This window comes from Rhizobium binxianense (assembly GCF_028994275.1).
Taxonomy (GTDB): domain Bacteria; phylum Pseudomonadota; class Alphaproteobacteria; order Rhizobiales; family Rhizobiaceae; genus Rhizobium; species Rhizobium binxianense.
Map to the genome: position 1 here is coordinate 283052 of NZ_CP118713.1, position 57671 is coordinate 340722.

Here is a 57671-nt window from a genome sequence, read left to right on the forward strand (position 1 = left end):
CCGGCCCATCGCATCAATGTTCCAGCCGCCAAGATGAGCCTGCAGCCCGACGACATCGGCGAATTCCAGGCCTGGATCGAAGCCCGCGACGCCGTCGCCGACGACCCCGACGCAAAACGACCCGATGGCTCGCTCTTCCCGCGGCGTCGGCTGTTCGGCGATTACGTCTCCTCCCTGCTGAAACCGTTGCTGGAGGATGGGGACGTGCGTCATCGCCGCGCTGCCGTGACCAGCGTTGAGCGCCATGCCGGCCGCTGGACGATCCGCGACGATAAAGGCGGCGTCACTGAGGCCGATATCGTTGCGATCGCCACCAGCCACCCGCCGCCCGCAGCCCCCGGCCGGCTTGCGAGCCGGCTTGAAGCCCATCCCCGTTTCGTCGCCGATACCACCAAGCCGGGCGCGCTCGATGTGATCCGCCCGCATGACCGGGTATTGGTCATCGGCAACGGCCTGACGGCGGCCGATGTCATCGCCTCGCTGGCTGAACGCGGGCATGACGGTCCGGTGACATCAATCTCGCGCCGTGGCCTGCGGTCGCGTGGGCATGCGCCGGTGCCGCAGCCGCTCTTCGGCGATTTCCTCTCCGATACGGCTCCGTCTGCCGTGTCGCTGCTGGCAGCGATCCGCACCGCCATAAAAGCGGCGAAGGCTGAGGGCATCAGCTGGCACGGCGTGATCGACCAGGTGCGGGCGCAGGGATATGATCTCTGGCAAGCGCTGCCGGTTGCCGAACGCCGCCGCCTCGTCCGCCATCTGCGTCCCTATTGGGACGTGCACCGTTTCCGAATCGCGCCGCAGGTCGAGGCGGTGCTCGACACGGCGGTTGCTGCCGACCGCCTCGAGATTCTCGCCGGCTCGGTCGCCGATGCGCGCATCGAAGGCGAGCGCATCGTCTGTGCCCTGCAGCCGCGCCATCAGCGCCAGCCGCTGGAGCGGAGTTATGACGCCGTCGTCGTCACCACCGGCCCGGCCCATGGCGGCATTCTCGAAACCCAGCCCTGGCTCGCGGCATTGGCTGCAAGCGGCCACCTGTCGCTTGATCCCACAGGCCTCGGCTTTGCCTGCACCGAGCGCTCGGAGGCGATCGGCCCATCCGGAAAGGCAGATCCTTCGCTGCTGATCTCCGGCCCTTTGGCGCGCGGTACGTTCGGCGAACTGATGGGCCTGCCGCAGGTGACCGAGCATGCCTTCTTCGTCGCCACCGAGATCGCCGGGAAGCTGCGGGTGAACGCGACCGGAGCAATTCCAGAAGTGTAAAGCGGTTTTCCCAGGCAAAACGCGAAGCGCTTTTGCCGGCAATTGTAAGAACAAAGTTTGAAGCGGTTCTAAAGCTGAACCGTTCCAAACACGCATCCGGCTTGATCTTATATTCGGATGTCGCTTGGCGGCTGTCGCCGGCGATCGACTTCTGATACGCACGCGGCAGCCCATATCCATCGCCCTGTTTTCGGGCGACCAAGAATATCGAGATCATGTCGCAGCCTGCCTCCACCCTTTCCGAAGCCTCGCCTTCCAACCGCTTCCCCCTGGCGGCGCTCATTCTCGGCGGGGCGGCGATCGGCGGCTCGCCGATCTTCGTCCGGCTTTCCGAGGTCGGGCCGATGGCGACGGCCTTCTGGCGGGTGGCGCTGGCGCTGATCCCGATCGTCATCGTCTCGCTGATGAAGAAGGAGAGGGGGCCGAAGCCGCAGCACCTGTCCGACTACGGCCTGCTCATCCTTCCGGGCGTCATGCTGTCGCTCGATCTCGCCGCCTGGCACCTTTCGATCACGATGACGTCAGTCGCCAATGCGACGCTGCTCGCCAACCTTGCGCCTGTTTTCGTCACCGTGATCGCCTTTCTCTTTTTCAAAGCGCGGATCAGCCGCGTCTTCCTGCTCGGGCTTGCCTTGGCGCTGGCCGGCGTCATCGTCTTGAAAGGCGGACCGGCAGCGATCGGCAACGGCGACCTTCACGGCGACGGCCTGGCGACAACAGCCGCCTTCTTCTATGCCTGCTACATCCTTGCGCTCGGCAGCCTGCGCAGCCGGTTCGATACGACGCGAATCATGCTGTGGAGCACGGCGTCGGCTGCCATCTGCATCTTTCCGGTCGCCTTCTTCATTGAGGGCCACATGCTGCCGATGACCGTCTATGGCTGGTCGATGGTCTTCGGCCTCGCCTTTATCAGCCATGCCGGCGGGCAGGCGGCGATCACCTATGCGCTGGCCTATCTGCCGCCGGCCTTTTCCTCATTGACGCTGCTGCTGCAGCCGGTCGTCGCCGCCATCCTCGCCTGGGCGCTGCTCAACGAGGCGATCGGCACGATGCAGGCGCTGGGCGGCGCCGTCGTCCTTGCCGGGATCATGGTTGCCCGAACGTCTCGCTCTTCGGCTTAGTCGCTTGCTGCTCCAGCGGTGGTGGATCGTCGCCCATTCTCTGGAGCAACCACTTCTGGATGATCGGCACATCGGCATCGCCGAGATCATGGCCGCCGGGAATGACGTCGGAATCGACGGTGGCGCCCGAACTCTTCAGCCGCTCTTCCAGCTCGCTCGCATATTTGCCGTAGGCATCCGTCTTGCCGCTGATGACGAGCAGATCCGTGCCCTTCAGATCGGCATGCGGATAGTCGCTGAGAACAGGCATGGAGCGCAGCAGCACCGCCTTGTGAACCAGGTTCGGGTGCAGGTAGAGCAGCGAGTTCAGCAGGTTGGCGCCATTGGAGTAACCGACATAGACGACCTTCTGCGGATCGAGCCCGTAGGATTTGACGGCACCCTCGATGAAGGCTGCGAAGGCTTCCGCTTCGGTCTTGATGTCGGTTTGGTCGAAGGAGAAGGGGGTGATGCGCTTGTACCAGCGCGGAAAACCTTCCTCCGTCGCCCGGCCGCGCACGCCGAGCAGCGTCGCCCGCGGCGCCGCCTTGTTCAAGAGCGGCATCAGCGTCGTCTCATTGCCGCCGGAGCCGTGCAGCAGCACGAAGACGCTGCCGTCGGGATCCGGGGGCGTATAGAAGCGATGGACGAAAGGCAGCTCGCGATAATTGATGCGCGGCTGGCCGGGCATTGAAAATTGCGGCAGCACCACCTTCAGGTCATGGAGATTGGTGATGGCTTCGGGCGGTGCGAACAGCTTCGTCCCGAGCGCGGCATGTTCTTCATCGACGGCCATGCCCGGCTTGTCGGTAGCAAGCTCCACCAGCGTGCCGCCAGGCTCGCGGGCGTAAAGCGAGCGGAAATATTTGCGGTCGTGCATATTGGTCGGCGATGCATCGGTGGCTTCGAGCGCCTTGCGGACGGACAGCAGCGTCTCCTCATCGGGCGCGCGGAAGGCGACGTGATCGACCGAGCCGGTGCCCGGCGCACCGGACCAGAAGCCGCGGGCATCGCGCACGTCGATGACGTCGCCGGATTGCGAAACCAGCCTGTCGATCGTGCCGCGGTTGGCCTGGAAGCGATAGCCGAAATGGCGCTCGAGGAAGCCGCGGCTCTCGGCGGGCCTCTCCGTCAGCATAGTTGCACCGCGCACCCGCTGGATGGCGTGCTCGACCGGGATCGAGGCGCCGTCCCAGACGGCCGGGGATGTCAGAGCCTTTGCGCCTGCGAGCTTGAGGATGATGTTGTCGGGGTCCTTCAGCCGGAGCACCGGTTCGCCGAATTCGTCGGCCGGCCCTTCCGAGCGCAGACCGAAGCTCATGGCGCGCGTCAGCCAGTAGCCGATGCTCGCAGGGTCGATCGACAGTGATATTTCGCTGATCTGGCCGTAGCCGGCCCGGCCGGGCGCGCCATCTTCCCAGGCGAGGAAGGTCAGGAGCGAACCCGGCGTGCCCGCCGCATCGCCGTAGAAGAGATGCAGTTGAGTCGCGTCCTCGTAACCGGCCGTCTGCTTGACAAGCCGCATGCCGAGAAAGCCTGCGTAAAAATCCACGTTCGCCTGCACTTTTCGAGTGACGGCGGTGACGTGATGTATGCCTGATACCATCTGGAGCAGTCCTGATTGAAGCGGCGTCGTCAGGAGCGCGAGTATGAAAGCTGCGAAGGTCATACCGTTGCCAATGACCATCGCTTAGTTTTGTTCCGCACAAAGCGCAAGCGAATCGCCGCGCTGCAGCAGCTCCAAATGTTCGACATCTTCGAGCGCCTCTTCCAGTTGCTGCAGGGTCGGCGGCTTGACCATATAGGCGCGTGCGCCGAGATTTCGGGCCCGTCGCATGTCGGTCTCATCGCTTGAGGTGCTGAGAATGCAGACGGGAATTTGGCTGAGGCGGACATCGGCGGAAAGCGCATGCAGCACCTCGAAGCCGTCCATGATCGGCATGTTGATGTCGAGCAGCATCAGGTCGATCTGTGGCAGATCGGCGATGCCGGCGCGCTCTTCCAGCAGCCGCATCGCCTCGCGTCCGTTGGTAGCGACATGCAGGTTGAAATTCACCTTCTCCCGCCGCATCAGCTTGATCTTCAGAATCTGGATGTCGGCCGGGCTGTCTTCCACCAGCAGCACTTCGGCAAGCCTGCCGGGCCCTTCGCCCGGCTGCTCGGCGGGCTTGGCGCTGTGCGGCATGGCCGATACGGCCGGCGGCTCGGGCCTCGCCTCGGCGAGCGGCACGTCGACAATGAAAGTGGCGCCCGGCCCATTTTCCGCCTCGCACCAGATCGCGCCGCCATGCAGCTGCGCGATGCGGCGGCAGATGGCAAGGCCGAGCCCGGTGCCTTCGATGCCGCGGCCGACGAGACGCTTGAACGGCTGGAAGATCAGTTCGCGATGCTGAGGATCGATGCCAGGTCCGTTGTCACGCACGGTGAGACGGCACATGTCTCCATGCGCCTCGCCTGAGATCGTAACCTCGGGAATCTTCTGCTCGCAGTAGCGGACGGCATTCGACACGAGGTTCTGCAGGAGTTGGGTCAGCAGCGTCGCATCGCCCATCACCTCCGGCAGCGTCCCGCGGATGATGACGGCGCCGCGGCTTTCGGTCTGCTGGCGCAGATTGTCCTCCACCTGATTAAGCACATCGGAGAGCGAGACTGGCGTCAGCTCCGGCCCGCCGGAGGCCTCGAGTCTGGTGAAGCCCGAGACCTTGACGATCAGGTCTTCCATATGGTCGGCGGCGCTGAGCACGTAATCGAGCAGTTCCCGGTCTTCGGCCGGAAGCGCCGATGACCCGTGCAGGATGCGGCTGAAGGATTTGATCGTCCTGAGCGGCTCCTTCAGGTCATGGGCCATGGCCCGTGTGAAGATCTCAAGCGATTGCCGCTTCTGCTCCAGCTGTGCTTCCAGCATGCCGTGCATGATGGCGTTCTGGATGCAGCGGTGCAGTGTTTCCGGCGACAGCGAATCCTTTGTCAGATAGTCGCGCGCGCCGCTCTTCATCACCTCGACGGCGACGGTTTCGCTGCCCTGGCCAGTCAGCATGATGACGTTGGCGGCGGGATCGCGCTCCAGAATGTCGGCCAGCACGCCGAGCCCGTCGCGTCCCGGCAGCGAATAGTCGAGCAGAATGCAGTTCGGCCGTTTGCGGCTGTTCAGCGCCAGGCCCTCTTCACCCGTCTCCGCCTCCAGAACGGTATAGGCGGTGCTGGAGACGCGGCCCAATATGCGGCGATAGACCTCGCGATCGTCGATATTGTCGTCGATGATGAGAATGCTGCAGTCTTCCGCCAATCTGTCAGTCCTCGAGCGGCAGGATGGCGATTTCGAACCAGTATTCCTTCAGCCGCTGGATCGCCGCGAACAGCCCGTCGAGATCGACCGGCTTCTGCACATAGGTATTGGCGCCTAGCGCATAGCAGCCTTCGATGTCGCGCTCGTCGTCGGAGGTGGTCAGGATCACCACCGGGATTTTGCGCCAGCCGGCGTTCGATTTGATCGCCTCCAGCGTCTTGCGGCCGTCAAGGCCCGGCATGTTGAGATCGAGCAGGATCAGCCCCGGCTTCGGCACCATCGCCGCGAGCATGTCGAGCGCTTCCTGCCCGGAGGCCGCCCAGCGGATCGAATTGCGCAGGTTGGTGCGTTTGAAGGCGCGCATCGTTGCTTCGAAATCGTCTTCGCTGTCCTCGACGATCAGGATCGGTTGCGTGTCACGCTGCTGCATTCTGCCCCTCGCGTTTTTTTCCCAGGGTGAAATAGAATGTGGTGCCGGCGCCGACCTCGGATTCCAGCCAGATATCGCCATTGTGCCGGGCGATGATCTTGCGGACGAAGGTGAGGCCTGCCCCGGTGCCGTCGTCGGAATCCTGCGACTTTTCCAGCCGTTTGAAAATGCGGAAAATGTCCTCATGGAATTCCTGGGGTATGCCCTTGCCGTTATCCCTAACGAAAAACACGTTGCGGGCAACCTTGCCGTCCTTGCCGACGAACCGATCGAGATAGCCGATCGAAACGAGCGGAGCCGGCTTGTCATTGTATTTGATCGCATTGGTGATGAGATTGCGGAACACCTCGGTCAATCGCGGCGCGTCGCAGACCACATCCGGCAACTGGCCGTCGATGATGACCTTGGCATGTCGCTCCTCCAGCAGGAGTTCCATCGTCGCGACGACATCCTTGACGATCAGGCCGATATCGGTGCGTTTGACCGCCAGCTGTTGCCGCCCGAGCCGGGAGAAGTAAAGAAGGTCGTTGACGAGTTTCTCCATCCGCTGGCTGAGGCGCACCAGCCGGTTCAGCCGGCGTACGCCGTCATCGTCGAGCTTGTCTTCATAGTCCTCCAGCAGGAACCGGGAGTGGTTGTGCAGGCCGCGCAGCGGTTCCTTGAGGTCATGCGAGGCGATATAGGCGAATTCGTCGAGGTCGTGGTTGCTGCGCTCGAGTTCGGCCGTATAGGCCTCGAGCTGGGCAAGCGTCGTTTTCATCCGCTCTTCCTGCCTGGCGCGCTCGCTGATATCACGCACGATACCGACGAAAATCTTCGTATCGCCGGTGGCGACGGCGCTGATGGAAACGTCGATCGGAAAGACGATGCCGCTCTTGCGTCGTCCGGAGACCATGCGTGTCGTGCCGATGATGCGCTCTTCGCCGGTCTGGCGGTAATGGGCGAGATAGCCGTCGTGCTCGGAATGGTAGGGTTCGGGCATCAGCATCTTGATATTCTGACCGATCGTCTCCTGCGGAGAGTAACCGAACATGGTTTCGGCCGCTGGGTTGAAGCTCCTGATCGTTCCAGCCTCGTCGATGACGATGACGGCATCGGGCGTGCCGCGCACCAGCGCGCCGAAGCGGACGCGCTCGGTTTCGAGGTTATGATTGTTGCGCATGAAATAAAAGACGAGGATGGCGATCAGCCAGAGCGTCGCCGCCGTAATCGTGCGGTTGGCGATCTCCTGCCAGAACGCCGCCTCGTCGTGCCGGACGGCGAAGAAGCCGAGCATCAAAAGCACGGTGCAGGCAAAAGCGAAGAAAAGCGGCGCGTTCCTGTTGCCGAACCAGAGCGCCGTCAGCACCAGCGGCACATAGAGAATACCGTTGGCGACGCCGAGCGGCGTATAGAGATCGACGAGAAGGCCGGTGAAGCAGACCGCAGCCGGGATCCAGAGCGGGATCTGCGCCCGGTTTGCCGGCTGCATCCACCAGGAGCGGGCGAGAAGCCCCGAGCCGAAGATCACGATGCCGATCGCCGTATGCAGCGCCATCGCCGCATAGGGTCCCCAGCGGTAACCCTGTTCGGCTGATGTGACATAGCTGGCCAGGGCGATCATGCCGAGGGTGATGACGACATAGCTCGTCAATTCCTGCACCACCTGGCTTTTCCTCTCCGCGTGGAGAGCGAGCAGCAGCGAAAGATTGGCGATCAGGAAGACCAACGCCGTATTCGGCCCCATGCCGCCACCGATCTCAGCGATGAAATCGGGCGGAACCAGGAAGCGCGCGATCAACAGGTCGACATTGTGGAAAGTCCGCCCGATGGTGATGATTTCCACCAGCCGGGCCGCGGCGATCGCCGCGGCAAGCCCTGCCATGATCGTTGCTGCCAACCGAAAGCGACGGGCAGCCAGCGTCGAGGCCGCCAGCCCCAGGCCGGAAAGCACGAAGCAGAGCGCGGTGTTGAAGGCCATCGACGGAAAGCCGGGAACGAGCGAAATGATCGCCTTGATCTGCAGCAGCCAGCCGGCAACAGCGCTCACCCCGAGAAGGACCATCAGGCAGCCAACCGCAATCGCGAAGCCACGGTAGCGCGATCGCCTCCGCTGGTCCTGAAGGTCCACGTTGCCCTTATCCTGCACCCGTCGTTTCCTCCTCGCTTGGCGTCGCCATTTTTTCCGAAATCGAGGAATACTCAATAGTCAGTGGCGGGCGGTGCCACGCTTTTCGCAAAACGATTTTTCGACAAGATGGATCGAATTTTCGTGAAATCGCGATATCGTGACGGTGAAGGACAACGAGGTTCATTCGAACAATATCCAAATCACGGTGCTGAATGCCTACCATAATTTATGTCGACGACAGCAGGGATGATCTCTTCTATCTCGACTATATCCGCAGGAAGCAGCAGATAGAGGTCGATCTATTCTGTTTTTCGACCGCCGAGACGGCGCTGGCGGCGCTGGAACAGCGCGCGGCGGAAGGCTGGCCCCTGCCGGAACTGCTGGTCGTCGATCTCTACATGCCACTCGACAGCGGCATCGGCCTGGTGAGCAGGCTGCGCCGGGATGATCGTTTCAAAGCGATGCGGCTTGCTGTCTGCAGCGGATCGGATGCGGCCGAGGACCGGGCGCGCTCACTTGAGGCCGGCGCCGATGTCTATCTGGAAAAGCCGCTTGACCTCGCCAGGATTATTCTCAATCTCGAGATGTAGGAAACGGCGAAAGCCCGCCAAGCTGTTTCCTGTCCTTTGTCCAAGCCATATGACAAACCGAGATTGACAAGGTCGAGGACGCATCCCAAGATGCAACCGAAGCGAAGCAAATGCGACGCAAATTAAGCGCTGAGAGAACCGATCAACCCGCGTTCGCCGCCACGAACATCAGCCAACCCCTTAGCTGAATGGGTCTATCGGCTCTCTCGCGCTTACGTCTGGCACTGCCTTCTCGCATTCATGGATGTTGATGCGCGAAGATTTACGACACCCAGGTAAGAACTACTGCCCCTCAGTAACCCGTGCATCACTTGTAGTTGAGATAGTTGATGATTTCCGCCTTAAATATCGAAAGTCCCCGTTTCGATATTCGTCATCAACCGTCTCGCAATTTTTGTAGCTCTTCGCGTTTAAGACGTATATCCCAAGATTTCGGGATTGGAGGCATTGGCGGAGGAGAGGAAGAGTGGGAATGAACAATGTCCCGGCAATTCCCTTTCATGCCGGACCGGAGCTGAGTCGGGCGATCAACCGCACCGATTTTTTCCGTCTGCTGAAGTCGGCCGCGCAGCACTATAACTTCGATAATTTCGCGCTGGCCCGCATTTCCGAGGCTTCGGCCCCTTTCGGTGAACGCGATATCGTCATCACCAATGTCGCCGAGCGGCGTGTCGGCCTTTTCATCACGACGTTGAAGGAAGCGCTCGGCACCGTCCGGGCAAAGTCCGCTCAGTTTCTGGCAACGCCGGTTCACGGCAGGAATGTGCGGCCGGAAGATTACCGGTCCGATCTCGTTTTCAACGAGTTCCAGAGTGGCGTCTTCCTGTTCATCCCGCTGTTCACCCCGGAAGGGCGGCGCTATTGTCTTGTGCTCAGCGGCGAGCGTCAGGAGCCGGATCAGAGCGAGATCGCCGACATGCTTCTCGACGCCATGCGCATTTTCGACAAGCTTTATGAGGAAATCCTGACGCCGGAAATGTCCGGACGGCTTACCCACCGCGAATCGGAAATCGTCAAATGGACGAGCGAAGGCAAGACGTCGGCGGAGATCGCCATCATTCTCGGTCTCTCCGAACATACGGTCAATTCGCACATCACCGCGGCCGCGCGCAAACTGGACGCCGTCAACCGCGTTCATATGGTGGCGATCGCCTTGCGGAATGGTTTGGTTACGTGAAGCTGGTTTCGGGATTGGGGAATTGAGACGATGATCACCGAAACGGGCCGAAGGAACGCCGTAAAGGTTCTCTTTGTCGACGACGAATTCATCGAATTCCGTGCGCTCAAGAAGAAGATCGCCGAGCTCTCCGAGCCGGCCGTCGAGGTGGAATATTCACCGTCTATCGGGGACGCGCTGGAAAAAATCCGCTTGGCGCGTTTCGATCTCATCCTGCTCGACAACCGCCTTCTGCCGAACGCCGATTTCCGCGAAACGGTGCCGGAACTGCGCGGCATCGGTTACACCGGCCCGATCGGCGTCGTCTCGACCGATATATCGGGCGGCTATTTCCAGGAGTTCCCGAACTACGGCGTCGATTTTCGCATCGGCAAGGACGAGATCGATGCCCAGACGCTGCAGCACATCATCCGCGAATATGTGACCTATGACGTCCCGGATTTTTGGAAGGACGATTACAGCATCTGACCCTAAAGCGCGGCGCGATCTTCAGATTCGCCTGCCACTCGCATAACCACTGCACACTTTTGCGAGACGCTTAGGCAATCGGAAGGCGGATGATGAAGCGGCTGCCGCTTGCATCCGAATGTTCCAGGCTGATATTGCCGCCAAGTGCCGTCAGAAACTCCCGCGCCGTCGTCAATCCGAGGCCGGCGCCCTGGACCGCTCCCGCCTTCGGCAATTTCCAGAAAGGCTCGAATATCCGCTCGCGATAGGCAGTATCGATGCCCGGGCCATTGTCGGAGATCCGGATGAACCAATCCGTGCCCTTTCGCTCCGCCGCAATCGTCACACGTGGCGGCGCTTCGCCGCGATAAATGAGGGCATTGGTCAGCAGATGCCGCAGCACCAGCCCGAGCAGGGCGGCGTCGGTGCGGATGGAGGGCAGGCCTTCGCTTTCAAGCGTCGCATCGCTAACCCCAGTTTCGTCGGTCAGCTCGCCCCAGACATTTTCGGAGAGCGCCTGCAGATCGACCTCTTCAGGTGTCACCTGAGGTGCTCCGCCCGCAAGGCTCATCAATGCCTTGGTGAGGCGTTGTGCGGCTTGCGCCTTCTCCATGATCATCCTGAGGCTCTGAAGCTGGTCGCCGTCGAGCGTTTCCTCGAGATCGTCGAGCAGCAGCTCGGCATACATGGCGATATGGCGGAGCGGCGATTGCAGGTCGTGCGAGGCGGTCGCGAGAAATCGTTTGATGCGCTCCTCGCTGTCGCCGGCAATATTGGTTTCCGATGGTCTCGTCGGGTCGGATGACATCTTGCGGTTTCCCGATCTCTGTGGCAGCGCCGCGTCTGTTTTCAGGCACGCAAAGGACGCTGTAATCCTTTGAAACGCTGCATGATTTTATCCTTGCAGTCACCGACAATAGAAAGAGGGCGCCGGCTCTGCAACCGGCGCCCTCTTCAAGGATGCGTCAACTGGATATTTTAGCTTGCCGACTTGCGCGGGCGACCCTGTTCCGGCGGGATGATCTCAACGGCCGTATCGTCTCCCGGGGCGGCCTTGGCGTGGCGGCGGCGCCAGTCGCCGAGGAAGAGCAGAATCGGGGCGGCGATGAAGATCGAAGAGGCGCCGGCCACGAGAATGCCGAAGACCATCGGGATCGCGAAGCTCGAGACGGCGCTGCCGCCCCAGATCGCCATCGGCACCAGGGCGAGGAAGGCCGTCGCATTGGTGTAGAGGCTTCGCGCCAGGGTCTCGTTGATCGACTTGTCGATGATCTCGCGCAACGGCATCGACTTATAGAGCCGCATGTTTTCGCGCATGCGGTCATAGACGACGACCTTGTCGTTCACCGAGTAACCGACGAGCGTCAGGATGGCGGCGATGGCCGTCAGGTTGAAGTCGAGGCCGGTGATCGCGAAGAAGCCGATCGCCTTGGTGACGTCGAGCACCAGCGTGACGATGGCGCCGACGGCAAACGGCCATTCGAACCGCACCCAGATATAGATCAGCATCGCGAAGCTTGCGATCACCACCGACAGGATGCCGGCCGAGGCGAGCTCGCCGCTGACCTTGGGGCCGATGACGTCGGTGCCTTCGACGGTGGCGGACGGGTCGATCTTGGCGACTTCTGCCTTCAGCTTGGTCACCGCTGCCGTCTGCGCCTCTTCGCCGCCCTCCTGCCGCTGCGCGCGGACGAGGATGCTGTTCTTGTCGCCGAAGGACTGCAGCGTGATTTCGCCGAGGCCGAGACTATCAAGACCTTCGCGGAACTTCGCAAGATCAGCAGCCCCTTGCGTCTTGACGGACATCTGGATGCCGCCGCGGAAATCGACGCCGTAGTTGAGGCCGGGATGAATGAACAGCACGACGGAGGCAATCGACAGCAGCGCCGAAACGGTGACGCCGAAGAAGCGCGCCTTCATGAACTGGATATGCTTGTCATAAGGGCTGAACGGGATCAGCGGCCGGATGTTCAGCACCTTGAACTTGCGGCGGCGGGTGATCTCGATCATTGCGACGCGCACGAAGGCAACCGAGGTGAACATCGAGATGATCAGGCCGAGCGCCATGGTCACGGCAAAGCCGCGAACCGGTCCGGAGCCGAAATAGAACAGGATGGCGGCCGCAATCAGGGCCGTCATGTTGCCGTCGATGATGGTGGAATAGGCCCGGTTGAAGCCGGTATCGATGGCGGCGAAGGCGCTCTTGCCCTTGCGCGTTTCCTCACGGATGCGCTCGTTAATGAGAACGTTGGCATCGACCGCAAGGCCGATGCCGAGCACGACACCGGCAATGCCCGGCAGGGTCAGCGTCGCCCCCACCAGCGTCAGGGCCGAGAAGGTCAGGATCGTGTGGATCAGCAGCGCCACATTCGCCAGGATGCCCCAGGTGCCATAGAGAACGAAGATGAAGAGGGCAACGAGAGCAAAGCCGACGAGGCCGGAATAAATACCCATCTTGATGGCATCGGCGCCGAGGTCGGCGCCGACCGTGCGTTCCTCGATGACCGTCAGCTTGGCGGGCAGGGCGCCGGCGCGCAGCATGGCGGCAAGTGTCGTGGCGCTGTCGGCCGAGAAGTTGCCGGAAATCTGGCCGGAACCGCCGGTGATCGGCTCGCGGATGACAGGGGCGCTCAGCACCTTGTCGTCGAGGACGATGGCGAAGGGATTGCCGACGTTTTGACGGGTGATATCGGCAAAGCGGCTGGCCCCGGCGCTGTCGAAGCGGAAGCTGACGATCGGCTCATGCGTGTTCGGATCGAAGCTGACGCGGGCATCCGACAGCCGGTCGCCGGAGATTTCGACACGATCGAGCACCGGGTAGGTACGGCCTTCATCGTCCTTCAGCATGGTCACGCCGGGACCTGGCTGGTTGTTCGGCGACAGCATGTGGAACGACATCTTGGCGGTGGAGCCGAGAAGCTCACGCAGGCGCGACGGGTCCTGTGCGCCCGGAAGCTGGACGAGCACGCGGTTGGCGCCGATGCGCTGGATGGTCGGCTCGGAGACGCCGACCTGGTCGACGCGCTGGCGGATGACTTCAAGGCTCTGCTGGACGGCATTGTCGACATTGGCGGAGATGCCGGCCGGCGAGAAGCCGACGGTGATGGTGGCGCCGTTTGCAGTGACGGCAAGATCCGCCTGACCGGCGCTGATGCCGGTGCTGATCGGGTTGGCGAGCGTCTTGAGCTCGGTGACGGCGGCATCGCTCTGGGCGGCATCGGCGAGCGTCACGACGATCTGGTTCTGGCTGCGGACGACGGCCTTGGGCTGGATGCCCTTTTCGCGCAGCACGCGGCGGGCGTCCTGAAGCAGCGATTGCAGCCGCTCCTTGGTCAGATCGGCTTCGTCGACTTCCAGAACGAGATGCGAGCCGCCGCGAAGGTCGAGGCCGAGCGACACCTGTTCATGCGGCAGCCAAGCCGGCACGCGCTGGAGGACGGATTGCGGCAGGACGTTCGGCAGGGCGATTAATAGGCCGAGAAAGATGATCACCGTATAGGTGAACACCAGCCATGGTGAAGTACGCATGTTGTATTCCTTAGATAATCGAGGGCCGGCGCTCAGGCGCTGGCGGTATGTCGTCAGATGTCGGAAGCGCCTCGGCGCAAACGTCAGGCAGCCGCCGGCGGGGCGCGCGGCTGATGGGCCCTGGAGACCGCGGCATGAAGCGACGCTTCAGATGCCGGAAAAACGGCTGATATGTCCCAGCCGGCGAAATCGAGAACCGGGGCGGCGGCAAGCGCGGGCGATCCGCTGTCATGGACTGCCTGCTTCGGCGCAAGCCTGCGCTCGGTGGCGAGCAATCCGCGCACGGCATCGCGCGCAGTCAGCTGCGGCGGCTGCGGATCCCGGCCGGAGGAGGAAAGCGTATTGACGGCGACATCGGGCGAGATGATCAGATTGCCGCCGAAAAGCAGGCCGAGATAAGCAAGGATGGCGAAGAGGAGGGAAGCGGCGATACGGTTCGTCAGACGGTGCTGATCCAGCTCCATCGTCTCCGTCCCGGCGATGTCACTCCCGTATCGGCTCAAAAGCGCGCCAATCTCTCATTCTCTTTGCGGCGGAGGGTCATCCGCCGGGATAATTGTATCAGGCCCATGCCCGTCTTCATAGGGCACACTCTCATGATGCACTTGGGCGAGCCGGTCAACCATGCCAAGCCCGATTTCACGCTCGCCCATGATGACGGTGTCGGCGCCATAGTGCTTCAATTCATCGACCTCGGCGTCGGAATGGGCGCGGGCGACGATGAGGATCGACGGATTGACGCTGCGCGCCTGTTCGGCGATGCGGCAGGCCTCGAAGGCGTTCGGGATGGCGATGGCGATGCTGCGGGCGCCTGAGAGATTGGCGAGGTCGAGCGTTTCCCTCGCCACCGCATTGCCCATCAGGGTTTCGATGCCCTGCGCCTTCAGTTCGCCGATGCGCTTGTCGGAATCCTCGATGACGAGAAAAGGTGTGGCTGACGATTTGAGGTTCTGTCCGACGATGCTGCCGACCCGCCCGTAGCCGACGAGAATGGCGTGGCCGCCGAGAGCGGTCGGGTGCACCTCGTCGTCTTCGGCCGGCGTCTCCTCCTGGGTGGCGATCGCATCGGCAGCGGCTGGGTCCGCCACGACGTCTTCACGTTTCGCACCTTCGAAAAGCGGCCGCATGCGGTCGCAGAGGAAGAACAGCAGCGGATTGAGGATGATCGAGATGATGGCGCCGGCGAGGATCAGATCGCGGCCTTCTCCCGGCAGCAGACCGAGTTCGACGCCGAGGGCGGCGAGGATGAAGGAGAATTCGCCGATCTGGCCGAGGCTGGCCGAAATCGTCAGCGCCGTGCCGAGCGGCTTCTTGAAGGCGAGCACGATCAGCAGCGCGGCGACGGACTTGCCGATGACGATGATGAAGATGGTGGCCAGAATCGGCAGTGGCTTGTCGATCAGGATGTTCGGATCGAACAGCATGCCGACCGAGACGAAGAACAGCACGGCGAAGGCGTCGCGCAGCGGCAGGCTTTCCTGGGCGGCGCGATGGCTGAGCTCGCTTTCGGCCAGCACCATGCCGGCAAAGAAGGCGCCGAGCGCCAGCGACACGCCGAAGAGCTTTGCCGCGCCGAAAGCGACGCCGAGCGCGATCGCCAGCACGCCGAGCCGGAACAGCTCGCGCGACCCGGTATGGGCAATGCGGTGCATCGTCCACGGAATGAGCTTGCGGCCGAAGACCAGCATCAGCGCCACGAACAGCGCCACCTTCACCAGCGTCATGGCGATCATGCCGCCGATGCCGAGATCGAGCCCGAACAGGCGGCTCAGCCCGGCCGAGAGCGGCTCGACAGGAGCATGGCCCTCGCCGCCGATGCTGGCTGCGGCCGGGATCAGCACCAGCGCCAGCACCATGGCGAGATCCTCGACGATCAGCCAGCCGACGGCGATCCTGCCGCGCTCCGTCTCGACGAGCCGCCGCTCCTGTAGCGCTTTCAGCAGCACCACGGTTGAAGCGACCGAAAGCGCCAGGCCGAAGACCAGGCTGCCGCCGGTCGGCCAGCCCATGAAGGCGCCAAGCCCCCAGCCGAGCAGGGTCGCAAAGGCGATCTGCGCGATGGCGCCGGGCACCGCGATGCCGCGCACCGACAGCAGGTCTTTCAGGGAGAAATGCAGTCCGACACCGAACATCAGCAGGATGACGCCGATTTCGGCCAGCTCCGGCGCCAGGCTCTGATCCGCCACATAACCTGGCGTATGCGGCCCGACCAGGACGCCGGCGATCAGATAGCCCACCAGCGGCGGCATCCGCAGCCGATGGGCAAACGCGCCGAAGATGAAAGCCAGCACGAGGCCGCCGACGATTGTCGAAATCAAGGGCGTATCGTGTGGCATCGCTGTCTCCCGATCTGGAAATCCCGTTCGTAATATGACATATATGGTCTATATCGACCAATATGGGTAAATTAGAATTATGGGTCAAGGCGCAAGGGAAACAATTCTCACCCCGGCTCTCTGCCGCGCGGCGCGCGGCCTGCTCGACTGGACCCAGACCGATCTTGCCGAAAGGGCAGCCGTCTCGCGCAGCACCATTCGCGATTATGAGGGTCGCCACCACGAGATCCACCGCGCGACGGAGGCGCAGCTGCGCCTCGCCTTCGAGGAGGGCGGCGTCAGATTCGTCGAGATCGAAGGGGCGGGCACCGGCCTCTGCCTGGCCAATCCAGCCGGCTGAACCCGTTCAGGGCGCCAGGCAGGCGGCAGAGACCTTGTAAACGGAGAGCGCCTTGCCCTTGTAATAGCCCGCCGTCGGCTGCCAGTTCTTCAGCAGCTCGGGCGTCTCGGTGGCGCAGCTGAAGGGACCGTCCGTCAGGAAGAGCACCTTGCCGGTTATGTCGGCCGGCAGGGCGAATTCCTGCTCGTAATAGCTCTCGGGAAGGCCCGCCGGCGCGCGCGCATAGATCCTGTAGGAGCTGCCGCGCAGCGTATAGAAAAGATCGGCGACCATGTCGCGATCATTGGTGACGATGATGTCGGTGCCGGCCTGGCCGGCAAGTGCTGCGGCTTGGCGGCTGACCTCGGCGCGGCCGAGATAGCGCTTCATCACCTCGTCGCCGTTCGGCAAAAGCAACTGTTGCGGAAAGATTGTCGCCAGCGGAAAGAGCAGGCTGGCGACGCCGTTGATGGCGAGCGACAGCCTGAGCCCTTTCGGCCATAACCGATAGAGCAGCCAGACGGCAAGGATGGTGCCAGCGACATAGGCGGTCACGGCCCAGTTGGCATAGGCCTTGGCGACCGTTGCCTGCAGCGTGATCAGCACCACCACCGGCATCGACAGCCAGACCAGCATCTTTTCCCGGTCGTCGCTCCTGCCCTTGATCATGCGATAGACCGCCCAGAGCATCGCAAAGAAGATGATCGGCCCGACGACGCCGAATTGGGCGGAGAAGAATTCCAGCCCGCGACGGAGATTGATGCCGAGTTCGCTCCAATGGGCGATGTCCTGCGTATGCCGCACCGTCGTATTGTCGTGCTGCAGGTTCCACCAGAGGTTCGGCAAGGCGACAACAATCGCGACCGCGACCGCGATGATGAAATCCCGGATGGCGATGCGTGCGGCCGGAATGAGGAGGAGAGCAAGCGCGCCGCCGGGAAGCACGAACAGCACGGCATATTTCGTCAGGAAGGCGAGGCCGACGCCGAGGCCCATGATGAGCGCCAGCCCGACCGAGCGCCGCTGTGTCAGGCCGAAATAGGCAAGCAAGACGATCGCGATGAAGAACAGCAGGATCACGTCGGTCGAAAAGAATACCGAAGACAGCGCGACGCCCGGGAGGGTGATATAGGTGGCGCCCGTCCAGCCTTCGATCTCCGGCCCGACGAAACGCTTCGCTACCTTCATCAGCACCAGCGCCGCCGCCATATGGATCAGCGGTCCGGCGAGCCTGATCCAGTAGATGGCGTCGGAACCGGAGAATTCGGTCATCGCCCGGATCACCCAGGCAATCATCGGCGGCTTCGAATAATAGCCGAGATCGAGATTCTGCGACCAGAACCAGTACTGCGCCTCGTCGACGAAAAGGTCGGTCGCATCGAAATGCAGCGTGACGACGCGCCAGAGCGTGAAGCCAAGAACGATGAGGAGACCTGATCTGGGGGACATGAACCGACTGTTCCGCTGACATGAAAGGCGCGAGTGCGATTACACCAAAGGCGCCGGACTGCCAACGGGAAAGGTCTAGAACACCCGAAGTCCGCGGATGTCGCGGTTTGCGGCGAGAGAATCGAGGCGGGCGACGGCGGCAAGCAGCGTCATTGCAATCAAGCAGGAACCCAATCCGAGAACAATCATTGCTCTGTCCTTGTCGACGTCATGTCTTGGCTATCGACCGGCCTATAACACGGAGCTTGCGTGTGCCTTGTAGCAGCCGTGCAACTCCGCAGCAGTATTTTTTGCCAACGGCCTTGAATTGCTTCAAAAGCCGGCACTGCGAAAAGGCTTATTAACCTTCAGGCAAGGAATTAACCATAAACATTGCTTTACACGTCGGAATGGGAAGATGCACTCGTTCCCACCAGGCATGACGCCGTCCCGCCGTACCGGGTTGATCCGGTATCCATCTCTTCAGACAGCTCCGAAACATAGCTGATCAGGGGGCTCGACCCGCCGGTTGTAACCGGTGGCAAGGACCGTCTCCACGCTTGGCGTTTATCGGATGCTGCAAAAGTTTTTGGCCGGGCCTTCGCTCGGAACGTGGTTGGGGACAGGCGTTGAGGCAGGACATGCCATCAGATCAGGCTCGTGGAGCGCAGGCAGGCAGCTTGCGCGACCGCCTGCGTTTTGCCGGTCTCGATGCCGAGCAGTGCGAGCTGGTGCGCCGCAACCGGCCTGCCCTCGAAGCACATCTGAAGGCAGGTCTCAGGGATCTCTTCCACAGGTTCCAGTCGTTCCCCGACGCTTCGCGCAATTTCGAGAGCGAGCGCCAGGTCGAGCGTCTGCATGATCTGCAGTCCTCGCATTGGGACGTGCTGACGGATGCGCGGTTCGACAGCCTCTATGCCGAGCGCGTCAAGGTTCTCTCCGATACCGAAAGCAAGATCGGCCTCGACCCGCGCTGGCACGTGGCCGGCCATGGCGTTATGCTGGAGCATGTCGTTTCCGGTCTCGCCGAGAATATTGCCGGCCGGCCGCTGCTGCCGTCTGCCAAGCGCCGCAGCCGCGAAATTTCCGATCTGATGACCGCGATCATCCGCATCGTCATGGTCGATGTGGAAATCGCCGTCTCGCTGCGTTTCAACGCGCTGCGCGCCGCCCAGAGCCGCGCGCTTGCCGATCAGCGCGCCGACAATGAGGCCGAGATCGCCCGGATCTTCGGCGATGTCATCGAAGGTCTTGCCGCCCGCGACCTGACGCGGCGCGCGCCCGTCGATGGCGATCATGCCGGGATCGCCGCCGCGCTGAACGGTGCGCTGGATGGTCTCCAGGCCGAATTTACAGCCATCACCGATCGCACGCTGAAGGCCGAAGCGGCGACGGCCTCGCTTGCTGGCCTGTCCAGGCAGTTTGCCGGCACGGCTTCCGGCCAGGCCGAGCGGCTGCAGCTTTCCGCCGCGGCCCTTGCCGGCATCGCCGGCAGTGTCCGCGACGGTGCTGCCGACAGCCGCGCCGCCGAGCAGGCAGCCGCCTCGACGCGCACCGCCGTCGAAGAAAGCGGCGAGGTCGTCGGCCGCGCGATCAGCGCCATGGCCGATATCGAGCAGTCTGCCGAAAAGATCGGCCAGATCATCGGCGCGATCGACGAGATCGCCTTCCAGACCAATCTCCTGGCGCTGAATGCCGGCATCGAGGCCGCCCGCGCCGGTGATTCCGGCCGCGGTTTTGCCGTCGTCGCCCAGGAAGTCCGCGCTCTGGCACAGCGCTCAGCCGAAGCCGCCCGCGAGATCAAGACGCTGGTGACGACAACCAAGGCACAGGTCGACGCCGGCGTGCAGATGGTTGGCCGTACACAGGATTCGATCGGCAGCATCGTGCGCCAGGTCACCGACATCAACGCCGCCATATCAGGCATCGCCACCCGAACCGGTGAACATGCCGAAAGCCTCGACAGCGTGACATCAGACGTCAAGAGCCTGGGCGGCGAGGTGGCCGACAGCGCCGGCCTTGCCGAGCGCTCCGCCGAAGGCGCCGACCACCTGCACACCGTCATTCTCGAACTCGGCCAGACGATTCGCGAATTCCGCATCGCCCGGGAAAATGCCCATGCTGGGCGCCCGGCGCCGGTGCGCGTGACGCCGCCGCGCGCCCTCGAGGCCGCCGCCCGTCCGGCACCTGTCGAAGATGAATACGAAAATGATGATTTTAGCCTTCCGCAACCTCTCGCGAGCGTCGGAGGTGGGCGGAATGTTTACTAACCTATCGGATTATCACCTCAGCTCGTCTGCTCGGGCCGGGGACAAGGGGACAAGGAAAAACTGATGGTAGCAAAGAAGAGTGGCAAGACGCTGGATTTGACAGCGGTGCTCGACCTCAACGAGGCCTCGGCCTTGCGCGATAAACTCCTCTCGCTGCGCGGCAGCGGTCTTTCGATCGACGCCTCGGGCGTCGAGCGGATCGGCGCTCTTTGTGCCCAGGTTCTGATGTCCGCCGAGAAGACCTGGGAACAGGACAAGCAGCCATTCACCTTCTCCAAGGTGTCCGACGCATTTCAGAAAACCATGCAGCTGGTGGGCGTCAATATTGATCACCTGCTTGCCAAGGAGATTCGGCAATGAAGAAAAAAGTTCTTACCGTGGATGATTCCCGCACCATCCGAAACATGCTTCTCGTGACGCTGAACAATGCCGGCTTCGAGACGATTCAGGCGGAAGACGGCGTCGAGGGCCTCGAGGTTCTCGAAGAGTCCAATCCTGACGTCATCGTGACCGACATCAACATGCCGCGTCTCGACGGTTTCGGCTTCATCGAAGGCGTTCGCCGCAACGAAAAGTATCGGGCGATCCCGATCCTGGTCCTGACCACCGAAAGCGACGCGGAAAAGAAGAACCGCGCCCGCCAGGCTGGTGCCACGGGCTGGATCGTCAAGCCTTTCGACCCGGCCAAGCTGATCGATGCCATTGAGCGTGTAACCGCTTAAACCCAGGATTTGCTCCTATGGATATGAACGAAATCAAAGAGATCTTTTTCCAGGAGTGCGAGGAACAGCTCGCCGAGCTGGAATCCGGTCTTCTGAAAATGAATGATGGCGATCGCGATCCGGAAACCGTCAATGCGGTGTTCCGTGCCGTGCATTCGATCAAGGGGGGCGCCGGCGCCTTCGGCCTTGATGATCTGGTTGCCTTCGCCCATGTTTTCGAGACCACTCTCGATTGCGTTCGTTCCAACAAGCTGGAGCCGAATCAGGACGTCCTGAAGGTGATGCTGAAGTCGGCCGACGTGCTCGCCGACCTGACCAATGCTGCGCGCGACGGCGGCAGTGTCGATGAAAGCCGCAGCCGCGGCCTGGTCAAGGAACTCGAGGCGCTGGCCAACGGCGAGTTGCCGTCTCCCTCGGCATCGGCCGAGGCGCCGGCACCCAAGGCCGCCGCAAAGCCCGTGGCCAAGGCCGTTCCGGCCGCTCCGGCTCCGGCCGTCAAACCGACCGACGACAGCGGCTTCCAGCCGATCCCATTTTCCTTCGACGATTTTGGCGGCGAGGGCGATGCGGGCGCCGGGTTGCCGGCTTATGAAGTCACCTTCAAGCCGCGCTACGAACTCTATTCCAAGGGCAATGACGCTACGCTGCTGCTGCGCGACCTCTCGCGCCTCGGCGAAATGACCATCTATTGCAATACGGATGAGCTTCCCGGCCTCGAGGAACTCGATCCGGAAGGCGCTTATCTCTTCTGGAACGTCACGATCAAGACCGACAAGGGCGAGGACGCCATTCGCACCGTCTTCGAATTCGCCGAGTGGGATTGCGAACTGACGGTAAAGGCTGTCGCGGAAGCAAGAGCCGACGCGACCAGCAACGAGGAACTGCCGATGGTGCCGGTTCCGTTCGACCTGTCGATCCTGGACGAATCGGGCGCAGTGGAAGAAGTGTCCGGCGCTGTCGCCGCCGAGACCGCCGCCGCCGTTGCCGCGGCCGAGACTGCCTCCAATGTCACGCAGATGGCGGCAGCCGCTGCCCGCGTCGAGAAGAAGGAATCGGCATCCGCCGCAGCGGCCGCCGCAAGTGCCGCCGCCCAGAACAATGCCGCCGGCGCCGGCCAGACGATCCGCGTCGATCTCGACCGTGTCGACCGCCTGATCAACCTCGTCGGCGAACTGGTCATCAACCAGGCGATGCTGTCGCAGAGCGTCATCGAGAACGACACGACCGGCACCTCCTCGATCAATATGGGTCTCGAGGAGCTGCAGCAGCTCACCCGCGAGATCCAGGACTCGGTCATGGCGATCCGCGCGCAGCCGGTGAAGCCGGTGTTCCAGCGCATGTCGCGCATCGTCCGCGAAATCGCCGACATGACCGGCAAATCGATCCGCCTGATCACCGAAGGCGAAAATACCGAAGTCGACAAGACGGTTATCGACAAGCTGGCCGAGCCGCTGACCCACATGATCCGCAATGCGGTCGACCACGGTATCGAGACGCCTGAAAAGCGGGCAGCCGCCGGCAAGAACACCGAAGGCACGGTCCGCCTGACCGCCAAGCATCGTTCGGGACGCATCCTGATCGAGCTGGCCGATGACGGCGCCGGCATCAACCGCGAGAAGGTCCGCCAGAAGGCGATCGACAACGATCTCATCCCGGCCGATGCCAACCTGTCGGACGAGGAAATCGACAACCTGATCTTCCTGCCGGGCTTCTCGACGGCCGACAAGATCTCCGACATTTCAGGCCGCGGTGTCGGCATGGACGTCGTCAAGCGTTCGATCCAGGCGCTCGGCGGCCGTATCAACATCACCTCGAAGCCGGGCCACGGCTCGGTCTTCACCATGAGCCTGCCGCTGACGCTCGCCGTCCTCGACGGCATGGTAGTCACCGTTGCAGGCCAGACGCTGGTCGTGCCGCTGACGGCAATCGTCGAAACCCTGCAGCCGGAAGCGGCCGCGATCCATTCCTTCGGCGCAAACCACCGGCTGATCTCGATCCGCAACTCGTTCTGCCCGCTCGTCGATGTCGGCCGCATCCTGAACTTCCGCGCGACCCAGGCGAACCCGGTCGAGGGCGTGGCGCTTCTGGTGGAATCCGAAGGCGGCGGCCAGCGCGCCCTGATGGTCGACGCCATCCAGGGTCAGCGCCAGGTGGTCATCAAGAGCCTGGAAGCCAACTACACCCATGTGCCGGGCATTGCCGCCGCCACCATTCTCGGTGACGGGCGCGTCGCTCTCATCCTCGATGTCGACGCGGTTGTCGGCGCCTCGCGCGGCCAGTCGCTCAAAGCAGAAATGTCGTTAGCAGCGGTAGGGTAAGGGAATGTCGTACGCCGTAAAAAATCTGAACGAGGGGGACCGCGAGCTGATCGCGTTCCGCATCGGGGATCAGGAATTTTGCGTGAACATCATGTCGGTTCGTGAGATCCGGGGCTGGACCCCGGCGACCGCGATGCCGCATTCGCCTGCCTATATGCTGGGTGTCATCAACCTGCGCGGCGCGGTGCTGCCCATCATCGATCTGGCGGCCCGGCTTGGCATGAAGCCGGCCGATCCGACCGCCCGTCATGTCATCATCGTCGCCCAGGTCCGGCGTAAGGTCGTCGGCCTCCTGGTCGACGCCGTTTCCGATATTCTGACGGTGACCGACGAAACCGTCCAGCCGACGCCCGAGATCTCCTCCGAGCTCGAGCGCCAATTTGCCCGCGGCATTCTCGCCATCGACAAGCGCATGATCTGCCTGATCGAACTTGAAGCCCTCTTTCCCGAGACCGAAAGCGAAGCCGCATGAGTGTAATGGGCGCAAAAGATCAGAGGCAGGGATCCGACGAGGTCTTGGCAAGCGGAGAATATCCGCTGACGCGCCGCGACCTCACCGAGATCGCCGCGATGATCTATTCCGATGCCGGCATCTTCCTCAACGAGACGAAGGCGTCGCTCGTCTATTCGCGCCTGTCGAAGCACATCCGAAGTCTCGGTCTCTCCGGCTTCCGGGAATATTGCGACCTCGTCGCTTCGCCGGCGGGCGCTGCGCCGCGCCGCGAAATGCTGTCGCATCTGACGACCAATTTCACCCGCTTCTTCCGCGAGAACCATCATTTCGACCACCTGCGCGACCATGTCCTGCCGGAACTGCTGCAGCGGGCGAGATCGGGCGGCAGGGTGCGCATCTGGTCGGCCGCCTCCTCCGACGGGCAGGAACCCTATTCGATCGCGCTCACCGTGTTGTCGCTGATGCCGAATGTCGCCGATTACGACTTCAAGATCCTGGCGACCGACATCGACCCGAAGATCCTGGCGATCGCCCGGGCCGGCGCCTATGATGAGAACGCGCTCGAAACCGTGTCGCCTGCCATGCGCAAGCAATGGTTCAGCGAAGTCGAGGTCCAGGGCCGCAGGAAGTTCCAGGTCGACGACCGCGTCAAGCGGCTGATTACCTACAACGAGCTGAACCTGATGGCGCAATGGCCGTTCAAGGGCAAGTTCGACGTCATCTTCTGCCGTAACGTCGTCATCTATTTCGACGAGCCGACGCAGATGAAGATCTGGCAGCGTTTTGCCGGCCTGCTGCCGGAGGGCGGCCACCTCTATATCGGTCATTCCGAGCGTGTGTCGGGCGAGGCGAAACACGTCTTCGACAATATCGGCATCACGACCTATCGCTATACGACCAAAGGTCTCGGGAGGAAGGCATGAGCGCGCCGGCAAGGGTTCTCGTTGTTGACGACTCGCCGACGATGCGCGGGCTGATCACTGCCGTCCTGAGCTCCGACCCCGAGGTCAACGTCATCGGCCAGGCCGGCGACGCCCTGGAAGCGCGCGAGGCGATCAAGCGGCTGAACCCCGACGTCGTGACGCTCGACATCGAGATGCCGAACATGAACGGTCTCGACTTCCTCGAAAAGATCATGACGCTGCGCCCGATGCCGGTCATCATGGTCTCCACCATGACCCATCGCGGCGCCGAGGCGACGCTTGCCGCACTGGAGATCGGTGCATTCGATTGCGTCGGCAAGCCGGGGCCAGGCGAACTCAGACCCTTCGGCGACCTCGCCGAGAAGGTCAAGGCGGCCGCGCGCACGCAGCGCCAGTTCTCCCAGCCGGTTGCTGCCGTTGCCCCACCGCCCTCGGTCGCCGATTTCCGCGTCGGCCGCAAGATCGTCGCCATCGGCTCGTCGACCGGCGGCGTCGAGGCGCTGATTGCCGTGCTGCAGAAGTTTCCGGCCAACTGCCCGCCGACCGTCATCACCCAGCATATGCCGCCGACCTTCACCAAGAGTTTCGCCGAACGGCTGAATCGCCTCTGTGCGCCGGTGGTGCAGGAAGCGACCGATGGTGCCCGTCTCGAAATCGGCAAGATCTATCTGGCGCCGGGCGGCGAGCGTCACCTCCAGGTCAGCGGTGCCTCGGCGCCGTGCTGCCGTCTTGTCGACCGGGCGCCGGTCAACGGTCATCGCCCATCGGTCGACGTGCTGTTCGATTCGGTGGCGGAACTGGCAGGCCGCAATGCTGTCGGCGTGATTTTGACCGGAATGGGCCGCGATGGCGCCGCCGGATTGTTGAAAATGCGCCACGCTGGCGCCAGAACACTCGGCCAGAACGAAAAAACCTGTGTCGTTTACGGAATGCCAAGGGTTGCTCACGAACTTGGCGCCGTTGAGCAGCAGCTGCCGCTGTCTGCCATCGGTGAGGAAATATTGAAAATGACAGCCGCCCGAAAGGAAGGGACCGAATAAATGTCGATCGCGGAGAAAATCAAAGTTCTGATCGTCGACGATCAGGTAACGAGCCGGTTGCTGCTCAGCGACGCGCTGACCCAGCTCGGTTTCAAGCAGATCACGTCCGCAGGCGACGGCGAGCAGGGCATGAAGATCATGGCCGAGCAGCCGCACCACCTGGTGATCTCGGACTTCAACATGCCGAAGATGGATGGCATCGGCTTCCTTCAGGCCGTGCGCACCAACCCGAACACCAAGAAGGCGGCTTTCATCATCCTGACCGCCCAGGGCGACCGCGCACTGGTGCAGAAGGCAGCCCAGCTCGGCGCCAACAACGTGCTCGCCAAGCCGTTCACGATCGAGAAGATGAAAGCGGCCATCGAAGCCGTGTTTGGAGCCCTGAAATGATGACTGAGGGGGCAGCCCGCCGCGTGCACATCATTCAGGGCGAGTACAAGGTTCTGAGCGATCCGAATGCGGTCCTCTCGACCATTCTCGGCTCGTGCGTGGCTGCGTGCCTCAGAGATCCTGTCGCCGGTATCGGCGGCATGAACCACTTCTTGCTGCCCGGTTCGGCGACGTCGCCGACATCAGGCGGCGATGCCACGCGTTACGGCGTGCATCTGATGGAACTGCTGATCAACGGTCTCCTGAAGCAGGGCGCCCGGCGCGACCGGCTGGAGGCAAAGATCTTCGGCGGCGCGAAGACGATCTCGACATTCTCCAATGTCGGTGAGCAGAACGCGGCCTTCGCCATGCAGTTCCTGAGGGATGAAGGCATTCCGGTGGTCGGTTCCTCCACAGGCGGAGACCATGGACGCAAGCTCGAATACTGGCCGGTGTCCGGTCGTGCCCGGCAATACCCCCTGACCGGCGCCGAAACGCAGAGAACCGTCGCTCTCGAGCAGCGGCCCGCCGCTCCGCCGAAGCCCGTCGAAACCAGTATCGAATTTTTTTGATGGCGAGGATTTTCTTATGACATTTAACCCGGTGATGGAGCCGCCTGCGCCTGTGGAAGCGCTGAGCGACATCCTGATGCGCATCGTTTCCGAACTGCACGATGTTGCCTACCTCATCGAGCGCATCGAGCCGCAGCTTCTCGACCTCGGCGGCGCCGCAATCCTGAATTCGCCTGACGCCATGAAGGTCATGCAGGGCATCGATCTTGCCGTGCAGAAATCGCGCGGCCTTGCCGAGTTCATCGACACCATCACCGGCGAAATCCCGCACGGTTGGGCAGTCGACGTCGCGACTGCGCTCAGCCTCGTCAAGCTGGCGGAGATGCAAAAGGCGCTGGGCGGCGCCACACGCCACGGCCACTCCCAGCCGCTGAGCAAGGCAGCCGGCGACTTCGACTTCTTCTGATGCATGTCGCCCGGCGGCGTGCCGCTGATCCGGGATGACGACATGCATGAACAAGGAGCCTTTCGCTCCCGCACGCGCTTCACGAAACGCTCGCACAAGTTTCGCCGATTATTCGTCAGATGAGGCAATAAGCCTGCTTTGTCTTTGACGGATTGTGCGAGAACAGAATGAATCTGTTAAATCAATTAGTTCAGATCTTTAAGAACTTCGGTTCCCTTGGCCGAACACGCCTGATGATTCTCGGAGGCGTCGGTGCCGTCTCCATCGCAATCGTCCTTGCGGCCGCCCTTTTCGTCAACAAGCCGGCACAGGAAACGCTTTATGTCGGTCTGGACTCGCCGGATCTCAACCAGATCAGCATGGCCCTTGCCGAAGCCAACATCAATTTCCAGGTCGGCACCGACGGCTCCAGCATTAGCGTCCCCGCGGGGATGACGGGCAAGGCCCGCCTGATGCTTGCCGAGCGCGGCCTGCCGAACAGCGCCAATGCCGGTTACGAACTCTTCGACAATGTCGGCTCGCTCGGCCTGACCTCCTTCATGCAGGAGGTGACGCGAGTTCGCGCGTTGGAAGGCGAAATCGCCCGCACCATCCAGTCGATCTCGGGTATAACCGCCGCGCGCGTGCATATCGTCATGCCGGAGGTCGGAAACTTCCGGAAGCAGGAGCAGAAGCCGACCGCCTCCGTCATGATTCGCGCCAGCGCTGCCACCGGGCGCAGTGCCGCCACCTCGATCCGCCACCTCGTCGCCTCGGCCGTGCCGGGGCTTGACGTCGATGACGTGACGATCCTCGATTCCGCCGGTCAGCTGCTTGCATCCGGCGACGAAGCGAGCAACAGCTCGCTGAACCGCTCGCTCAACATCGTCCAGAACGTTCAGCAGGAAGTCGAATCCAACATCGACAAGGCGCTGGCACCCTTCCTCGGCATGGACAACTTCCGCTCCAGCGTCACCGCCGATCTCAACACGGACGCCCAGCAAATCCAGGAAACGACCTACGATCCCGAATCCAAGGTCGAACGCTCGGTCCGCTCGACGAAGGAAGCGCAGCAGTCGCAGCAGAAGCAGTCCGATAGCGCGACGACGGTCGAGCAGAACATTCCGCAGGCCGCTCCCGAGGCCGGTGGTTCCGCCGGCCCTCAATCGGAGGACAAATCCGACAAGCGCGAAGAGCAGACCAATTACGAAATCAACAGCAAGACGACGGCGACGACCCGCAACAGCTACAAGGTCGAGAAGCTTTCGATCGCTGTGGTGGTCAACAAGGGCCGTATCGCCAAGATGGTCGGCGAGCCCGCCGATCAGGCCAAGATGGACGCCTATATTGCCGAGATGAAGAGCATCGTCGCTTCGGCAGCCGGCATCGACGCCAACCGCGGCGACGTCGTCACCGTCACGGCCATGGACTTCCTTGAGAACCAGCTGCTCGAAGACGCCACCGGCGGTGTCCGCGTCATGGACATGCTGAGCCGCAACCTTGCCGGCATCATCAACTCACTGGCCTTTGTCGCGGTCGCCTTCGTGGTGGTCTGGATGGGCCTGCGGCCTCTGGTGCGCAGCGTCAGCGGCAATAGCTCCAGCTCGGTTCTCGGCGACGCCACGCCGGAAGCGGCCGGCCTCGAGCTTCCGGACTTCGCGCCGGCGGCGGGCGCCTCGGGCGGCGCTCTCATGGACGGCTTCGGCTCCGACTTCGGCTTCGACAGCACTGAAGATCTGCTCAGCCTCGGCGACGACGACGGCAACTTCAACCGCCGCGTCAAGGAAGGCCCGGAACGCAAGCTCTCCCGCATGGTCGAGATCAACGAGGAACGCGCCGCGAAAATCCTCCGGAAATGGGCGATCGACGAGGCAGCATAAGAAAAAAGGCCGGGCAACCGGCCTTTTTCATGTCGGTGCCGAAGCTTCATTTGCTGTAACGGAATTGTTGCCGCTGTAGGGAAACTTGATAAAGGCGCTACTCGCGTAAAACGCGAATGAAGTTGCGGCACAGCCAGAATCACCGTAGCCTTCCCCCATATCTTGAGGGCTGGAATTGATCGTCGAATCAGTGCATGGGCGGCAGCGGATGTAAATCCCTAGAAGTCGGAGATGGTGATTTGCACCGGCTGGCTTACCCTTGGGTGATTCGAAATGGGATTCGAGCGGGACTCGAATTGAATCCCTTACAGAAAAATTGCTGTTGCACCGAGTTTGATGGTTTCTCAGCCGCAGGACATTGCCAATGGATATGGACGTAATTCAGGCGAGCAAAGGCGAGAGGCAAATGTCGAATTTCGCGAGCGCTGTGGTGCCGGATCTGTTGCCGCGTGATGAACTGCTCCAGCGCCTGCACGGCGTCGCCAACACTGGCAGGTTGCAGTCTGGTCTGCGCGCGCTGACGGAGTACGTCGGTGCTTCCCACTATCTTCTGGCGCGCTGCGATCTCCTCCAGGAAAGCGGCCTCGATTTCATTGTTTCGTCGGATTGGCCCTTCGACCTGGTCAGGGATATCGCCAATGATCTGGTGCGCGGCTATGCCCGTTCGACGGAGCTGGAAAAATGCATGCAGGTCTTCCAGCCGAATTTTGCCCTCATGCCTGACAGCGCCGACGTCCCGGCTGGCGCCAGCCGCCAATATTGTTCGGTGACCTTTAATGTCGGCCGGTCGCGGCTGGCCCTGATGTTCCTGTTCGGTGAGGGGTTCATCCTGTCGCCGGAGCGCCTGCGGGATGTCGGCCTGCTTGCCGGTTATGTCGCGAGTTTCCTGCGCTGCGGCGGCACCAGGGTCGACCGCGATTTCGATTTGACGGACCGCGAGCTGGAATGCCTGTTCTGGATCGCCGAGGGCAAGACCAGCGACGAGATCGCGATGATCCTCGGAATCTCCCGCAATACCATCAACAACTACATCACCAGCGTGATGCGCAAGACGGCGACCAAGACCCGGTCCGAGGCCATTGCCTTCGCCGTCCGCAACAATCTCGTATAGGGGGATCTATGGGGCACCCATCAGCCAGGACGATGAGCGGCGCCGAGCAACTGCGCATGGTGCGTGTGAATAGGATTTCCAGCCGGTCCGATCTCTTTCCGCGGCTGATTGCGATGCAGAAGCTCGCCGATGCGCAAGGGTTCGCGATCTTCCGCGTCAGCGGCTCGGGTCTTCCGGCAAAGCAGCGCCTGGTGTGCGAGCTCGAAAACTGGGGCTCTTCCAATGCCGGTTTCGGCAAGGCCTTCACGGATGCCTACGGCGATATCCTTCTCGACCATATCGAAAAGTCGCTGCTGCCGCTCTCATGGGCGGGCGGTTACGACCGTGCGGCACCCGGACCGGCGGACTTCGCGCCGTTCATGACCCGGCTGCAGGACGGTATCCTGCCTTTCTCAGGCCTTGCCTTTCCGGTGCGGCTTGGCGCCGTCGGCAACGGTTTCATCCTTTTCACCGGCGATGACATTGATCCCTCGAGCGATACCATCGTCGAGCTTCACGGTCGCTGCTGCCATATCATGATGGATCTGCTCTCGCTCGACGAACGCCGCACGGCTGCCGCCGAAGCGCTCAGCGAACGCGAGATCGCCTGTCTCCAGCTCGCCGGCGACGGCCGCATCAGCGAAGAGATCGCCGACAAGCTCGGCCTGTCCGTGCACACCGTGAACGCCTATCTCGGCTCGGCGACCATCAAGCTCGATTCCGTCAATCGCATCCAGGCGATCGCCAAGGCGATCCGGCTCGGCTACATCAGCTGAGCGGACAAACCACCGGATTCAATTATCCTCGGAGACGTCAGCTGGCCAGCGCCCGTGGCGGCTGGTTCACGTTGTAACGCGATTCCCGAAGGCTCCTTTTCAGGAAGATAGTGTTCTCGTCGGGATCGGCCGAGGGATCCTGGAAAGCGATATGGTTGATCTCGATGCCGGCATGGTCTTCGGCAAGGGTGAGCTGGGCGTAGACGGTGACGCCGCGCGGCTTGATTTCCAGATCGAGCACGACTTCGGGCTTGCCGCCCCATTCCAGCGTATAGTTGCCGCCCAGGCCGAAATTCACCGTGCCGGGATGAAAGAAAAGCTCGGCTGCCGAGGCGACGAGATCGGAAAGATTGCCATAATACTCGAAGCGCAGCAGTGAAATAAGGTCAGAAGCATCCAGAAGGCGCAGTTCCGTGGCGACCGGGCTGATCGCTTCTGCCAGGATTTTTTCACGCTGGGTAGAGTGAGGGCATTTTTTCATTCGACTTATCTTACCCGTTTGTTCTTGGCGTCTGCGGCGTAGACCCGGTGGATCAGCTCCGCAACGGCCTTATAGAAGACTGACGGTATGACACTATCGACCGAGACTTGCGCAAACATGGAGCGTGCAAGCGGTGGATCTTCGAACACCGGGATGCCGTTTTGCTCGGCGATCTCCCTGATCTTGAGTGCGATGAGGTCCTGGCCCTTGGCCAGCACCACCGGTGCGTCGTTCTCTTCACGCGCGTAACGCAGCGCTACCGCATAGTGCGTCGGGTTGGCGATGACGAGCGTTGCGCGCTGCACATCGGCGATCATGCGCCGGCGCGCGCGGTCGCGCATCAGCGAGCGCTGCCGGCTCTTGACGAAGGGGTCGCCCTGCGCCTGCTTGTTTTCTTCCTTGACCTCGTGCCGCGTCATCCTCAGCTCGGTGAACCAGTGATGGCGCGTCCAGAAAACGTCGGCGATCGCCACGATCGCGGTGGCGATCAGCATGACGATGATGATCTTGCGCATCGCCGTCGTGATCCGCACGAGGATCGTTTGCGGGTCGGAGAACATCGCGTCGATCGAGCTGAAATATTCGCTCCGGAGCACGAAAAACAGAATCACCCCGACGACGACGACCTTGAACAGCGATTTTCCGAATTCGATGAGGCCGGGCAGGCTGAACAGCCGTTCCCAGCCCTTGATCGGCGAGATGCGCGAGCCTTGCGGCCGGATGCGTTCGAGCACCAGCGTCGGCAGGTTCTGGAAGACGGAGGAGGCGATGCCGAACACCATGACCAGGATGAAGGCTGGCGCCAGCAGCGCCGCACTGGCCCAGCCGATCCGGACGAACAACGACAGGATATCCGGCCCTGTCTCGATCTTCCATTGGTCGGGCTGCTCGAAGATGTCGCGCAGCGTTTCCGTCATGCGCCCAACGCTGTCGGGGAGGAAGAACACCAGATAGATGTAGGTGGCGAGAATGGTGGCGAAGATCGACAGCTCGCGCGAAGACGGCACGTTGCCTTTTTCCGCGGCATCGCTTTGCTTTTTCGCGGTCGGGGCTTCTGTTTTGCTGTCCTTGTCATCATCTGCCAAGTCGCGGCCCTCCCTAAAAGAAACAGGCCGCAGCCAATGCATGTCGCCCGAAACTGTGCAGCGGTCTTGGGATGACGACATGCATCAAAACAAAGACCTAAAGCGCGTCGCAGGAACCGGGTTCCTCCGACGCGCTTTAGAGCGCAGCCTGCTATCAGAAGGTAGTCGCCTGTGCGGCGGCGATCAACAGCCGCCTTGCGGCTTGCCGGATTTGTCAACAGTCTCGAAGAGTTAGGCGGCTGCCGAAGCGTCGCCTTCCTTCTCCTTGAGCTCGATCTGACCTGAGTTGGCCAGGCGAATCGCTTCCTGCGCCACTGCGCGCCGAGCAATGGCGATCTCGCGCGGATTGACGCCGCCCGTGCCGCTCTGCAGATCCGATTCGATCATGCGGCGCTGGCGCGGGCTGATGGCGGAGAGAACCGATTCGCGGATCTCGGCGGGCGAGCCGCGCAACGCGACGGTGAGCACATCCGTCGAGATGTCGTTGAGCAGCATGACGCGGCTGCGCTGCGGCATGTACATGAGGTCTTCGAACAGGAAGATCTTCGGGCGGACCTTGTTGACCGACTCGCGGCTGATCGATTCCAGCGAGGTAAGCAGCGTGTCGACCTGCGGCTTGTCGAGTTCGTTCATGAGGTCGGCGACCTTCGTCGAGCCGGCGGCATTGCGCTCTGCCTCGACCTCGGCAAGCAGCGTCATCACCTGGTTCTCGATGATCTGCGCAGCCTTCGGGCTGACGGTCTTCATGTTGACCGTGCGGTTCATGATGTCGGCGCGGCGGTTGTCGGGAAGCTGCAGCAGCACCTTGGCGCCGAAGTTGGAAGGCATCATCGAAAGAATATAGGCGACGGTCTGCGGATGTTCGCGCAGCAGGAACTGGGCGACGAATGTCGGCTCCGCCTCGCTGAGGCGATCCCAGATCGAGGTTTCGTAGGCCTGGAATGCAGTACGGCGGCCGAGCAGGCTGTCCACCTCGTCGGGTGTCAGGCCTTCTTCCAGAATGGCCTCGATCGCCTTGGCGTTATCCATCAGTCCGGCGCCCTCGGTGAAGAGGTCTTCGAATTCGGCGACGAGCATCAGCAGCTCGTCCGGCGGAATGGCGCGCAACGACTGAGCGGAGGCGATAATGGTCTGCAGTTCGGCCTGGGTGAAATATTTCAACAGCCGGCCGGCGACTCCCTTTCCCATAGCGAGAAGGACAGCCGCCGCCTTTTCAGCCTGGGTCAACGGTTTCCCGGCTAGCGCGCCGCCGAAATCGTCAAAGTCCATCATGGTCTAACCTCTCCGTCCCACACAGGGATCAGGCTTTTTTCGTGCTCAAAACTTCTATCAGTTTTACACCGAATCGCGTGTCGTCGTTTTCCAGTATCGTAATTTCGCCGCGGGCAATCCTGCGACCGTTCACCATAATCTCGACCGGTTCGCCGATTTTCTTATCGAGGGCGATCGTTGCCCCTTCATTGAGGTTCATCAGGCCGGAAACCTGCATGCGGCTGGTGCCGAGCATGATCTGGACGTCGATCGGGATGTCCATGATCAGCTCGAAATTGGAATTCAAGGCGCTGCCGAGCGGAGCCGGAGAGGCCTCGAAGGAGGAGCTGCTGCCGAAATCCATACCCGCCGCCGGGCCGGCACTGCCAGCGCCGAAATCGCCGCCGAAATCGTCGCCCCCGAATGGCGTTTCCGAAACCTCACCGCCGAAAGCCGCCAGGTCCGTTCCGGTTGCAAAGGGGTCGTCCTGCAGGTCGCCGCCAAACTGCGACAGGTCGCCATCGGCATCCTGCTTCAGCACGCCGCGCAGATCGTCGATCGCCTGGTCGAGATCCGCTTCGCTGCCCGGAAGATCCAGGGAGAGGTCGCTGTTCTGCTGTGTTTTCTTCGTTGCCATGAAATCACTATTCCAGTTGAAACTTGCCTCAAACTGCCTTTGCAGCCCAAGAGCCAGAGAACCGATTAATTCATTAAATGACGGATGAGTTCGTCATCCGAGTTCATCGTATCCTTGACGCGGACCATGTAGTTTTCACCTGAACGCCCGAACTCGCACACATACAATTCCTTGCTGTTGGCGCTGACCTCGACGCGCACGTCGCCGCCGTCGCGGAACGGAATGACGTCGCCGACCATCAGCTTCGATATCGTGCGCAGCGTCAGGTCCTGCAGCCTGATCTTGGCCTCGAGCGTGACATGCGAGCGGCGGACCTGGTCGCCGAGCTGTTCGGTCCATTCCGGCGAATTGCCGGTCGCCTGGCGCTTCGGCTTCGGTGGCGTCACCTTGGTCTTGAGCAGCGCCGTTTGCGGAACCATCAACGAAAATTCCGAAACGATGCCGGCAAGCGTGATCGACATGTTGATGGCGGCGGCGAATTCGTCCGGGCGCTCCTCCGGCGGCCGGGCGCGCATCTCAAGGGCGTGCGGGGCCGAAAGGCTCGGTTCGAAACCGCCCGGCGCGTTGACGGCCGAGCGCAGCACCTTGGCGATCTTGTCGAAAACCATCACCGCCAGGTCGATTTCGATGATCGACAGCAGCCGGTCGGCCGGCTCCTCGATCGTATCGGCGGTGGCGCCGAGCAGGTGCTCCATCAGCGTGATGACGAATCCATTGCCGCAGGCAATCGTGATGTTCTGCGACCAGTTGCGCAGCGTCACGTCGACGAGGGTCATGTTCGCGCTCAGGTCGTCGACCAGATGGTTCTTATAGCCGATCTCGCAGCCGAGATAGTTGACCGTCACGTCGAGACCGGTCTCGCTCTTGATGACGTCGGGGAAGAATTCGCTGTAGATTTCCCCGAAGGAGCTGCAGATCTTGGCAACCCTGCCTCTGTCGCCAAGCCCGCCTGTGAGCTTGGCGAGAAGGGCAGGATCCATTGCCGGTTTGTCATGCGAAGCATTGCTCATAGTCATTTAAGCCGCCTTGGTTTCGCCGCCTGGGTTCATCATTTCCTGTTCGACCGCATCGATGGATGGACGCTCGTAAGCCGAGATCGTCTTGCGGCCGTATTCTAGAGCGACCTGCGGCACCGAGCCGTTCATGTAGGCAAGCAGTGTCTGCTTGACGATGACGTAGAGGCGGTGCTGCTTGTTGCGCACGATCTTGATCTGGGAGACCAGCGGCGAGCAGACGCAGTAGGACAAGAGAATGCCGAGGAAGGTGCCGACGAGCGCTGAGCCGATCAGGTGACCGAGCACCTCAGGCGAATCGTTGATGTGGGCCATCGCCTTGATGACACCGAGAACGGCCGCGACGATACCGATCGCCGGGAAGGAATCGCCCATGATCTGGATCGCGTGGTAGGGCTTCATCTTGTCGTGCATGATGGTGTTGAGTTCTTCGTCCATCAGCGCCTCGATCTCGTGGCTGCGGGCGTTGCCGATAATGATCAGGCGCACGTAGTCGCAGATGAACGCCGTCAGTTCCTTGTTCTTCAGAACGGTCGGAGCCTGTTGGAAGATCGTCGATTCTGCCGGATTGTCGATATGGGCTTCGATTTCGTTGCGCGACTTGGTGCGCAAGTCGCGCATCAGCGAATAGAGCACGCCGAGCGTATCGAGATAATTGCGTTCCTTCGGCACGGCGTGCTTGAAGGCTTCGCCGAGCGCCTTGCCGGAATCCTTTACCACCTTCATCGGGTTCGCCATGATGAAGCTGCCGAGGCCGGCGCCGCCGATGATCACGAATTCAAAGGGCTGGAACAGCGCGTCCACATGGCCGCCCATCGCCATGAAGCTGCCGATGACACAGCCGCAAGTCACTATAAATCCGATAATGATGTTCATCGTCAGCCCAATCTGAACGTTACTTTTCTCTAGGACGGATAGGGTTTCTGCCTTGCGTGAGGCTGATGAAAGGGCTGCCCGCAAGGCATTTCCGTGTGCCAGCTTCGCGCAAGCATCTGTCGTCAGTCTAAAGGGGACGAATGGGTGCCTGCACCCGTTTCTGAGATGCCGCCTCAGCGAAATCCCGGCCGAACCAGACAGACGACGCCCGGCTTTTCGTTCCGTTCATCGCCAATGCTTGGAGCTTACCGACATGCAATCCGGTCTTTATGTTTCTCTGTCGTCGCAGATGGCCCTCGAAAAGCGCCTGAACACCATCGCAGACAACATGGCGAACGTGAACACGACCGGCTTTCGCGCCACCGAGGTGAAGTTCGACGAGATGGTGGCGGCGACCAAGAACAAGCTGAACACCAAGGTCGCCTTCGTTTCCCAGGGCAACGACTATCTGAACGAAAGCAATGGCGAGTTGCAGCACACCGGCAACATGCTCGATTTCGCCGTCAAGGGCGATGCCTGGTTTGCGCTCGACACGCCGGCCGGCCGGGTTCTGACGCGGGACGGCCGCTTCACGCTCAAGGATACCGGCGAACTGGTCTCGATCCGGGGATATCCGGTTCTCGACGCCGGCGGTGCACCGATCCAGCTCAACACCAAAGGCGGCGAGCCGGCCGTCGGCACCGACGGCATCATCTATCAGGACAAACGCCAGGTCGCTTCGCTCGGCCTGTTCGAGGCCGATATCAGCAAGGGGTATCTGCGCTACGAAAACAGCGGCATCATGACCACCGACCAGCCGCGCGCCGTTGTCGACCGCTTCAATGTCGGTGTCGAGCAGGGTTATCTCGAAAATTCCAACGTCAACGCCATGCGCGAGATCACCCAGCTGATCGAAGTCAACCGCGCCTTCGAAAGCGTCTCGTCGCTGATGCGCGACAGTGAGGATTCATTCAAGGAAGCCGTGCAGACGCTTGGAGGCAGCCGCTGAGCATGAACACCACGCTCCTGTCCGAGGACGGACTTTCCCCGAAGCTGGCGCATCTGGCGGATCTCGTCGAGCGATACGTATCGCCGGACTTCGCCGTCGCCCATGGCGGTCGCGTGCAGACCATCGCCGCCGGCCACTACACGGTTCGCGGGCTCTCCCGCCATGTGCGCCTCGGTGAGTTCGTCGCCCATAAATCGGCGACCGGCATCCATCTCGGCGAAGTCGTTCGCGTCGAGCCGGATCTGATCTACGTCTGCCCGATCGAACCGGGCGAGCCGATCGGCATCCACGATACCGTGATCCGCAAGGGCGCCTTCCGCATCTCGCCGTCGGACAGCTGGTGCGGGCGCACCGTCAACTCGCTCTGCGAGCCGATCGACGGGCTGGGTCCAATCATTGAAGGCCTCGATCGCCGTTCGATCTCCAATACCGCGCCGCCCTCGATGACCCGCAAACGTGTGGAAACCGGCTTCAAGACCGGCGTGCGCGCGATCGACATCTTCTCGCCGCTCTGCCTCGGGCAGCGTCTCGGCATCTTCGCCGGCTCCGGCGTCGGCAAGTCGACGCTGCTGTCCATGCTCGCCCGCGCCGATGCCTTCGACAAGGTCGTCATTGCGCTTGTCGGCGAACGCGGCCGCGAGGTGCGCGAATTCATCGAGGATACGCTCGGCAGCAATATGAAGAAGGCAATCGCCGTCGTTGCCACCAGCGACGAGAGCCCGATGCTGCGCAAGATGGCGCCGCTGACGGCGGTCACCATTGCCGAGCATTTCCGCGACAAGGGCGAGAACGTCCTCTTCATCGTCGACAGCGTCACGCGTTTCGCCCATGCGATCCGCGAGGTGGCGACCGCCTCCGGCGAGCCGCCGATTGCGCGCGGTTATCCCGCTTCCGTCTTCACCGAGCTGCCGCGCCTGCTGGAACGCGCCGGTCCCGGCCCCGAGGGTGCCGGCACCATCACGGCAATCATCTCGATCCTCGTCGACGGCGACAACCACAACGACCCGATCGCCGATTCGACGCGCGGCATCCTCGACGGTCACATCGTCCTGCAGCGCAGCCTCGCCGAAGAGGGGCGTTATCCGCCGATCGATCCGCTGGCCTCGATCTCGCGTCTCGCCCGCAAGGCCTGGACGCCGGACCAGGAAAAGCTGGTGTCGCGGCTGAAAGTGCTGATCCACCGCTTCGAGGAGACGCGCGACCTGCGCCTGATCGGCGGTTATCGCCAGGGCGCCGATCCCGATCTCGACATGGCGGTCAAGCAGGTGCCCATCATTTACGACGTCCTGAAGCAGTCGCCGGGCGACCGTGAATCGCCCGATGCCTTTGCCGATCTCGCCGGCGCGCTCAAGGCTGCAGCCGGCATGGGCAATCAGGGCGCACAGATCCAGAGGAGATAGACGTGGCTGAATTCGACGACGAACGCATCGCTTCCCTGAAGCAGCGCAGGAAGACCGTCATCCTGGATCGGTTTCTGACCTTCACCGGCCTGGCGCTGGCCGGCGCCGCCGCCTTCTTTCCCTGGTATGTGTTCTTCAACGAGGACAAATTCGGCATCAACGTCGCCGCCAGCGGCAATTCGCGCGACCTGCCGGATTGGCCGGCCCGCAACGTCTTCAGCGTCTCGCCGCTTGCCATGGTCAACAAGAACGAGGGAGACAAGAAGGCCTCGCCGATCGATCCGCTGACGACGGCGACGGTTTCCGATCTCGGCAAGGAGCGCAATGGCAAGCCCTTGCTGGAAGATCAGCCTTTCCCCGGCAGGTCTTCCTTCCGCCTGCTGCACGTCTCCAACGGCCGGGCGCTGATCGAGGATCCCTCGGGCATGTATATGGTACGCATCGGCTCGATCCTGCCCGACGAGAGCCGCCTTGCGGCACTCGAGCAGCGCGACGGGAAATGGGTGATCGTCACCTCCAAGGGCGATACCTACCAGAACAATTGAACCGGCCGGCCAACGCCGAAGGCAACAGGGGCTCCGCCGCCAACCGGCCGGAGCCTTGTTCTTTTGATAGAGCAATTCCAGCAAAAATGTGCAGCGGTTCTGCGTTCGGAATTGCGTGAAAACAAAGAGATAGAGCATTTTCGTGACTCGAAGAAAACGGAAATGCTTTGGCGGCAGCCTTCGCCGAAAAAGCATCTTGAAGCCTGAATTCCCGTAAGTCCCACGCAAGATTACCGCACTAGGTTCGGGACAGTAAAAACGGAGAGTTCTCATGCAACCGATCCAACTTTTCGACTTGGCTTCGCGGCAGGCGGAATGGCTGACGATCCGTCAGCAGGTTGTTGCCGGCAACATCGCGAATGCCAATACCCCGAAATTCCACGCCAAGGACGTCACGCCCTTCGACGCCGTACTTGATAAGTCCGACATCACCATGGCGCGCACCAATCCGGCCCATCTCAGCGGCAACGATTTCAGCGACAGCGGCGATATCGACGTCAAGGAGGCCGCACTCGACCAGGAAATCGGCGTCCAGGAATCCGGCAACACGGTCGGTTTGGCCGAGGAGCTCTCCAAGTCGGGCGATATCAAGCGCCAGTACGATCTGAACACCTCGCTGGTCAGTTCCTTCAACCGCATGATGTTGATGACCGTCAGGAAGTAAAACTCATGGATCCGCTTTCAGCAGCAATGAAAATCGCCGGTTCCGGGCTCGAGGCGCAGTCGACGCGCCTGCGCATCGTTTCGGAAAACATCGCCAACGCCCGCTCGACCGGCGACACGCCCGGAGCCGACCCCTATCGCCGCAAGACGATCACCTTCGGCCAGCAGATGGATCGTGCCACCGGCGTCGAGACGGTCGACGTCAAGAAGGTCGGCGTCGACGAGGGCGATTTCAGCACCGAATTCGACCCCAGCAATCCGGCTGCGGACCAGAAGGGCGTCGTCAAGCTGCCGAACGTCAACATCCTGGTCGAGATGGCCGACATGCGCGAAGCCAACCGTTCCTATGACGCCAATCTGCAGACGATCAAGCAGACCCGCGATCTCATCTCCTCCACGATCGATCTCCTGAAGAGCCAATAATAATGATCAGCAGCGTCCAGAATGTCAGCAATCTTTCGATGACCCGTGCGCTCGGCGCCGTCGACACCGAAAATTCCGCCTCGTCGTCTGCCGCCACCATGCCGGGCACCGCAGGTGCGACCAACGGCATGAGCTTCGCCTCCGTCATGGGCAACATGGCGAGCGACGCGGTCAACAGCCTGAAGGGTGCGGAAAGCATGTCCTTTGCCGGTATCAAGGGTACGGCGACGACGCGAGAGGTCGTCGATTCCATGCTCCAGGCCGAGCAGACGCTACAGACCGCGATCGCCATCCGCGACAAGGTCGTCTCGGCCTTTCTCGAAGTCACCAAGATGCAGATGTAACTGATTTGAGGACGAACACATGAGAGCGCTCGCCATCGCAGCAACGGGCATGGATGCCCAGCAGACCAATCTGGAAGTCATCGCGAACAACATCGCCAACATCAATACGACCGGTTTCAAGCGCGCCCGCGCCGAATTCTCCGATCTTCTCTACCAGACCGAACGCGCCAAGGGTGTCGCCAACCGCGCCAACCAGGCCGTGGTTCCGGAGGGCGCCAATATCGGCCTCGGCGTCCAGACCTCGGCGGTCCGCAACCTGCATCTCCAGGGCGAACTGACCCAGACCGGCAACGACCTCGACGTGGCGCTGATCGGCAAGGGTTTCTTCCAGATCCAGTCGACCGACGGTACGACGCTTTATAGCCGCGCGGGCGCCTTCAACAAGAACGACCAGGGCCAGCTCGTCACCATCGACGGCTACGAGGTCGTTCCGGGCATCACCATCCCGCAGGGCTCCACCGAACTGACGGTCAGCCGCTCCGGTCAAGTGTCCGCCAAGCTGCCCGGCCAGACCGCCCCGACGACCCTCGGCCAGCTGACGCTTGCCGACTTCGTCAACGAGGCCGGCCTGCAGCCGATCGGCGACAACCTCTTCCAGGAAACGCCGGCATCCGGCCAGGCCGTCGTCGGCAATCCGGATGAGGAAGGCTTCGCCTACATGAAGCAGGGTTACCTGGAATCGTCGAACGTCGACCCGGTGAAGGAAATCACCGAACTGATCTCGGCCCAGCGCGCTTACGAAATGAATTCCAAGGTGATCACCACCGCTGATGAAATGGCCTCCATCGTCAGCAAGAACCTGAAGTAAAGGGAAGGGCCGAAACATGATGTTTTGCCGGGCAGGACACATCTCAGGATGGGTGGCGGCAGCCACGATCGCAGTCGCGGGCATTTTCTTGCCCGCGAAGGTGGATGCCGGCATGGGTTATGCCGTCGTCCCGACGACGATCATCTACCCCGGCGACACACTGTCGGCCAGCCAGCTTCAGGAGGTCGAGGTCACCAACCCCAACCTCGCCGGCGATTTTGCCAAATCCATTTCCCAGGTCGAAGGCATGGTCTCCAAGCGCACGCTGCTGCCGGGCCGGACGATTTCGGTTTCCGGCCTGCGCGAAGCCTATACGGTGACCCGCGGTTCTACGATCCGCCTGGTCTTTTCGCTCGGCGCGATGACGATCTCGGCCGCCGGCACGCCGCTCGAAGACGGCTCGACGGGGCAGGTCGTGCGCGCCCGCAATATGGATTCCGGCGTCATCGTCAGCGGCACGGTGCTTGCGGACGGCACGGTCCATGTGAGGGCAAAATGAAATTGTTCTTCCGTTTCTTAACCCTTGTCGCGGTTCTCGCCATGAGCCTGGCCGACGTCGCGCCCGCCTTTGCGCTGACCTCCCGCATCAAGGATATCGCCTCGCTTCAGGCCGGCCGCGACAACCAGTTGATCGGTTACGGCCTGATCGTCGGCCTGCAGGGAACCGGCGACGGCTTCCGTTCCTCCCCCTTCACCGAGCAGTCGATGCGGGCGATGCTGCAAAATCTCGGCATCTCGACGCAGGGCAGCCAGTCCAACGCCAAGAACACGGCGGCGGTGATGGTCACCGCCAACCTGCCGCCCTTCGCAAGTCCCGGCAGCCGTATCGACGTCACGGTGAGCTCGCTCGGCGACGCAACGTCGCTGCGCGGCGGCACGCTCGTGATGACCTCGCTTTCCGGTGCCGACGGCCAGATCTATGCCGTCGCGCAAGGTGCCGCCATCGTTTCCGGTTTTCAGGCCCAGGGCCAGGCGGCCACCGTGACCGAAGGCGTCACCACGGCCGGCCGTGTGCCGGGCGGCGCCATCATCGAACGCGAACTGCCGTCCCGCTTCAAGGATTCGGTCAATCTCGTCCTGCAGCTGCGCAACCCCGATTTCTCGACGGCGATCCGTATCGCCGACATCGTCAACGGTTATGCCTCGGCGCGCTTCGGCGGTCCGGTCGCCGAAGCCAAGGACTCGCAGGAGGTGGTGATCCAGAAGCCGCGCACCGCCGATCTCACCCGACTGATGGCCGACATCGAAAATCTCATCGTCGAAACCGATACACCGGCCAAGGTCGTGATCAACGAGCGCACCGGAACGATCGTCATCGGCTCGGATGTCCGCGTCTCGCCGGTTGCCGTCAGCTACGGCACCCTGACGGTTCAGGTCACCGAGACGCCGCAGATCATCCAGCCCGAACCCTTCTCGCGCGGCCGGACCGCGGTCCAGCCGCAGACCGACATCGCGGCTGAGCAGACCGGCGGGCGCGTCGCCATCATCGACGGTCCCGACCTCAGAACCCTCGTCGCCGGCCTCAACAATATCGGTGTGAAACCGGATGGCATCATCGCCATTCTCCAGGGCATCAAGTCGGCGGGCGCCCTGCAGGCGGAGCTTGTGCTGCAATGAAGACGATCCCGAATCCCGACATGACGGTCCTGCAGCTGCTGCGCCGGCTGGCGCTGCCGGCGGCAGGCCTCGTCCTTTTGTCGATCCCGGGCGCCTTCGCGCAGGAGCATGCGCCGGCAGGCGACATCACCTCCCAGGACGAGATCAAGCAGTTCTGCACCAACATTGCCGACCCCGCCCGCGACCAGCGTTACCTCCTGCAGAAGCAGGAACTGGAAAAGCTTCGCGCCGACATCGACGCCCGCGTGGCCGAGATGGACAGGCGCAAGGCCGAATACCAGGACTGGCTGAAGCGGCGCGACGATTTCCTGAAACAGGCGGAAGCCGGCCTCACCGACATCTACAAGAAGATGAAGCCGGATGTGGCCGCACTGCAGCTGCAGGAGATGAATATCGAGGTGGCGTCCGCCGTGATCATGCGGCTCGGACCGCGTCAGTCGAGCCTCATCCTGAACGAGATGGACGCCAAGAAGGCCGCGGCCATCGCCAGCGTCATCGCCAGTGCGTCCGATCCCAATACGTCGAAGGATCCTTCATGAATATGCGTTTCCAGGCCGCGATCGCCGCCCTCGCACTCCTTGCAGGTTGCCAGTCTCCGACGGCGGTCAGCGAGATCGGCCGTGCGCCCGCCATGAGCCCGATCGGCAGCGGGCTTGCCTACGGCCAGACACCGCAGATGGCGCTCTATCCGAAGCAGCCGCGCGCCGTGGCGCAGGGTTATTCGCTGTGGAGCGATTCGCAGGCCGCCCTCTTCAAGGATGCGCGCGCGCTCAACGTCGGCGACATCCTGACCGTCGACATCCAGATCAACGACAAGGCCTCCTTCGACAACGAGACCAACCGCAGCCGCAAGAATTCGAGCGGCATGGCCTGGGACGTCAACGCCCAGATCTTCGGCTGGACGCCGGAGTCCAAAACCGACCTGACCTATGGCTCCGACACCAGCACCGACGGCAAGGGCAAAATCGAGCGCACCGACAAGATCAATCTTATGGTCGCCGCCGTCGTCACCGGCATTCTCGAAAACGGCAACCTCGTCATCTCGGGCTCGCAGGAAGTCCGTCTGAACCAGGAACTGCGCATTCTGAACGTCGCCGGTATCGTGCGGCCGCAGGACGTCAATTCCGATAACCAGATCTCCTACGACAAGATCGCCGAAGCCCGCATCTCCTACGGTGGCCGCGGTCGCCTGATGGAAGTGCAGCAGCCCCCGCGCGGCCAGCAGGCCGTCGATCTTTTCTCGCCGCTTTGAGGCTGAACGACGATGGCAGAGCCAGATGCAAGCGCAGGTCAACCGAAGAAATCCGGGTCGTTGATGACGATCATCGGCATCGCCGTCCTGACGCTCGTCGGCGCCGGCGGCGGCTGGGCGGTCGGCACGATCGTCGCGCCCAACATCAAGGGAGCCAAGGAGGCCGAGCAGGCCAAGGACGCCGAGGCCAAGAAAAAGGCCGAGGAAGGCCTGGCCCGCATTTCGACCGAGGCCAATAACATCGTCCAGCTCGAGCCGATCACCTCGAACCTCGCCTACCCCTCGGAAAACTGGGTGCGACTCGAGGTCGCGCTGCTGTTCAACGGGCCGCCGGATGTCAAGGTTTCTGAGGATATTCATCAGGATATCCTCGCCTATATCAGGACCGTTTCCCTGCAGCAGATCGAGGGGCCGCGGGGCTTTCAATATCTCAAGGATGACATACAGGAACGTGTTGACCTTCGCTCGCAAGGGCGGGTATCGAAGGTCATGTTCAGGACATTTGTCATCGAATGATTCGTCTCATAGTTTTCCTTGCCGCCATGATGGCGGTGCCGGAACTGGCGGTGGCACAGCAACTGCCGACTGACTTGTTGAACGTGCCGGTCGATGGCTCCGTCGCCGCCTGGATCATCCGCACATTCGGCCTGCTGACCATTCTTTCGGTCGCGCCGGGCATCCTGATCATGGTGACGAGCTTCCCGCGCTTCATCATCGCCTTCTCGATCCTGCGTTCAGGCATGGGCCTCTCCTCGACACCCTCCAACATGATCCTGCTTTCGCTGTCGCTGTTCATGACTTTCTACGTCATGTCGCCGACCTTCGATCAGGCCTGGCAGAACGGCGTGCAGCCGCTCCTTGCCAACCAGATCAACGAGACCGAGGCGGTCCAGCGTATCGCCGAACCCTTCCGCACCTTCATGGCGGCCAATACCCGCGACAAGGATTTGGCGCTTTTTGTCGATCTGGCGCGCGAACGCGGACAGAATATCCAGACGACCGATCCGATCGACTACCGCGTGCTGATCCCGGCCTTCATGATTTCCGAGATTCGCCGCGGCTTCGAGATCGGCTTCCTCGTCGTGCTGCCGTTCCTCGTCATCGACCTGATCGTCGCCACCATCACCATGGCGATGGGCATGATGATGCTGCCGCCGACGTCGATCTCCCTGCCGTTCAAAATTCTCTTCTTCGTGCTGATCGACGGCTGGAACCTGCTCGTCGGCAGCTTGGTGCGCTCCTTCCACTGACCGGCTGCGGCCTCCCGCCTTTTCCAATAGAAAACCCGCCGGATCTGCTCCGGCGGGTTTTTCGTGGCGGTTGTGCAAGCCTCACTCGGCCGCGAACGGCGCCGTGCGCGGCGGCAGCGCCGCAATGTCCATATGGTCGGGTACGAGACCCTGCTTGGCGCGCTCGGCCATGATTTCATAGGCCTGCTCCAGATGGTGGCAGAAGCGTTCGGCATCGAAGAGCGGCGCGATATAGCGCTTCTCCTTGAGGTGTGCCTTGTATTCGGCGATCCGCCCGGGATTCTCGGCCAGTTCGACGGCGAGATCCTCATAGGCCTGCAGGTCGTTTGCGACGAGCTCGGGCAGGTCAATGGCTCTGAGCAAGCTCTCGCTGACGCGTGAGGCGAAGTTGGTGCCTTTGACGGTCAGCACCGGCAGGCCGCCCCAGAGCTGCTCCGACGTGGTCGTATGGCCGTTGACCGGGAAGGTATCGATGCCGATATCGGCCGCCTGCTGGCGGTCGATGTGCTGTTCATAGGGTGCGCGCGGGCAGAAGATGATCCGCTTCGGCGAAATGCCCGCCGCCTGGAATTGCTTCAAGAGATTTGCCTGGTTGCGCGGCGTGTTCGCCATCAGCCAGAGCACGCTGTTCGGCGCGCGCTTGAGAATACGGCACCAGCTATGGATTACCTCAGGCGTAATCTTGCGGTTGCCGTTGAAGGACGCGAAGATGAAGGCGTCTTCCGGCAGGCCGAGCTGCTCGCGGGTAACGGCGCGCGGCTTCGGCCGATGCATCGGGTCGTTCGGCTGGTAGCTTTCCGGCAGCCGGCAGAATTTCTCATGGTAGAAGGGCTTGGCCACCTCGGGCAATACCGAATGGTCCCCGATGACGTAGTCGAGGTCGATATTGACCGTGCTGCCGGGGAAACCGAGCCAGCCGACATGCACCGGCGCCAGCGGCAAATTGAAGGCCGACGCGCGGCTGCCCGAAGTATGGCCCTTCAGGTCGACCATGATGTCGATATTATGCTCGCGCACCACCTGCAGCACCGCGTGGTCGGAGAAGCCGTGAACGTCGACGATCCGGCCCCAGCGGCTGCGGTCGGTAACGTTGTGCTTCAGGTATTCCGGGCCGGTATGGCAGAAGAGCGTCACCTCGAACCGGTCCTTGTCGTGCAGTTCCAGGATGCGTTGCAGCAGCTTCATCGTCGCATGGCGATCCCAGAAGTCCGATGACATGTAGCCGATCCGGATCTTGTCCGACCAGCTGTGCGGCTGGTTGCGGCGGAAGGCCACCCGTTCCGGATTGAGGGGGGTGGTGCCGATTGTCGCATACCGGTTGTGGTCTTCGTTGCCGCACCAGTGCAGATGATAAAACGGGTTATCCTTGCGCAGGATCTCAAGGTCGCCCTTTGCGAGTGCAGCGTCGATCGGCAGCTGATGCTTGGCGGCCTCTTCGAACTCGTTGAATTCGCGGGCGAAAACCAGGTAGAGAAAGCGGAAGGCGTGATTGCCCGGAAAACGCTTGAAGAGGTTGCGCGCAAGCTTCTGGTTGGTTGCGTCGTTGAGATCGTCGCTGAGCAGCAGGGCCGCCAGGCGCATGTGATCGGGGTTCATGCTTTCCGACAGCACCGTCTTGAATGGGCGGATGATATCCCGCTGCTGGCGCTTCAGATAGATGGCGGTGATGATGAAGGCGAGTTCGGCATCATCCTGCGCCTTGGTGAGGTTGCGCATGGCGATCAGCAGAGCTTCGTCCTCGTTGCCGATCTCGTAATGCAGCTTGGCAGCCTGTTTGTGATATTCGTAGGCGTTAGGCCCTTCGCAGTTGCCGGCCAGGACGTAGGCTTTCGCGGCATCGGCCTTGAAGCCGAGCTGCACGAGATTCTTGGCCAGCAGCGCATAGGTCTTGGCGTCCTGCTGGATATCCATCAGCTGGTTGAGCGTCGCCAAGGACTGTGTGTAGCGGCCCATCTGGTAATCCCTGGATGCCGCAGAGAACGAAACTTTGCTGTTCAAAAACCCAACTCCGTGAAGGAAATGTTCTGGCATGGCTGTCGATTGCCGGCGCATGCACAGTCCATCCTTCCCGAGAACAGGGGATTGATCCGACGGTGCTATCCAGGCGCCTGCCACATTGCCATGCGAAGCTTGCTTGAAACCGGTGCGCCTCGACAAATGCGGCTCTCCGGGAGAGTGCCTGCTTCCCCCGGAAAGGCCCTGTTTTTCTGAGTAAATTCGAATGCAAAGAAATAGATTCAGCCGGCATTAACTATGGGATGTAAGGAGCGGGCACGGGGCCTCCATTTTTAAGAAGTTGGCAAGCATTGGCTGCGAGATTGCCCTGGACATGACGGGTTTGGGCCATACAAAAAAAGGCGCCGAGTAGCATGAAGCTGGTCCGTCATCGCCGGTACTATAGTCCGGTATGTCCTCCTTTTTGTATCTAGTTTCCAGGGGACAGATTTATGACAAGCATTAACACGAATTCTTCCGCACAGGCCGCTCTCCAGACGCTGCGTAGCGTCAACCAGAACCTCAACAGCACGCAGAACCACGTTTCTTCGGGTTACCGCGTTGAAAAGGCTTCCGACAACGCTGCTTACTGGTCGATCGCGACGACTATGCGTTCGGACAACAAGGCTCTCTCGGCTGTCTCCGACGCGCTCGGCGTAGGCGCTGCCAAGGTCGACACGGCATACACAGCCATGGACAGCGCCATCGACGTCGTCGGCGACATCAAGGCCAAGCTGGTTGCCGCGACTGAAAGCGGCGTCGACAAGGCTAAGGTTCAGGAAGAAATCGGTCAGCTGCAGGAACAGCTGAAGAGCATCGCTCAGTCGGCTTCGTTCAACGGCGAAAACTGGGTTGCTGGCGCCGCCGGCACCAAGAGCGTCGTTTCGTCCTTCGTTCGCGACGGCTCCAACGCCGTTTCGGTTACCACGACCGACTATGTTCTCGACGACAGTTCCGCGGGCAACGTTCTGTTCGGCATGAGCGGCGGTTCGGTCGAAACCTCGACGGGTATCCTCGGCACTTCGAATGGCGCGACCGGCTCGATCTTCGGGATGGACATCACCAACTTCACCTCGGGCGATCTCTCGACAGCTCTGACCAACGTTGAATCGGCTCTGAAGTCCATGACCAGCGCCGGCGCCGCTCTCGGCTCGCTCTCAAAGCGTATCGACAGCCAGGACGACTTCGTCAACGCACTCAGCGACTCGATCGACTCCGGTGTGGGACGTCTCGTCGACGCCGACATGGAAGAGGAATCGTCCAGGCTCAGTGCCCTGCAGACCCAGCAACAGCTGGCGATCCAGTCGCTATCGATCGCGAACTCCTCTTCGCAGAACATCCTGTCGCTCTTCCGCTAAGAGCGGGCGACATCAGGTTTTCAAGTTTCGCGGCCGGGTCATCCCCGGCCGCGAAATGTTTTAAGATAAGGTTAATGAAAATTCTTCTAAGTGTCAGATATTTTTACGGTATTTCCAATTCGAGTTTAGCCTTCCTTAACCATCTTGCTGTTTTCTAGGCCCATCGAAACGGCGAGTTAACCTTAACAGAGATGGTTAACAGGCATGATGCTGACCGCTGTGGGCCGGACGAAATCCGGAATGTCCCTTCTTAAAATCTGCCGATAAGGGGCAAGAAAACTATGACGAGCATCAACACCAATAACGCTGCAATGGCAGCCCTCCAGACTCTGCGTGGCATCAACCAGGGTCTCCAGACAACGCAGGCCCACGTTTCATCCGGCTATCGCGTCGGCAAGGCTTCTGACAACGCTGCTTACTGGTCGATCGCAACGACCATGCGTTCGGACAACAAGGCACTCTCGGCCGTTTCCGACGCTCTCGGTCTCGGCGCCGCCAAGGTCGACACCGCTTACTCCGCCATGGATAGCGCCATCGACGTCGTCGGTGACATCAAGGCCAAGCTGGTTGCCGCGACTGAAAACGGCGTCGACAAGTCCAAGGTCCAGGAAGAAATCAGCCAGCTGCAGCAGCAACTCCTGAGCGTCGCTCAGTCGGCTTCCTTCTCCGGCGAAAACTGGGTTGCTGGCGCTGCCGGCACCAAGAACGTCGTTGCCTCCTTCGTCCGTGACGGCTCCAACGCCGTTTCGGTCGTGATGACCGACTACGTTCTCGACGACGGCTCCGCGGGCAACGTTCTGTTCGGCATGAGCGGCGGCGCAGTTGAAACCTCCACGGGTATCCTCGGTACTTCGAATGGTGCGACCGGTTCTGTCTTTGCAATGGACATCACCAACTTCACCCTCGGCGACATCCAGACGGCTCTGACCAACGTTGAATCGGCTCTGAAGTCCATGACCAGCGCCGGCGCCGCTCTCGGCTCGGTCTCCAAGCGCATCGAGTTGCAGGAGAACTTCGTGTCCGCACTCAGCGACTCGATCGACTCCGGTGTCGGCCGTCTCGTCGACGCCGACATGGAAGAGGAATCCTCCAAGCTCAGCGCCCTGCAGACCCAGCAGCAGCTGGCTGTCCAGTCGCTGTCGATCGCGAACTCCTCTTCGCAGACCATCCTCACGCTGTTCCGCGGCTAATAAATCCACGGAAACATCGCCCGCCGGTCTCCGGCGGGCATCCAAAAATCGAGCCGCGCTTCGATGGAGCGCGGCTTTTTTAATGTCTGTTAACGATCGATTAACCATAATGCTGTTTTCTCAGCTCAACGAGACGGCGGGTTAACCAAATTTAAGAACCGGTTAACAGGCATGAGGCTGGTCCCCGTTCCCGGTAGCTTTCCGGAATGTCCCTTTTTTCCACCTGCCAATAAGGGGCAATCATTTCATGACCAGCATTTTGACGAACGTCGCGGCGATGGCCGCCCTTCAGACACTCCGCGGAATCAATGACGGCCTCGAGGATACGCAGAACCGCGTATCGTCGGGCTACCGTGTTGAAAAGGCGTCCGACAACGCCGCCTATTGGTCGATCGCAACGACCATGCGTTCGGACAACAAGGCGCTTTCCGCCGTTTCCGACGCTCTCGGCCTCGGCGCTGCCAAGGTCGACACCGCTTACTCCGCCATGTCCAGCGCCATCGACGTCATCAGCGAAATCAAGGCGAAGATCGTCGCCGCGACCGAAAACGGTGTCGACAAGACCAAGGTCCAGGAGGAAATCGGCCAGCTGCAGCAGCAGCTGCTCAGCATCGCCCAGTCGGCTTCCTTCTCCGGTGAAAACTGGGTTGCCGGCGCTGACGGGACCAAGAGCGTCGTTTCCACCTTCGTCCGCGACGGCAACGGCAACGTCTCGGTTAAGACGACGGACTACCTTCTGGACACGAGCTCCGCCGGCAACGTTCTCTTCGGCATGGACGCGGCCGGCGCCATCGAGACGAGTTCCGGCATTATCGGCACATCAAGCGGGACGATCGGTTCGATCTTCGCGATGGACATCAGCAGCTTCGGTCAGGCTGATATCTCCATGGCCCTGACGTCGATCGAGGCCGGCCTGAATGCGATGACCAAGGCTGCATCGCAACTCGGCTCGATTTCCACCCGCATCGACCTGCAGGAAAACTTCGTCGGAGCGCTCAGTGATTCGATCGACTCGGGTGTCGGCCGCCTCGTCGATGCCGACATGGAAGAGGAATCGAGTAAGCTGACGGCGTTGCAAACCCAGCAGCAACTGGCCATACAGTCGCTGTCGATCGCCAACTCCAGCGCTCAGAACATCCTCACGCTGTTCCGCAGCTAAGCCAGGCGCTGAAGCTGGACCGAATCTTGCGCCACCGCCCGGCCGCAAGCGGAAGACCTCCCGAACCGCGCCCGAAACGGCGCGGTTCTCTATTTTATATCAATGAGTTAATTTGAACTGCAGTCGGCGGTCCGCGCTCGCCGCTGCGCTCTTGCCGAATAGGTTGATATCGAGTTACCTTTGCCTCGAGTTGATTTGCTTTTGCGACACACCGGCGGAAACCCTGCCGTAGGCATGACGCCACTTCAGTCGCCGCCGGCAATCCGGCCTGCCCTTTCACCTTATTCCGAGACCTGTCGATGACCGTTAAGATTACCAGCGCGGCCGCGGTGAATGCGCTTGCGGTGCTGCGCAGCATCAACAAAGAAGCCAGTCAGACCCAGCAGCAAGTTTCCTCGGGATTTCGTATCGAGACGGCCGCCGACGATGCGTCCTACTGGTCGGTTGCGACCGTCATGCGCTCGGACAGCACCAATCTCGGAACGATCGGAGATGCGCTCGGTCTCGGCGCTGCCAAGGTCGATGCAACCTACACGTCGATGACCTCGGCGATCGATCTCATCGGCCAGATCCGCGCCAAGCTAGTTTCGGCAAAAGAGCCTGGTACCGACAAGGACAAGATCAACGCTGAGATCAGCGAATACAAGCAACAGCTGCAGACCGTTGTCGAATCGACGTCGTTTGCAGGTGAGAACTGGCTGTTGAACGGCGATTCCGCCGCGCCGCCGACCTGGTCGGTCATCTCGGGCTTCGTGCGCGCCCCAACCGGCGAGTATCAGGCCCAGAGCATCGATTTCCCATCGTCGCAGACCATTCTCATCGACAAGAACGATGCGAGCGGCGGTCTGTTCACCAAGGCGGTCGATGCCAACGCGATCAATAACAGCGGGACGACGCCGCGCAATTATTACCTGCTGAACGCCAACTCGACCACGCCGGCGACGGGTACGGAGGTTGCGATCGACAAGAACACGACCGATGCGCAACTCACCGACATGCTCGATGTGACCGACTCGCTGCTCTCCTCGCTGACGACGACGGCCGCTTCCATCGGCGTGATGAAGACGCGTATCGACGATCAGATAGATTATACCGCCGATCTCTCCGATTCGATCGACAAGAGCGTCGGCGCGCTCGTCGACACCGACATGGACGAGGCTTCGATCCGGCAGAAGGCGATCGAAACCCAGAAGCAGATGGCCGTCGAAGCGATCTCGATCCTCAACACGGCTTCGAGCAAGATTCTGATCCTGCTTGAATAGAGCTGGGCGCGATCGCGGATGGCGGCCCCATTCATCCTCGCGCAAGTTTGACTTCCTAGTTTCCGGCATGAGGGCATCGTCCGAATCCGTGCCGGCGCAAGGTCAATCCCTTGCCCGCTTCGAAGGGACATGCCGGCGCGCAAGGTCATTTTGAGCGGAGCGAGTATGCTGCCGCCTCCCGAATGGGATGGATTTTTATGAGCATTACGCTTTCCCGGTATTTGAAGGATTTCGGCGAACCGGAACCGTCAGCGCCGATCATCGACATGGATGATTTCGCCAGCGATGGTTTCGCCGAAATACCGAGCGAACCGGCGATCGACGTCGAGGCGGAGCGCCGCGATGCCTATGCGCAGGGTCATGCCGCAGCGACGGCCGATTTGATCGAGACATACGAACGGGAGGCGCGGACGCTGGCTGAGACCCATGCGCGCCAGCTCGAGGAACTGAAGCTTCGTTACGAAGTCGAGGCGGCGGCGATCATTGCCTCCCGCATCCGCGATATCGCCGAAGAGGTCGCGCAGATGGTCAGCGCCGCCGCCGCCGTGGCAATCGCCCCGGTCATGACGGAAGCGCTCGCCGCCAGGGCTGCCGAAAACCTCGCCGTCCTGCTGCGCGACGCGATCCTTGAAGGTGCGGCCGGACCGATCGTTGTCAAGGGACCGGCCCGACTCTTCGAGGTATTGAAGGCCGGACTCGGCGAGCATGCCGAGGCGGTTCGCCACTTTGAGACCGACGATATCGATCTCGCCGTCGAATTCGGTGAATCCGTTATTGTCACCCGTATGTCCGCCTGGGCGACCAGCTTGAAGAAAGTTCTCGAATGAGCGAAGGCGAAAACCATCACCACGGCAAGAACGAGATCATCATCGTCAAGAGGCATGGCGGCGGCGATCACGACGGCGCCCATGGCGGCGCGTGGAAAATTGCCTATGCCGACTTCATGACGGCGATGATGGCGTTCTTCCTGGTCATGTGGCTGGTCAATGCCGCCAACGAGGAGACCAAGGCCTCGGTCGCGACCTATTTCAATCCGATCAAGCTCTCCGACGAAAAGCCGACCGAAAAGGGGCTGAAGAAGCCCGTCGACAACGCCGAGGGCGAGGAGAAGCAGGAGAAGTCGAAGCAGAAGGAAGAAAATCCGAACGACGGCAAGGCCTCGGCGGATGGTGACGACCAGACATCGACATCAGGCGACCAGACCAATTATTCCGAGGCCGATTTCTTTGAAAATCCTTACTCGGTTCTCGCCGAGATCGCCCAGGAAGTCGGCCAGCAGGCCAATGTCAGCGCCAAGGGCGACGGCGGCGCCGCCGATTCCGGCCCGGCCACCGGCGCCGATGGCGGCGAGGCCTATCGTGATCCCTTCGATCCGGATTTCTGGACGAAGCAGGTCGAGGTCACGACAGCCGGCAAGTCCGCGCCTCCGGGCAAGAGCGACCAGCAGGCGGCTGAGAACGGCACAACCGAGATCGCCAAGGTCGAGGATATGAAGCCGATACCGCTGACCACCGACCAGAAGGCCACCTCGGAAACTAAGGAAACCAAGGAAACCAAGGAAACCAAGGGCGCGGTCGGGGCCAAGGACGGCAAGGCGCCGGAGGATAAGAAGGCCGACGGCAAGAAGGCTGAGGACGAGAAGGCCGAGGCGCAAAAGGACGCCGAGCATCAGAAGGATGCGGACAGGAGCGCTGATGAGACCGAGCGGCAGCAGAAGGACGCCGAGCAGCTGCAGGCTGAGATCGCCCAGCAGATCGGCGGCGTTGCCGGCAAGCTTGCCGAAGGTCTGACCGTGACGGCATCCGAAGGCGGATTGCTGGTCAGCATCTCCGATCAGAGCGACGATTCGATGTTCAATGTCGGTTCCGCGGTTCCGCGCCAGGAGATGGTGCTCGCGATGCAAAAGATCGGTGCGATCCTGAAGGAGAGGGGTGGCGCGGTCGCCATCCGCGGCCACACCGACGGGCGCCAATATAAGGGCGCGCAGAACGAGAATTGGCGGCTTTCGATGGACCGAGCCCAGAGCGCCTACTACATGCTGGTGCGCGGCGGGCTCGACGAGAAGCGCATCTCCCAGGTCTCCGGCTTTGCCGACCGTCGGCTGAAATTGCCGGACGACCCGTTCAACGCGACCAACCGCCGGATCGAGATTCTGGTGCAGGCGGATGAGGGATAGTCGGATGGCGCGTCGGCAGCATCGCTATATCGGATTTGTGGCTCTCGGCCTGGCGATGCTTTCGCCGGCCGCAGGCAAGGCGCAGGATCCGGACGATCTTGCGCCGTACAAGATGCTGCGATCGCTGCAATTCGTGCAGGATTCCGTTGTCGCCGGCGATCATTCGGCCGGTGAGATGCAGCGCTTCATGCTGGGCACGATCGACGAGCGGCTGCGCACCGTCGACACGTCGGTCTTCGATGACGACCGCAATGTCGACGCAGCGCTGATCTACACGATGAGCGGCGGCAATCCACAGACGCTCGAATATCTGATCGCCCACGACGTCAACGGCTATTTCGATAACCGCGTCACCGATGTGCTCAGAAAATATCTGAGCGGCAAGGGGCTGCTCGTCGCCAAGACGCTGGAGGAGACGGCCAGGGAATACCGCGACAAGAAGATCGGCCCTTACCTTGCGTTGATCGGCGGCAACGTGCTGATCGCGACGAAGCCGACAGAGGCGCTGGATCTCTACGACCAGGCGCGCCTCGCCGCACCCGGTACGATCGTCGAGGAAGCGGCGTTGCGCCGCTCCGTCGCCATCTGCGTCGACAAGGGCATGCTCGACAGGGGGATGGCCTATTCGCAGCGTTATATCAGGCGCTTTCTGCATTCGCCCTATGCCAGCCAGTTTGCCGACCTTTTCGTCACGCTCGTCGTTGGCCACGATCACGACGTGAAACCGCAGGATGTCATCGACATCCTCTCCTTCATGGACGCACCGCGCCAGCGCGAGGTCTATCTGCGCATCGCCCGGGCCGCTGCGATATCAGGCAAGCCGGAGTTGGCGCACATGGCGGTCGAGCGTGTGCAGTCGCTTGGAGCCGGCACCGACAATGCCTTCGGTCCGCTGGCGGATTTCTATGGCGGCATGGCCGGCCTCCCCACCGAGGATATCGACCGGGCGGCGAAGAATGTCAGCGGGATCGCCGGCGACGCGCTATCGCCGCGCGATCAGGCACTGCAGGAAGCGGCGCGATCGGTTGCCGACCAGATCCTGCGCGCTCCCGATCCGGCAAGCCTGACGCAAGCCTCGAACCCTAACACTGACCATCAAGAAATCACTTCTGAAAAGGCTGCGGCTATAGCTCCGCAACCGGGAGCGCCAGGCGTGCTTCCGGAGCCTGTTCCGGGAGGTGTGGCATCGACTGGCCAGAGCCAGGGTACCGACCCCTCATTCAACGCATTTGTGACGACCAATCGGTCCAAGCTCGACGAGATCGACGGTCTTCTGGCGCAGGAAGGCAACGAACAATGATGGATATGAGCGTCTCGGGCGGAGCCGCGGGTGCGGAGTCCGCCGCCGTTGCGAAATCCGCGCGGCCCGCCGGGAAAGACCATGCCGCCGGCCAAAAAAACGGCTTCTCCGACCTGCTTGCCAAAGCAAGCGGCAATGCCGTCGGTGACGAGTCCGACGATGCGCAACCGGATCAGGGCCTCGTAGCCGATGGCCGCGCCGAGAAAGTGGCCCGGACGATCCGCGGCCGCAGCGGCGCAAAGCCGTTGATCGATCTCGGCGACGCCGCGCTGAAGGCGCAGGCGGACGTGCAGCCTGAGATCGCCAATGTCGAAAAACCCGCGGCAAAGCCTGCAAAGGCCGAGGTTAAAATGCCGACGGATCTCGCCTTCGGCAAGCTCGACGCCAAGGACCGCTCGGCCGACGAAATCGTTCAGGCGGCCAAAGGCGGCAAGCACGCCAAGGCTGACGCGCTGAAAACCGATACGGACAAGGACGGCGAGGAAGATGACGGCAGCATTTCCGATGTCCTCGGCCTGCTGAAGCAGGAATCTGCCGACGGTGCGGTGGCTCTGCCGGCGGTCGGCGCGCATCATGCATCCACCAAAGCCGATGACGTCAAGCCCGCCGACACGCAGATCGACGGTATCGAAGCCAAGGCAGGCGGTCACGCGTCCGACGCCCTGGCAGCCGTCAGCGGCAACGTCGAAAGCGGTAAGACGGATGTTCCCGGATCGGAGAATGCCGAAGCCGCCGACGGCAGGACGTTCAGGATCAGCCGCGCCGATGGCCGCGGCGTGTCGATGGATGTGCACCTCGGCACCGACCAAGCAGGGCCAAAGGATGGCGCGAAGAAGACCGATGTCGAAAACGTCTCGGTCCTCGAATCGCGCCGCTATATCGGCCTGATGCAGAATTCGAACTCCGCTGCCGTCACCGCCGCTCTCTCGGGCGATTCCGAATGGGCAGCCGCCATGCAGCCGAGCTCGGCACTATCAAACGCGGCGGAATGGACGAGCACCGGCAAGGTGGTCAATACGCTGAAGATCCAGATGAACCCGCTCGATCTCGGCCTGGTGACGGCGACCATGCGCCTGTCCGGCGACGCCCTGAACGTCGACCTCAAGGTCGAAACCGGGACGGCCTATCGTCAGATGAAGGAAGATCACGGCAAGATCCTCGAAGCTCTGCGCAGCCAGGGCTACGCCGTCGACAACGTCACCATCAGCATGGCGCCGGTCGCGCGTACCGACTCCGGCAACCAGGCAGGCAGCCAGGGCCAGGCCTCCCAGCAGCAGTCGCTCCCCCAGCAGGGCCAGGGCGGCGAGGCGCGTGAGCGCCACAATCAGACGGCACAGCGGACGGGTGGAGGCTTCAATGGCGCAGGCGAGACCGGTATTGAAGACGTTTCTGCTGGCCGCAGCGGCGGCACTGGCGGCGTTTACCTCTGAGGCTATGGCCTCTACCGGGGCCTGCGAACGCGAAATCCAGTCGGCAGCTGCCAAATACGGCATCCCGGTCGGCATCCTCTATTCGGTCGGTCTGACGGAGACCGGCCGCAAGGGTTCGCTCTATCCCTATGCCATGAACGTCGAAGGCAAGGCGATCTTCCCGCCCTCCGAGCAGGACGCGATGAGGCAGTTCGATGTCGCCCGCAGCAGCGGCGCCAAGCTCATCGACATCGGCTGCATGCAGATCAACCACTATTATCATGGCGAAAATTTCGCCTCGGCCGAGGACATGTTCGACCCGCATCGCAATGTGGAGTATGCGGCAAAATTCCTCCGCAACCTGCACGACCGTCACGAG

General features: G+C 61.7%; 57 protein-coding genes (2 of these 57 running past the window's edge). 41 read left to right on the top strand and 16 right to left on the bottom strand.

Annotated features, from left to right (window positions below):
* Both PO860_RS01415 and PO860_RS01420 read left to right on the top strand, forming a co-directional pair.
* A protein-coding gene (locus PO860_RS01415; RefSeq protein WP_275038028.1) for an FAD/NAD(P)-binding protein crosses the window boundary here: on the top strand, positions 1-1260 show its 3' portion. Its footprint begins 195 nt before the window's first position; 1260 of the gene's 1455 nt are visible here — the last part of the coding sequence; its start codon lies off the left edge, out of view; its stop codon occupies positions 1258-1260.
* A gap of 215 nt (positions 1261-1475) precedes the next feature.
* Positions 1476-2381, top strand: coding sequence for a DMT family transporter (locus PO860_RS01420; protein WP_275038029.1), 906 nt, complete (start codon positions 1476-1478; stop codon positions 2379-2381).
* Here PO860_RS01420 and PO860_RS01425 read toward each other — a convergent pair.
* Genes PO860_RS01425 through PO860_RS01440 form a run of 4 tightly spaced genes read right to left on the bottom strand, consistent with a single transcriptional unit; the run spans position 2347 to position 8204 of the window.
* The gene (locus tag PO860_RS01425; RefSeq protein ID WP_275038030.1) at positions 2347-4029 is read right to left on the bottom strand and encodes a VOC family protein; all 1683 of its coding nucleotides are present in this window, start codon (positions 4027-4029) and stop codon (positions 2347-2349) included. The genes PO860_RS01420 and PO860_RS01425 overlap by 35 nt on opposite strands.
* A gap of 21 nt (positions 4030-4050) precedes the next feature.
* Entirely contained in the window at positions 4051-5646 is a 1596-nt protein-coding gene (locus PO860_RS01430) for a response regulator (RefSeq protein WP_275038031.1), read from the bottom strand.
* 4 nt (positions 5647-5650) lie between these two features.
* Positions 5651-6076 carry a response regulator gene (locus tag PO860_RS01435; RefSeq protein WP_085736129.1) on the bottom strand — a complete coding sequence of 142 codons (426 nt, stop codon included), beginning with the start codon at positions 6074-6076 and terminating at the stop codon, positions 5651-5653.
* Positions 6063-8204, bottom strand: coding sequence for a sensor histidine kinase (locus PO860_RS01440; protein WP_275038032.1), 2142 nt, complete (start codon positions 8202-8204; stop codon positions 6063-6065). The genes PO860_RS01435 and PO860_RS01440 overlap by 14 nt, the downstream gene beginning before the upstream one ends.
* 194 nt (positions 8205-8398) lie before the next feature.
* Here PO860_RS01440 and PO860_RS01445 point away from each other — a divergent pair, with 194 nt between their 5' ends.
* The 3 genes from PO860_RS01445 to PO860_RS01455 all read left to right on the top strand — a co-directional run bounded on the left by PO860_RS01445 (position 8399) and on the right by PO860_RS01455 (position 10421).
* Positions 8399-8776, top strand: coding sequence for a response regulator (locus PO860_RS01445; protein WP_183605666.1), 378 nt, complete (start codon positions 8399-8401; stop codon positions 8774-8776).
* A 472-nt stretch (positions 8777-9248) separates the two neighbouring features.
* Positions 9249-9953: a helix-turn-helix transcriptional regulator gene (locus PO860_RS01450; RefSeq protein ID WP_273883549.1), complete on the top strand. Its 705-nt coding sequence runs from the start codon at positions 9249-9251 to the stop codon at positions 9951-9953.
* Between the two features lie 30 nt (positions 9954-9983).
* Positions 9984-10421 (top strand): response regulator, encoded by a 438-nt coding sequence (locus tag PO860_RS01455; RefSeq protein WP_183605668.1) that lies wholly within the window; start codon positions 9984-9986, stop codon positions 10419-10421.
* 70 nt (positions 10422-10491) lie between these two features.
* Here the strand turns inward: PO860_RS01455 and PO860_RS01460 are convergent, their stop codons facing one another.
* From PO860_RS01460 to ybaL, 4 genes are all read right to left on the bottom strand, one after another.
* Positions 10492-11208, bottom strand: a complete 717-nt coding sequence (locus PO860_RS01460; protein ID WP_275038033.1) for a sensor histidine kinase — start codon at positions 11206-11208, stop codon at positions 10492-10494.
* Between the two features lie 170 nt (positions 11209-11378).
* A complete protein-coding gene (gene secD / locus PO860_RS01465) occupies positions 11379-13928 on the bottom strand; it encodes a protein translocase subunit SecD (RefSeq protein ID WP_183605670.1) in 2550 nt (849 codons plus the stop codon).
* A gap of 83 nt (positions 13929-14011) precedes the next feature.
* On the bottom strand, positions 14012-14392 hold the full coding sequence (locus PO860_RS01470; protein ID WP_272782935.1) for a hypothetical protein: 381 nt from the start codon (positions 14390-14392) through the stop codon (positions 14012-14014).
* 54 nt (positions 14393-14446) lie between these two features.
* Complete coding sequence (gene ybaL / locus PO860_RS01475) at positions 14447-16264, bottom strand: YbaL family putative K(+) efflux transporter (RefSeq protein ID WP_183605672.1); 1818 nt, start codon at positions 16262-16264, stop codon at positions 14447-14449.
* A gap of 79 nt (positions 16265-16343) precedes the next feature.
* On the opposite strand from ybaL, the gene PO860_RS01480 reads away from it, so the two are divergent.
* Positions 16344-16604 (top strand): helix-turn-helix domain-containing protein, encoded by a 261-nt coding sequence (locus PO860_RS01480; protein WP_183605673.1) that lies wholly within the window; start codon positions 16344-16346, stop codon positions 16602-16604.
* Between the two features lie 6 nt (positions 16605-16610).
* Here the strand turns inward: PO860_RS01480 and PO860_RS01485 are convergent, their stop codons facing one another.
* Entirely contained in the window at positions 16611-18032 is a 1422-nt protein-coding gene (locus PO860_RS01485; protein ID WP_273883548.1) for an ArnT family glycosyltransferase, read from the bottom strand.
* A 620-nt stretch (positions 18033-18652) separates the two neighbouring features.
* Between PO860_RS01485 and PO860_RS01490 the strand changes: the two genes are divergently transcribed.
* The 13 genes from PO860_RS01490 (at position 18653) to visR (ending at position 30810) form a co-directional block, all read left to right on the top strand.
* Positions 18653-20281, top strand: a complete 1629-nt coding sequence (locus PO860_RS01490; protein WP_183605675.1) for a globin-coupled sensor protein — start codon at positions 18653-18655, stop codon at positions 20279-20281.
* A gap of 63 nt (positions 20282-20344) precedes the next feature.
* Complete coding sequence (locus tag PO860_RS01495) at positions 20345-20641, top strand: STAS domain-containing protein (RefSeq protein WP_003588585.1); 297 nt, start codon at positions 20345-20347, stop codon at positions 20639-20641.
* On the top strand, positions 20638-21003 hold the full coding sequence (gene cheY1, locus PO860_RS01500) for a chemotaxis response regulator CheY1 (RefSeq protein ID WP_003570362.1): 366 nt from the start codon (positions 20638-20640) through the stop codon (positions 21001-21003). The genes PO860_RS01495 and cheY1 overlap by 4 nt, the downstream gene beginning before the upstream one ends.
* A gap of 17 nt (positions 21004-21020) precedes the next feature.
* Positions 21021-23321: a chemotaxis protein CheA gene (locus tag PO860_RS01505; protein WP_273883547.1), complete on the top strand. Its 2301-nt coding sequence runs from the start codon at positions 21021-21023 to the stop codon at positions 23319-23321.
* 4 nt (positions 23322-23325) lie between these two features.
* Positions 23326-23793: a chemotaxis protein CheW gene (locus tag PO860_RS01510; RefSeq protein ID WP_164006521.1), complete on the top strand. Its 468-nt coding sequence runs from the start codon at positions 23326-23328 to the stop codon at positions 23791-23793.
* Positions 23790-24698 carry a protein-glutamate O-methyltransferase CheR gene (cheR, locus tag PO860_RS01515; RefSeq protein WP_097619928.1) on the top strand — a complete coding sequence of 303 codons (909 nt, stop codon included), beginning with the start codon at positions 23790-23792 and terminating at the stop codon, positions 24696-24698. The genes PO860_RS01510 and cheR overlap by 4 nt, the downstream gene beginning before the upstream one ends.
* Entirely contained in the window at positions 24695-25738 is a 1044-nt protein-coding gene (gene cheB / locus PO860_RS01520; RefSeq protein WP_183605677.1) for a protein-glutamate O-methylesterase CheB, read from the top strand. The genes cheR and cheB overlap by 4 nt, the downstream gene beginning before the upstream one ends.
* Entirely contained in the window at positions 25739-26128 is a 390-nt protein-coding gene (locus tag PO860_RS01525; protein WP_003556488.1) for a response regulator, read from the top strand.
* A complete protein-coding gene (gene cheD, locus PO860_RS01530) occupies positions 26125-26679 on the top strand; it encodes a chemoreceptor glutamine deamidase CheD (RefSeq protein ID WP_003570356.1) in 555 nt (184 codons plus the stop codon). Before PO860_RS01525 ends, cheD begins: the two co-directional genes overlap by 4 nt.
* Before the next feature lie 16 nt (positions 26680-26695).
* Positions 26696-27085 (top strand): chemotaxis protein CheT, encoded by a 390-nt coding sequence (gene cheT, locus PO860_RS01535; RefSeq protein WP_183605678.1) that lies wholly within the window; start codon positions 26696-26698, stop codon positions 27083-27085.
* 167 nt (positions 27086-27252) lie between these two features.
* The gene (gene fliF / locus PO860_RS01540; RefSeq protein ID WP_183605679.1) at positions 27253-28944 is read left to right on the top strand and encodes a flagellar basal-body MS-ring/collar protein FliF; all 1692 of its coding nucleotides are present in this window, start codon (positions 27253-27255) and stop codon (positions 28942-28944) included.
* Positions 28945-29308: 364 nt separating this feature from the next.
* A complete protein-coding gene (gene visN / locus PO860_RS01545; protein ID WP_183605680.1) occupies positions 29309-30055 on the top strand; it encodes a transcriptional regulator VisN in 747 nt (248 codons plus the stop codon).
* A gap of 8 nt (positions 30056-30063) precedes the next feature.
* Positions 30064-30810 carry a transcriptional regulator VisR gene (gene visR, locus PO860_RS01550; RefSeq protein WP_183605681.1) on the top strand — a complete coding sequence of 249 codons (747 nt, stop codon included), beginning with the start codon at positions 30064-30066 and terminating at the stop codon, positions 30808-30810.
* A 37-nt stretch (positions 30811-30847) separates the two neighbouring features.
* On the opposite strand, the gene PO860_RS01555 is transcribed toward visR, so the two are convergent.
* The 6 genes from PO860_RS01555 to motA all read right to left on the bottom strand — a co-directional run bounded on the left by PO860_RS01555 (position 30848) and on the right by motA (position 36153).
* Positions 30848-31291 carry a hypothetical protein gene (locus PO860_RS01555; protein WP_183605682.1) on the bottom strand — a complete coding sequence of 148 codons (444 nt, stop codon included), beginning with the start codon at positions 31289-31291 and terminating at the stop codon, positions 30848-30850.
* 5 nt (positions 31292-31296) lie between these two features.
* Complete coding sequence (flhB, locus tag PO860_RS01560; RefSeq protein WP_183605683.1) at positions 31297-32376, bottom strand: flagellar biosynthesis protein FlhB; 1080 nt, start codon at positions 32374-32376, stop codon at positions 31297-31299.
* 231 nt (positions 32377-32607) lie between these two features.
* Entirely contained in the window at positions 32608-33648 is a 1041-nt protein-coding gene (gene fliG / locus PO860_RS01565; protein ID WP_183605684.1) for a flagellar motor switch protein FliG, read from the bottom strand.
* 28 nt (positions 33649-33676) lie between these two features.
* Entirely contained in the window at positions 33677-34264 is a 588-nt protein-coding gene (gene fliN / locus PO860_RS01570; protein WP_273880026.1) for a flagellar motor switch protein FliN, read from the bottom strand.
* Positions 34265-34329: 65 nt separating this feature from the next.
* Complete coding sequence (locus PO860_RS01575) at positions 34330-35280, bottom strand: FliM/FliN family flagellar motor switch protein (RefSeq protein WP_183605686.1); 951 nt, start codon at positions 35278-35280, stop codon at positions 34330-34332.
* Positions 35281-36153: a flagellar motor stator protein MotA gene (gene motA / locus PO860_RS01580; protein ID WP_183605687.1), complete on the bottom strand. Its 873-nt coding sequence runs from the start codon at positions 36151-36153 to the stop codon at positions 35281-35283.
* 253 nt (positions 36154-36406) lie between these two features.
* On the opposite strand from motA, the gene flgF reads away from it, so the two are divergent.
* From flgF to fliP, 13 genes are all read left to right on the top strand, one after another.
* Entirely contained in the window at positions 36407-37141 is a 735-nt protein-coding gene (flgF, locus tag PO860_RS01585; RefSeq protein ID WP_183605688.1) for a flagellar basal-body rod protein FlgF, read from the top strand.
* A 2-nt stretch (positions 37142-37143) separates the two neighbouring features.
* Entirely contained in the window at positions 37144-38541 is a 1398-nt protein-coding gene (fliI, locus tag PO860_RS01590; RefSeq protein WP_272782942.1) for a flagellar protein export ATPase FliI, read from the top strand.
* Positions 38542-38543: 2 nt separating this feature from the next.
* Positions 38544-39086 (top strand): flagellar protein, encoded by a 543-nt coding sequence (locus PO860_RS01595; RefSeq protein WP_183605690.1) that lies wholly within the window; start codon positions 38544-38546, stop codon positions 39084-39086.
* Between the two features lie 271 nt (positions 39087-39357).
* Entirely contained in the window at positions 39358-39750 is a 393-nt protein-coding gene (flgB, locus tag PO860_RS01600; RefSeq protein WP_272782944.1) for a flagellar basal body rod protein FlgB, read from the top strand.
* Positions 39751-39755: 5 nt separating this feature from the next.
* Positions 39756-40172, top strand: coding sequence for a flagellar basal body rod protein FlgC (flgC, locus tag PO860_RS01605; protein WP_183605692.1), 417 nt, complete (start codon positions 39756-39758; stop codon positions 40170-40172).
* A gap of 2 nt (positions 40173-40174) precedes the next feature.
* Positions 40175-40516 carry a flagellar hook-basal body complex protein FliE gene (gene fliE, locus PO860_RS01610; RefSeq protein ID WP_183605693.1) on the top strand — a complete coding sequence of 114 codons (342 nt, stop codon included), beginning with the start codon at positions 40175-40177 and terminating at the stop codon, positions 40514-40516.
* A 19-nt stretch (positions 40517-40535) separates the two neighbouring features.
* Positions 40536-41324 (top strand): flagellar basal-body rod protein FlgG, encoded by a 789-nt coding sequence (flgG, locus tag PO860_RS01615; RefSeq protein WP_273883545.1) that lies wholly within the window; start codon positions 40536-40538, stop codon positions 41322-41324.
* Positions 41325-41340: 16 nt separating this feature from the next.
* A complete protein-coding gene (gene flgA / locus PO860_RS01620) occupies positions 41341-41823 on the top strand; it encodes a flagellar basal body P-ring formation chaperone FlgA (protein ID WP_183605695.1) in 483 nt (160 codons plus the stop codon).
* Positions 41820-42941: a flagellar basal body P-ring protein FlgI gene (locus PO860_RS01625; protein ID WP_097619910.1), complete on the top strand. Its 1122-nt coding sequence runs from the start codon at positions 41820-41822 to the stop codon at positions 42939-42941. The genes flgA and PO860_RS01625 overlap by 4 nt, the downstream gene beginning before the upstream one ends.
* Positions 42938-43480, top strand: coding sequence for a MotE family protein (locus PO860_RS01630; RefSeq protein WP_273880035.1), 543 nt, complete (start codon positions 42938-42940; stop codon positions 43478-43480). Before PO860_RS01625 ends, PO860_RS01630 begins: the two co-directional genes overlap by 4 nt.
* Positions 43477-44193 carry a flagellar basal body L-ring protein FlgH gene (gene flgH / locus PO860_RS01635; RefSeq protein WP_097619908.1) on the top strand — a complete coding sequence of 239 codons (717 nt, stop codon included), beginning with the start codon at positions 43477-43479 and terminating at the stop codon, positions 44191-44193. The genes PO860_RS01630 and flgH overlap by 4 nt, the downstream gene beginning before the upstream one ends.
* Positions 44194-44205: 12 nt before the next feature.
* A complete protein-coding gene (locus tag PO860_RS01640) occupies positions 44206-44709 on the top strand; it encodes a flagellar basal body-associated FliL family protein (RefSeq protein WP_272782946.1) in 504 nt (167 codons plus the stop codon).
* Positions 44706-45443, top strand: coding sequence for a flagellar type III secretion system pore protein FliP (gene fliP / locus PO860_RS01645; protein ID WP_097619906.1), 738 nt, complete (start codon positions 44706-44708; stop codon positions 45441-45443). Before PO860_RS01640 ends, fliP begins: the two co-directional genes overlap by 4 nt.
* Positions 45444-45524: 81 nt before the next feature.
* Here fliP and PO860_RS01650 read toward each other — a convergent pair whose 3' ends face one another.
* A complete protein-coding gene (locus tag PO860_RS01650) occupies positions 45525-47441 on the bottom strand; it encodes an O-linked N-acetylglucosamine transferase, SPINDLY family protein (protein ID WP_183605698.1) in 1917 nt (638 codons plus the stop codon).
* A gap of 449 nt (positions 47442-47890) precedes the next feature.
* On the opposite strand from PO860_RS01650, the gene PO860_RS01655 reads away from it, so the two are divergent.
* The 9 genes from PO860_RS01655 to PO860_RS01695 all read left to right on the top strand — a co-directional run.
* A complete protein-coding gene (locus PO860_RS01655; protein WP_183605699.1) occupies positions 47891-48796 on the top strand; it encodes a flagellin N-terminal helical domain-containing protein in 906 nt (301 codons plus the stop codon).
* Between the two features lie 281 nt (positions 48797-49077).
* Positions 49078-49986 carry a flagellin N-terminal helical domain-containing protein gene (locus PO860_RS01660; protein ID WP_183605700.1) on the top strand — a complete coding sequence of 303 codons (909 nt, stop codon included), beginning with the start codon at positions 49078-49080 and terminating at the stop codon, positions 49984-49986.
* A 247-nt stretch (positions 49987-50233) separates the two neighbouring features.
* Complete coding sequence (locus PO860_RS01665; RefSeq protein WP_183605701.1) at positions 50234-51145, top strand: flagellin N-terminal helical domain-containing protein; 912 nt, start codon at positions 50234-50236, stop codon at positions 51143-51145.
* A gap of 299 nt (positions 51146-51444) precedes the next feature.
* A complete protein-coding gene (locus PO860_RS01670; RefSeq protein WP_183605702.1) occupies positions 51445-52407 on the top strand; it encodes a flagellin N-terminal helical domain-containing protein in 963 nt (320 codons plus the stop codon).
* Positions 52408-52604: 197 nt separating this feature from the next.
* Positions 52605-53234 (top strand): hypothetical protein, encoded by a 630-nt coding sequence (locus tag PO860_RS01675; RefSeq protein WP_183605703.1) that lies wholly within the window; start codon positions 52605-52607, stop codon positions 53232-53234.
* Positions 53231-54583, top strand: coding sequence for a MotB family protein (locus tag PO860_RS01680; protein WP_275033999.1), 1353 nt, complete (start codon positions 53231-53233; stop codon positions 54581-54583). Before PO860_RS01675 ends, PO860_RS01680 begins: the two co-directional genes overlap by 4 nt.
* A 4-nt stretch (positions 54584-54587) precedes the next feature.
* On the top strand, positions 54588-55883 hold the full coding sequence (motC, locus tag PO860_RS01685; protein WP_183605705.1) for a chemotaxis protein MotC: 1296 nt from the start codon (positions 54588-54590) through the stop codon (positions 55881-55883).
* On the top strand, positions 55880-57313 hold the full coding sequence (gene fliK / locus PO860_RS01690; protein ID WP_273880045.1) for a flagellar hook-length control protein FliK: 1434 nt from the start codon (positions 55880-55882) through the stop codon (positions 57311-57313). The genes motC and fliK overlap by 4 nt, the downstream gene beginning before the upstream one ends.
* Positions 57261-57671, top strand: partial view of a lytic transglycosylase domain-containing protein gene (locus PO860_RS01695; RefSeq protein WP_273883755.1) — the 5' portion only. It continues 147 nt past the right edge of the window; only the first 411 of its 558 coding nucleotides appear in the window; its start codon is at positions 57261-57263; the stop codon falls past the right edge of the window. Before fliK ends, PO860_RS01695 begins: the two co-directional genes overlap by 53 nt.

Coding starts and splice junctions, on each gene's coding strand:
- PO860_RS01490 (WP_183605675.1), top strand. CDS start 18,653: ATGCCATCAGATCAGGCTCGTGGAGCGCAGGCAGGCAGCTTGCGCGAC.
- PO860_RS01630 (WP_273880035.1), top strand. CDS start 42,938: ATGAAGACGATCCCGAATCCCGACATGACGGTCCTGCAGCTGCTGCGC.
- PO860_RS01505 (WP_273883547.1), top strand. CDS start 21,021: ATGGATATGAACGAAATCAAAGAGATCTTTTTCCAGGAGTGCGAGGAA.
- fliF (WP_183605679.1), top strand. CDS start 27,253: ATGAATCTGTTAAATCAATTAGTTCAGATCTTTAAGAACTTCGGTTCC.
- secD (WP_183605670.1), bottom strand. CDS start 13,928: ATGCGTACTTCACCATGGCTGGTGTTCACCTATACGGTGATCATCTTT.
- cheY1 (WP_003570362.1), top strand. CDS start 20,638: ATGAAGAAAAAAGTTCTTACCGTGGATGATTCCCGCACCATCCGAAAC.
- PO860_RS01510 (WP_164006521.1), top strand. CDS start 23,326: ATGTCGTACGCCGTAAAAAATCTGAACGAGGGGGACCGCGAGCTGATC.
- PO860_RS01625 (WP_097619910.1), top strand. CDS start 41,820: ATGAAATTGTTCTTCCGTTTCTTAACCCTTGTCGCGGTTCTCGCCATG.
- flgG (WP_273883545.1), top strand. CDS start 40,536: ATGAGAGCGCTCGCCATCGCAGCAACGGGCATGGATGCCCAGCAGACC.
- PO860_RS01450 (WP_273883549.1), top strand. CDS start 9,249: ATGAACAATGTCCCGGCAATTCCCTTTCATGCCGGACCGGAGCTGAGT.
- fliP (WP_097619906.1), top strand. CDS start 44,706: ATGATTCGTCTCATAGTTTTCCTTGCCGCCATGATGGCGGTGCCGGAA.
- fliN (WP_273880026.1), bottom strand. CDS start 34,264: ATGGCAACGAAGAAAACACAGCAGAACAGCGACCTCTCCCTGGATCTT.
- cheD (WP_003570356.1), top strand. CDS start 26,125: ATGATGACTGAGGGGGCAGCCCGCCGCGTGCACATCATTCAGGGCGAG.
- PO860_RS01660 (WP_183605700.1), top strand. CDS start 49,078: ATGACGAGCATCAACACCAATAACGCTGCAATGGCAGCCCTCCAGACT.
- PO860_RS01665 (WP_183605701.1), top strand. CDS start 50,234: ATGACCAGCATTTTGACGAACGTCGCGGCGATGGCCGCCCTTCAGACA.
- PO860_RS01420 (WP_275038029.1), top strand. CDS start 1,476: ATGTCGCAGCCTGCCTCCACCCTTTCCGAAGCCTCGCCTTCCAACCGC.
- cheB (WP_183605677.1), top strand. CDS start 24,695: ATGAGCGCGCCGGCAAGGGTTCTCGTTGTTGACGACTCGCCGACGATG.
- PO860_RS01425 (WP_275038030.1), bottom strand. CDS start 4,029: ATGACCTTCGCAGCTTTCATACTCGCGCTCCTGACGACGCCGCTTCAA.
- PO860_RS01485 (WP_273883548.1), bottom strand. CDS start 18,032: ATGTCCCCCAGATCAGGTCTCCTCATCGTTCTTGGCTTCACGCTCTGG.
- PO860_RS01435 (WP_085736129.1), bottom strand. CDS start 6,076: ATGCAGCAGCGTGACACGCAACCGATCCTGATCGTCGAGGACAGCGAA.
- fliI (WP_272782942.1), top strand. CDS start 37,144: ATGAACACCACGCTCCTGTCCGAGGACGGACTTTCCCCGAAGCTGGCG.
- PO860_RS01555 (WP_183605682.1), bottom strand. CDS start 31,291: ATGAAAAAATGCCCTCACTCTACCCAGCGTGAAAAAATCCTGGCAGAA.
- PO860_RS01460 (WP_275038033.1), bottom strand. CDS start 11,208: ATGTCATCCGACCCGACGAGACCATCGGAAACCAATATTGCCGGCGAC.
- PO860_RS01455 (WP_183605668.1), top strand. CDS start 9,984: ATGATCACCGAAACGGGCCGAAGGAACGCCGTAAAGGTTCTCTTTGTC.
- cheR (WP_097619928.1), top strand. CDS start 23,790: ATGAGTGTAATGGGCGCAAAAGATCAGAGGCAGGGATCCGACGAGGTC.
- cheT (WP_183605678.1), top strand. CDS start 26,696: ATGACATTTAACCCGGTGATGGAGCCGCCTGCGCCTGTGGAAGCGCTG.
- PO860_RS01640 (WP_272782946.1), top strand. CDS start 44,206: ATGGCAGAGCCAGATGCAAGCGCAGGTCAACCGAAGAAATCCGGGTCG.
- ybaL (WP_183605672.1), bottom strand. CDS start 16,264: ATGCCACACGATACGCCCTTGATTTCGACAATCGTCGGCGGCCTCGTG.
- PO860_RS01470 (WP_272782935.1), bottom strand. CDS start 14,392: ATGGAGCTGGATCAGCACCGTCTGACGAACCGTATCGCCGCTTCCCTC.
- PO860_RS01525 (WP_003556488.1), top strand. CDS start 25,739: ATGTCGATCGCGGAGAAAATCAAAGTTCTGATCGTCGACGATCAGGTA.
- flgB (WP_272782944.1), top strand. CDS start 39,358: ATGCAACCGATCCAACTTTTCGACTTGGCTTCGCGGCAGGCGGAATGG.
- flgC (WP_183605692.1), top strand. CDS start 39,756: ATGGATCCGCTTTCAGCAGCAATGAAAATCGCCGGTTCCGGGCTCGAG.
- PO860_RS01675 (WP_183605703.1), top strand. CDS start 52,605: ATGAGCATTACGCTTTCCCGGTATTTGAAGGATTTCGGCGAACCGGAA.
- visR (WP_183605681.1), top strand. CDS start 30,064: ATGGGGCACCCATCAGCCAGGACGATGAGCGGCGCCGAGCAACTGCGC.
- fliK (WP_273880045.1), top strand. CDS start 55,880: ATGATGGATATGAGCGTCTCGGGCGGAGCCGCGGGTGCGGAGTCCGCC.
- PO860_RS01480 (WP_183605673.1), top strand. CDS start 16,344: ATGGGTCAAGGCGCAAGGGAAACAATTCTCACCCCGGCTCTCTGCCGC.
- PO860_RS01575 (WP_183605686.1), bottom strand. CDS start 35,280: ATGACTATGAGCAATGCTTCGCATGACAAACCGGCAATGGATCCTGCC.
- fliE (WP_183605693.1), top strand. CDS start 40,175: ATGATCAGCAGCGTCCAGAATGTCAGCAATCTTTCGATGACCCGTGCG.
- PO860_RS01495 (WP_003588585.1), top strand. CDS start 20,345: ATGGTAGCAAAGAAGAGTGGCAAGACGCTGGATTTGACAGCGGTGCTC.
- PO860_RS01680 (WP_275033999.1), top strand. CDS start 53,231: ATGAGCGAAGGCGAAAACCATCACCACGGCAAGAACGAGATCATCATC.
- fliG (WP_183605684.1), bottom strand. CDS start 33,648: ATGATGGACTTTGACGATTTCGGCGGCGCGCTAGCCGGGAAACCGTTG.
- motC (WP_183605705.1), top strand. CDS start 54,588: ATGGCGCGTCGGCAGCATCGCTATATCGGATTTGTGGCTCTCGGCCTG.
- flgF (WP_183605688.1), top strand. CDS start 36,407: ATGCAATCCGGTCTTTATGTTTCTCTGTCGTCGCAGATGGCCCTCGAA.
- flgA (WP_183605695.1), top strand. CDS start 41,341: ATGATGTTTTGCCGGGCAGGACACATCTCAGGATGGGTGGCGGCAGCC.
- flgH (WP_097619908.1), top strand. CDS start 43,477: ATGAATATGCGTTTCCAGGCCGCGATCGCCGCCCTCGCACTCCTTGCA.
- motA (WP_183605687.1), bottom strand. CDS start 36,153: ATGAACATCATTATCGGATTTATAGTGACTTGCGGCTGTGTCATCGGC.
- PO860_RS01655 (WP_183605699.1), top strand. CDS start 47,891: ATGACAAGCATTAACACGAATTCTTCCGCACAGGCCGCTCTCCAGACG.
- PO860_RS01445 (WP_183605666.1), top strand. CDS start 8,399: ATGCCTACCATAATTTATGTCGACGACAGCAGGGATGATCTCTTCTAT.
- PO860_RS01670 (WP_183605702.1), top strand. CDS start 51,445: ATGACCGTTAAGATTACCAGCGCGGCCGCGGTGAATGCGCTTGCGGTG.
- visN (WP_183605680.1), top strand. CDS start 29,309: ATGGATATGGACGTAATTCAGGCGAGCAAAGGCGAGAGGCAAATGTCG.